This window comes from Acidaminococcus sp. CAG:542 (assembly GCF_000437815.1).
Lineage (GTDB): Bacteria > Bacillota > Negativicutes > Acidaminococcales > Acidaminococcaceae > Acidaminococcus.
On the sequence record NZ_FR902109.1, the window covers coordinates 24,136 to 66,820 of the forward strand.

Consider the following 42,685-nt stretch of genomic DNA (forward strand, 5'->3'; position numbering starts at 1 on the left):
AGTACATTGGACAGCAGCACCGTTCCTGCCGCTACTGGAGCCTTTACCCGGCATTTCCGGATTTCTTCCATCACGGCAAAGATTTTTTCTTTCGGGATGGCACCCCGGGTCCGTACGCTGACCAAAGGCAGTTCTCCCCCTTCCACCAGCACGGAACTGGCAATGGTCCGTTTGGGCGCCAGCAGTTCCTGCCGGGCATATTCCAGTCCCCGGGGGCACAGATTCCCCGTCACCTTAGCCAGCACCGGTTTTCCTTCCCGGATCTCATAATCCAGTTTGAGCGTGCATCCGTTGGGGCAGACGATGCAGGTCATTTCCTTATTCATCCAGGCTCACCTCGATTTCTCCTTCTGCAGAAAGCCCACTGCAGGGAACCTCCAGTTCGATCATATTGGCCGGCAGTGCGTTGGGAATCTTTTTCCGCACCAGAATCTGCCCGCCCTGTTTCACTGTCAGCCAGCCATTCCGCTGAGGTTGCCGCACCCGCAGGGACAGCCGGAAATCCTTCTGTCCACTGACCCGCTGAGGAACCGTATGACCGATATTCTTTCCGCAGCACACCGGGATGACCGCCCCGGGCAGTCCATTTTCCAGATACTGCCGGATTCCCTCCGCCATGCCTTCCGCTTCCAGGGAAACAAAATCCACCAGATCATGGACGTGGAGCACGTTGCCGGCAGAAAACAGTCCGGGAACCGTCGTCTGGCAGAATTCATCCACCAGGGCACCCTGGGTATGGGGATCCAGCACCGCCCCGGCCCCCAGGGTCAGTTCATTTTCCGGGATCAGTCCCACGGAAAGGATCAGGGTATCACAGGGGATTTCTTCTTCCGTCCCGGCAATGGGCCGCAGATGTTCATCCACCTGAGCCACCACTACGCTTTCCAGCCGGTCCCGGCCACGGATATCCGTTACTGTATGGCTCAGATAGAGGGGAATATCATAATCATGGAGGCACTGTTCGATGTTCCGGGGCAAACCGCTGGGAATGGGATTGATTTCATAGACACCCTTCACATGAGCCCCTTCCAGGGTCAGCCGCCGGGCCATGATCAGGCCGATATCCCCGGATCCCAGGATTACCACTTCTTTGCCGGGCATCCGGTTCTGGAGATTGATGTAGGCCTGGGCCACACCGGCCGTAAGGACCCCGGCCGGACGGGTCCCCGGAATGGCCAGAGCCCCCCGGGTCCGTTCCCGACAGCCCATGGCCAGCACCACGGCTCTGGCCTGGACCGCCACCATGCCCGTTTCATGGGCGGCATAAACCCGATGCTCCGGAGTAATCTGGATCACCGTGGTATCGGTAATGTAGGGGATTTCCCTGTCCTGTACTTCCCGGATGAACCGGTCCGCATATTCTGGCCCGCTGAGAGTCTCTCCGAACCGGGTCAGTCCAAACCCGTCGTGGATGCACTGTTTCAGGATTCCTCCCAGCTGATGCTCCCGTTCCAGGATCAGGATGTCCCGGACCCCCTGGTCATAGAGCCGAACAGCAGCCGCAAGCCCGGCCGGTCCGCCGCCGATGATCACCACATCCGCCTGCCGGATTTTCTGTTCCTGTTTCATTCCATTGGCTCCTTCCATCCTTCATTCCTCCCCTTTGGTTTCCGGCCGTACTTCTCCGGTGAACAGCCAGCCGCCTTCCCGCTGATACCTGAGATCTTCCGGCGCTGTTCCCAACTCCTGTTCCAGCAGCTGGGTGATCCGGGTCTGGCAGTACCCCCCCTGGCAGCGGCCCATCATGGACCGGGTCCGGTTCTTGATGCCGGTCAGGGTATGGACCCCCAGAGGATTGTGGATGGCCTGGAGGATTTCTGCCTTGGAAACATTTTCGCACCGGCAGAACACCTGCCCATAAGCAGGGTTTTCCCGGATGGCCGCTTCTTTTTCTTCCAGGCTCATTTCGGCAAAGCGGCGGATGGGCTTCCGGATTGGATCAAAGTCCTGTTTTTTTGTGACTTTGCCTCCTTCATTCTCTGTTTCTCCCACCAAAATGTCCACTACCCGCCGGGCCAGAGGCAGGGCCGCCGTCACCCCGGGAGATTCGATGCCCACCAGGCTCACCGTATGGGGAATGGACGGATCCGCCATGATCCGGAAATCCAGGGGTTCCTTGGTCACCGGGTCACAGTTCCGCCAGCGGATGCCCACAAAGTTCCGGATAAAGTACTGCCGTTCCATCTTTTTGAACATCTTCCGGCCATCCTGGAACAGCCGGTCCAGGCTCTGCTGCTGGTTGGCATAATCTTCCGGTCCGGTGGTGGTGTACCAGTCCGGTCCCACCAGGATATTCCCATCCACCGTAGGAGTGGCGTGAGTCACGAACCCGCCCCGGTCGTTGGGAGCCGGGTACACTGGTGTCTTCAAAAAGGCTCCTGCTTTTTTGTCCAGCACATAGTATTCTCCTTTGGTCCCGATCTGGGGCACTGCCGGATATCCCATCAGCTGACCGATTTTTACTGCATAGGCACCGGCACTGTTGATGACCCAGCGGCTGCAGACCATCCCCCGGTTGGTGGTAATCTGGTATACTCTGCCCTTTTCCGCCTGGCCCAGCACCTGCTGCTGCCGGGCTCCGTCCAGGGGTTCGATGCCGATAACCCGGGAGCCGAAGGAAAACTCCGCCCCGTTTTTGCAGGCATTTTCCCCCAGGGCAATAGTGTATTGCATAGGGTCCAGGATGCCGGAAGCCGGCACGTACATGGCAAAATTTCCTCCTGCATTGGGTTCGATCCGGTGCATTTCTTCCGGATCCACCATCCGGATGCCTTTGACACCATTGGCTTCCCCATTGGCCTTGAACCGGAGGATATTTTCCCGGTCATGGTCCGTAAAGCCCACCACCAGTTTCCCGGTCCGTTTGAAAGGAACCCCCAGTTCCTGGGACACCTGGTCGAATTCCTGGTTCCCTTCCACGGAACATTTGGCCCGAAGGGTTCCCAGTTTGTAAGTAAATCCTGCATGGAGCATCCCCGTATTCCGGCTGGAATTCCCTGTAGCCACGTCCAATTCCTTTTCCAGTACCAGGATTTTCAGATCATACCGGGACAGTTCCCGGGCAATGGCGCAGCCTACAACCCCTGCACCCACAACAACTGCATCATACAGTTCCATTTTTCATCTCTCCCATCAGAACAGAATACCCTTGGCGGTCAGACATACGGCAATCATGAAGATCAGCCACAGAGGGCCGCCGATTTTCACATAATCACTGAATTTATACCCTGCCGGCAAAATCTGCATGTTCACCGGCGTCCCGATGGGCGTTGCAATGGCCATATTGGACGCAATGGCAATCAGGATGATGAACGGCACCGGACTCAGGCCCATCCGCTGGGCCAGAGGGATATAAATGGGGGCCAGCATGGCGGATACGGCCACATTGGACATGAACAGGGTCAGGAAGCTGCCCAAAACGAACATGACGCAAAGAATCACATTCAGGGAAGCATCCTCTCCGCCAAAGAATGCCAGGGTCTGTTCCGCAATCAGTTTCCCGGCTCCGGTCTTCTCCAGGGCCACCCCCAGGGTGGCGATGAAACCTACCGTCAGCAGTACGTCCCAGCTGATGTTCTTCAGCGTGGTTTTGTAGTCGATGGTCTTCGTCACAAACAGGATGGAGGATCCGATCAGGGCCACATTGGCGATGTTCAGATACTTGTTGAAAGGAGCAAACCCGCACAGGATGAAGCCCAGGATGCACAGCAGCAGGGTGAACACGGAAATCACCTGCTTCCGGGTGGACGCCTGGGGCACATTGTCCAGTTCTTCCGAACTCTGGGCGAACACATTCCCGTCATCGAAATGGGGAGAGCCAGGCTTCAGGGTCTTTTTGGTGATGGTATAGCCAATGGTGGCAAAATACAGGACCATCAGGGCATCCACCATCCACATCACCGAAGTCATGTCAAAGACCCCCATGCCGGCTTCAAAGCCGGGGACCTGCATCAGGAAGCTGTTGGCTGTATTCTGGGAGGTGGACCCTACCAGGGTGGTAGCGCCCCCTACGATACAGGCAATGCCGGCAGGCATGATCACCATCTTGGACCGGATCTTTCCCTTGGACCCGGCTGCCACTGCTGCAATGATGGGCATCCACATGGCGATGCAGCCCGAATCACTCATAAAAGCGGACATCAGAGTGCACACCACAACCACCATGACCGTAAAGACCCGTTCATTCTGGAAGATTTTCATCCGGCTCAGAGTAATCCCGATTTTCTGGGCCACCCCTGTCTGGAACAGGGCATCCCCCACAATGGTCATCCCGGCGATCATATACACCGGAGCCGTCCCGAAGCCGCTGTATATGGCGGACAGCTTCACACTGGGCAGACAGATCCCCATGGCCAGGGCGCACAGCACCGAAGTCAGGGCCATGGGAAACACCCGGCCGATGAACAGGATCATCGTCACTACGGCGATGATCAGACAGACTGTAATCTCACTCATTTTTCTGCTCCCTTCTGCATTCTGCAAAATTCCACGAAATCCTTTTGGCACCCCTGCTGGATATCAGCAGGGCCATCTGCCAGTTATCATAGAGTATTCAGAATTTTACCGTCAATTCCTTTAGTCCATCCGGCGAAGATTTGCCAATCGAGCGTAAAATCATGATATGATTCAGCAGCTTTTTCTTTGATTTACAAATCCTTCCATCTGACGTATCATGAAAAAAGAATCCATTACGCTAAAAGGAAGCTCATTATGACACACTGTCTCTATTATGCCTATTGGGGAGACCATAATGTGAATCCCCGTCCCCATCTTCATGACCAGCTGGAAATTTACATCAGTCTGAACAATATCGGTGATTTTTTTCTCCAGGAACAGAAGTATCCTTTGAATGTAGGCAGCCTGTTCCTGATCCACCCCTTTGAAATCCACCACGGTTTCTGCGGTGCCAACGAAACCACCAGCCGGTATGCCATCCGGTTTCCCCTTTCCGTCCTGGAACGGCTGTCCACGGAGGAGACGAATCTGAAATCCCTGTTCCAGGCCGCCCCACAGACCATCCAGCTGACCCACCAGGAACTGGCCCAGATCAGCGGTCTGATGGAGTCCCTGCTTCAGCCTGTTCCGGATGCCTATGGCCAGGACATCCAGCAAAATCTGCTCCTGTTCCACTTCATCCTGATCATTGCCCGGATCCTGCAGGCAAGAGGACCTGCCCGGCAGCCCGGTTCCGGAGAATACAACAGCCTGGTCCAGCAGATCCTCCAGTACATCCACGGCCACTACCGGGAAGAGATTTCCCTGGAAGACCTGTCCGCCCACCTGTATGTAAGCAAGTCCCGGCTGTGCAAGGTGTTCCGGGAACATACCGGGTTCACCATCGGCAGCTATCTGACCATGTACCGGCTCCAGATGGCCTGTTCCCTGTTGGAAAAAGGGGGCAAAGTAAAAGAAGTGGGCAAGGCCGTAGGGTTCCAGACCTATACCCACTTCATCCGCACCTTCACCAGCAAACTGGGCCAGTCCCCCAAAAAATTCATCAGGGACCATACGTAAAGGGGGTGTGAAAAAATTCACACCCCCTTTTTCTATTCTTCCAGCATCAATGTTCCGGACCCATCAAAATGCACCTTCTGATACGTTCCGGCCAGTTCTCCCTTATGAGGATCCAGATTTTCCGCCAGCGCTCTGGTGGCCCAGATATGCCGCAGATCCCCGCTGCTGTTGATGATGCACAGTTTCAAATCTTCCGGAGCGATCCGTCCCGCTGCCTTGATGCAGGCTTTGAACACCAGCTCATCCGTATCCATGGTAGGCGGAATCCGGGCCGTAAAGGGCTTCATGCCAGTCAAAGCATTCACCACCGTCATTTTTTCATCCACGGCATCCCGCAGCCGCCGGCTGATGAAATCTCCCATGCCGATGCCGTTCCCGTTGCCTTCCGATTTGGCCGTGAGAGACAGGATCCCCAGTTCCGTTACATCCGGACCCACATTGGGCCGGTTGTTGATGGGCCGGCCCACCACCGCCGGGTCCATCCCTGTACCGGAGATTTCCTTTCCCAGTTTCCGGCAGATCAGCACATCCATATGTGCAAAAGGGATCCGGGGAACCATGGCTTTGGCCCGTTCCAAAATTTTCGGTTCTTCCTCTCTGATTTCTTCTTTTTTCAGCACATACACATCTGCCAGCTGGTCATACCCGTTTTCAATGACGGCAATGCCGCCCACCACTTTGGCATGGTCCAGTGCCGTCAGGCCCACCCGGGCCATGTTGTCATTCAGGTAGTCCGTACCCAGGCTGTGGGTCATGGCGGCTCCCACATGCTTGGCCAGTCCGATGGCCAGCATCTTTACCAGCCCGCTCTGGTACCGGCCATAAATGGAGGTATGGGTCTTCACCCGGTTCAACAGCAGGATACCATCCGCTTCCCAGGCATTTTTATCCAGGTACACCGGCAGGTCCAGTTCCGTCCGGGCGATTTCCACCACTTCCATACTGGAAACGATTGGGGCTCCCACACTTTCTTCCGTAATCCCCAGATTCCGCAGTACTTCCACCTGGCCTTCCGCCGTTGCACCCCCGTGGCTGCCCATGGCCGGCACGATAAAAGGCACGGCACCCATTTCCTTCAGATACCGGACGGCCGCCCGCATCAAAGGCACATAATCCGCAATTCCCCGGCTTCCCCCTGTGATGGCAATCCGCTGTCCCGGGAGAACTGGCAGATTTTTGGCCCGCAGCCGTGCCAACAGAGTTTCCTCCGGATTTTCCAGCCGTGTCCGGTCAAAGATGGTCCGGATTTTCACCACCTCCGGGATTTCATATCCCTGCAGCATTTCTTCCAGTGAACTCATGGCAATTCCTCCTCCCTGCCAAATTCCGATTCCACAGCAGGTCCAGTATATCATGGAAGAATTTTCCGAAATTACTGTCACAGGCAAAAATCCTGACAAATCGTGCAAAAAAAAACGGTGGAAGCAACCAGTCCCCTGATGTGACCCCAAAAAGTTAGACCTTAGTAACGAGATGGTTTTTACTGTCTCGTTACTTTTTTATGCTGCCTGCAAAGGAAGCCTGTATTGAACAGGACTTTTCCAGCCCAGTCACCGGTCATGCGCCGATATCCATAATCTTTATGCTGGCTGCGGATTTCCTGTATTTTGTCCTCTACTTCCTGGTCTGGATTCACGCGGTCAAACCGTTTCTGCCAGTACATATAGGTCGCTTTAGGCATTTGAGTATAGGAGAGAAGGTCTTTCAATTTGAATGATCTTCGGAGACTGGAGATGATTTTCGCAACTCTCTCATTTTTGCTTCGTCCTCTAAACGCAGTCTCCAGAAAGTTTTTCTTTGAAAGAGTATATTTTTTGAGAGCGGGATCTCTTCAGTCCATTATCACCAAATGCCTTGTAAGCAGCAACCCACTTTAGCAGCTGGCTACTGCTTGTCATCCCATATTTACGTGAAATAGAAATACACCCTTCGTCACTGTTCAAATATTCCAGTACCATTTTTTCTTAAATTCATAGCTGTGTTTTGCCATAAAAAACTGCCCCCCAATTGTTAGATTTTTGGTCTAACAATTGGGGGGCAGCTCACAACAGCTCCTTTTTTTCATGTAGCTTCCATGGTCGCTGCCATTCTTTTTCCTTCGGCCTGTTTCAGCCAGTCCTTGCCGTGGACCAGCCGGGCGATGATCATGGCCAGGCCCGTATCTCCGGTTACATTGATGGCGGTAGCGGGAGCATCGGTAATGGTCCCGATCAGCACCATGATGGGAATGGAAACGGTGGGGAATCCGAAAACCGATACGATGAAGATTTCTGCCACATATCCTCCCGCCGGGATACCACCCATGACGATGGAAGCAATGACGGCCACTACAATGGACATGATCAGGTTCCGGGGGGTGGCATAGTTGATGCCGAAAGCCGTGCACAGGAGGGAAATCTTCAAAATCTGGATGATGCAGGCGCCGTCTTTGTGGAGGTTGGCCCCCAGAGGAACGGCCAGGTCGGCCACATCATCCGGGATCCCGATCTGTTTGGCATGGAGCAGATTGATGGGCAGGCTGGCGGCAGAAGAACAAGTCCCCAGGGCCGTCAGGGTAGGAGCCGCAGCCCCTTTCCACCAGGCCCGGACTCCTTCCATACCGGCGCCCAGATAGGCCATCACCGTCTGGGACACCACAAAGTACGCCAATACCACAAAGAGGTACAGGATGATGCCTTTGGACAGGGGACCGATCACTTCATTGCCGTATTTCCCGATCAGGATGGCAAAATAGCAACCCAACCCCAGCGGCGCCAGTTTCATGACGATGTTGATCACATTCACGATGACGGCGGTAAGGCTGTCCATGGCCCGGACGATGGGTTTGCCTTTTTCACCGGCCATGATCACCGCAATGGAGAAAATGACAGTAAACACGATCAGGGCCATCAGATTGGCTTTGGAGAACAGTTTGGGAAAATCCCCTACGGTGAACATCCCCAGCACATTCAGGCTGCCGGAAGCATTGGTCACATCCTTGGACATATCCAGCACCACTCCTTTGCCGGGATCCAGGATGACCGCCGGGATCATCATGAACAGGCAGGCGATGATGCCCGTGATGAAGGTCCCCGCCAGGAAATAGCCCATGATTTTCTTCAGCTTGGACAGGTCGTCCATCTTGGCAATGGCAGAAGTCAGAGAACAGAAGATCAGCGGGACCACACAACAGTACAGCAGATTCAGGAAGGTATCGGCAACGGGCTGCAGGATTTCTGCCCCTTCTCCCCAGAACATCCCGACGATGCCGCCAATGATCATAGATGCCAGCAAAAGGAAGGAAGATTTATAGGTTTTCCAGATTTTTCCCATGATGCAACAACTCCTTTGTGTGCTTCCCGGCTTACCGGCAGTGTTTTTCCAACGCGTCTTTCAGCTGATGGAAGGCCTTTTCCACCGTGGACCGGGGACAGGCCATGTTGAACCGTTCGAACTGGGCGGTAGCCGGTCCGAAGATCTTCCCGGAATCCAGCCACAGTTTGGCTTCATCCACCACCAGGTGTTCCAGCTCTTCATCGGTGAACCCATACCCGGAGAAATCAATCCACACCAGGTAGGTCCCTTCCGGTTCTACAAAGGTAGCCTTGGAGAAGTTTTCCTTCACGAAATCCCGGACCCAGGCGATGTTCCCGGCAATGTACTCCACCAGTTCCTTCACCCATTCATCCCCTTTGGTGTAGCAGCTCTTCACTGCCACCTGGCCCATGATGCTACCCTGGCTGTAGCCGGCGGCGGCATTGGCTTTCCGGTAACGCTTCCGCAGCTCTTCATCCGGGATGATGATATTAGCCGGCTGGAGACCTGCCACGTTGAAGGTCTTGCTGGGAGAATTGTACAGCACCAAGTTCTTCCGGTATTTTTCATACAAAGTCAGGAAGCTGGTGAAATGGTGGGGAGCATAGACGAAATCGCAGTGGATCTCATCATCCATGATGATTACGTCGTGTTTCAGGCAGATATCCCCCATCCGGGTCAGCTCTTCTTCCGACCACACCCGTCCTGCCGGGTTGTGGGGGCTGCACAGCAAGAATACTTTTACATTGTTGTCTTCGATTTTTTGCTCAAAATCAGTGAAGTCTATGGTATATTTTCCATTTTCATAATGGAGCTGGCTATTGACGAATTTCCGGCCATTGTCTTCTATCACTTCCCGGAAGGGGTAGTACACCGGCTGCTGGATCAGCACCGCATCCCCCGGCTCCGTGAATGCCTTCACCCCGGTGGCCAAGCCATAGACCACTCCGCAGCCCAGGGTCACCCATTCCGGCTGGATGTGGTAGCCGTGATGGACGGAAAACCACCGGTCCAGCGCTGCGTAATATTCGGCATCCGGATCCGTGTAACCGAAGATCCCGTGGTCGATCCGTTTGTGGAAGTCTTCCAGGATCTCTTCCGGCAGGGCGAAATCCATATCCGCCACCCACATAGGCAAAAGATCCGTGCGTCCCTTCCGCTGCATGCCGAAGTCATATTTCAGGCAGCTGGTGTTCTTCCGGTCGATGATCCTGTCAAAATCGTAATGTCCCATGATTTCATTTCCTCTCTTTATTTTAGTTTAGTATTTAAACTTTTCTGATGGCTTTATTGTATCTGATTTTTCTAACACTGTCAATGATTTTTGTTTAGTTTCTAAACTATTTTTATTGTTGTACAATTCTAATCAATTTATTTCCTAGAATTTTCCTTGACTTTTGGTTTGTTTTTGCTTAATATTGTTTTTGTATTAACCATTTATTTTTTATTTAAAGAGAGGTTCTATCATGCTTTTAAAAAACGATAGTTCTGAAATTAACGAAAAGCTCAATTCCGCTTCTCCAGATCCCAGTTTCATCAACACCACTTTCCAGACCCTGAACAACCGTCACCAAATCATCTATGAATTCGTCATGCGCTATGATGATTACATCTATGACACCCATGATTACGGCACCGGGGTGCCCTTGACCATGATCGAATCCCACACCTTGACCTATATTGATGACCATCCGGGGACTACGGTGACGGAACTGACCCATTTCTGGCATAAGACAAAGGGAGCCATCTCCCAGATTGTCACCCGCCTGGAACAGAACGGCCTGGTCAGCAAACAAAAAAAAGCAGACAATGCCAAGCTGGTCCGGCTCTATACCACGGAAGCCGGGGCCCGTGCCAGCAATGCCCACAAAATGTACGATATCATCGATATCACCAAGACTTTGGGAGAAATCGGAGAAAAATGCACACCGGAAGAGATCGATACTTTCTTCCGGGTCATGCAGGTCTACTATGGAGTGATCAGCAAAGATTTCGAAGAAAACCAGATACCCAAAAGGCAGGGACGGCGGAAGAAGAAATAAAAGACGGGGCTGTTGCGTACGCAGCAGCCCCTCTTTTCATACCAACTGTCTCCTGGCCCGTTCTTCTTCTTTGCCAGGATCTTCTTCCGGATACCACATGACCTTCACCAGGTTGACCCGGCATTCTTCTCCTTCGGCAAAAGTAATCCGATGGGGAGTCTGGACCTTCAGGAGCTGATCGCCCATGCGGACCAGATACTGAGTAGAATCGGTGAGGAAAATCCGGCTTTCGATCTTTCCTCGGAATCCCTTGGTCCGGTTCAAGTCGATTTCATTGGGCCGGATGGCAATGACCATCTCCCGGTCCACATTCTCCGGGATGGGAAGATCCAAGGTCTGTTCTGAATCTCCCCGTACATAGACTTGATTGTCCTTTAAATAAACGTGCAAAAACGTAGATTGTCCCAAGAAACTATGGACAAACCGGTTGCACGGCCGGTTGTACAGATTTTCTGGGGTATCGATCTGGACGATGTTCCCCATATCACAGACCATCATCCGGTCCGAAATGGCCATGGCTTCGCTCTGGTCATGGGTCACGAAAATGATGGTGAAGCCGAATTTCTGCTGGAGGCTCTTGATTTCGAACCGCATGCTTTCCCGGAGTTTGGGATCCAGGTTGGACAAAGGTTCGTCCAGCAGCATGACCTTAGGATTGGTGACGATGGCCCGGGCCAGGGCGATCCGCTGCTGCTGTCCTCCGGAAAGATCGCTGGGATAGACTTCTTCCATCCCATCCAGGCTGGTATGGTGCAGGGCCTCTTTCACCCGCTGTACGATGTCCGCCTTGGGCAGCTTCCGGATCTGCAGCGGGAACGCCACATTTTCGAAGATATTCATATGGGGCCAGACAGCGAAGGCCTGGAACACCATCCCCAATCCCCGCTCTTCCGGAGGCACATAGATGTTCTTCTCTTTGACGGAGACGGGGCGGCCGCACAGTTCGATTTCCCCTTCTGACAGGTCTTCGAACCCGGCGATCATCCGCAGGGTGGTACTTTTGCCGCAGCCCGATGGTCCCAGGAAGGAAAAACATTCCCCTTCCCGGACGGTCAGGTTGAAATCATTGACAGCTGTGATGGTGCCCAATTTTTTGGTGGTAAAACGTTTGGTCACGTGCCGCAGCACAATTTGGTCAGTCACGTTTTACACCCCCTTCTTGTCTTTGGTGATCTGGGTAACGATGAAATTGCAGATGATGATGATGCAGATGGCCACGGCCGCCAGCGCCGAAGCCTGGGGGATCTGTCCGCTGTCCCGCAGGGCGAAGATCTGCACCCCCAGAGTCCGGGTATAGGGTCCATAGAGCAGGATGGAAGTGGTCAGTTCCCGCATGGAGGGCAGGAAAATCAGGAAGAACCCAGCTACCATGGCCGGCCGGATCAGAGGCAGGGTGATGTCTTTCAGGGATTCCGTATGAGACGCTCCACAGGCACGGGCCGCTTCTTCCAGGGACGGGTGGACCTGCTGGAGGGATGCGGAAGCGCTCTTCATAGAGAAGCTCAGGTACCGGGCCATGTATGCCACCAAAATGATCCAGATGGTGTTATACAGACTGATGCCCAATTGGCCGGACCAGGAGAGGATGACCCCGATAGCCAGCACAGTCCCAGGGATGGAATAGGGCAGGACGGACAGCATTTCCAGGATTTCCTTCCCTTTGGGTTTGATTTTGATGACCACGTAGGCAATCATCACGCCCAGGAACATACAGAGGACCCCGGCACTGATGGACAGGAACAGGGAATTCTGGATGGCATCCATGGTCTGTTTGCTGGTGATGATGCTGTGGAAATTGTCCAGGGTGAAGTTCGCTGGGATCAGCGGCAGCCCATAGGCTTTCACCAATCCTTCCAGGAAGATCATGATGAGGGGGACCAGCACGATGAGGACCAGAGTCAGCACCGCAAGCAGCAACAGAGGATATTTGGCTCCCCGGAGCTTGATTAGGGTGGGGCGCATGCTCTTGCCTTTGATGATATCATAGGACCCGCTGGAAAGGACCACTTTCTGCAGGATCAGGGCCATGGTGACCACAAAGACCAGGAGGATGGACAGTGCCGCGCCTTGGCGGATCCCTTCAAAGCTGCCCCCAGCCCGGTCGATGTAGGCATAGATTACCGTAGGCAGGGTATAAATCTGTTTGGAGAAGCCCAGGATGGCCGGCACCCCGAAATGGGCCAGAGAAGAAATCAGGATCAGCAGGGCCCCTGCGGAAATGGCCGGAGTCACCAGTGGGATGGTGATTTTCCGGATGACGGTCCCCTGGCTGGCTCCAGCGATCCGGGCACTTTCTTCCAGGGTGGGATCCATCCGTTCCAGGGCGCTGACCACCTGCATGAACACAAAGGGGAAATAATAGGAGACTTCCACGAAAATGATGCCGCCCAGGGAATTGATATTGAACGGCGGCGACGCCAGGTGGAAGGTGTTCATCAGCCAGGTGTTCACATAGCCGCCCCGTCCCGAAAGGAGCATATCCCAAGCCATGGCCCCGAAGAAGGGTGGGAACATGTAAGGGATCATGAACAGGCCCCGCATCAGGTTCTTGCAGGGGATATCGCTGCGCCCCAGCAGCCAGGCATAGAAAAGACCGATAATCGTCCCCACCACCGTCACGCTGAGGCCGATGATGACAGTATGGGTCATGGCACTGATATTATCCTGGCTGAATACAACGGTCTTGAACATCTCGATGTCCAGATGCCCTTCATAGAAGAAGGCATTGTAGACAATCATGAAAATGGGGATAAAGACGATGACGAACAACAGGACGAAGCTGACCAGCGTCATGGCCTTATCCAGGCTGAAGGTTTTTCCGTCCAGTGCCGCCAGATCGGACGTCCCCTGGCGGGTTCTACGCAGATTCATCATGGTCCTCCTTTCTGGCTTCATAATACCGGGGCTGGAGGAAACGCAAACCCACTTCCTGGCCTTCCTCCACCTTATTGTTCTGCATCACATCCAGGGCATTGACCTGCATCCGGATCTCCCGGTTCCCCAACTGGATGAAATACACGTATTCGCTTCCCAGGAACACGCTCCGGGTGATTTTTCCCCGGATAGGAGACTGGTCGTCAAAGACCATATCGTTGAGACGGCTCCCCATTTCCATGGGCTTGCCGCTGGCAAAGATTTCCGGAGGGCATTCATCATAGAGGAATTTCTCTCCGGCCACCAGATAGGTGTGTCCATTTTCCCGCACCAAAGGGAAGAAGTTGGATACCCCGATGAATTCAAAGACAAACCGGTTGGCCGGCCGCAGGATGATGTCCTCATCTTCCCCGATCTGGCACAGCTTCCCTTCCCGGTCCATGATGGCCATCCGGTCACACAGCTGGAGAGCCGCCTCCTGGTCATGGGTGATGTACAGGATGGTGGTCCCGATATCATGCTGGATCAAGCGGATCTCGGTGAGCATTTCTTCCCGCAGCTTGGCATCCAGGTTGGTGATGGGTTCGTCCATGACGATCACTTCATCGCTGCTCACCAAAGCACGGGCGATGGCCACCCGCTGCTGCTGCCCCCCGGAAAGCTGGCTGGGGAGATGTTCCTCGTATCCCAGCATCCTTACCTGTTCCAGGGCATGATGGGCTCTTTCCTTCATCTCTTCTTTGGGCAGCCGCATCTTCTTCATGGGATACAGCACGTTTTCCAGCACGGTCATATGGGGCCACACCGCATAATCCTGGAATACCACCCCGATGTGACGATGCTCCGGAGATACGTCGATACCTTTTTCCGCGTCGAACAGACAGCGGTCCCCTACATAAATGGAGCCTGTCTCCGGTTTGATGAACCCCAAGAGGCAGCGGACCAAGGTTGTCTTGCCGCAGCCGGAAGGACCGACCAGACACATGATCTGGCTTTCTTCCACGGTCAGGGAAAGATCTTCGAAGATGCACTTTTTCCCATAGTGGAAGGTAATATGGTTGAACCGAACATCGGCCATACTTTCACCTCCTGAAAAACGGACGGCAGACTGTCCTGCCGTCCGTTCCGACGTTAATTTTTCTTGAAGATGGCATCGAATTCATCCAGTACATTCTTGGCATTGGCAGCTAGTTTCTCCAGATCCACCTTCATGGCATTCTTGGCGATTTCCTCAATGGTCACACCCTTCTGTTTCACATCTTTGCGGACGGACAGCATATTGTTTTGTACCAGGACTTCCTGCCCTTCTTTGGAAAGGATGAAGTCATAGAGCTTCTTGGCATTTTCCTCATTCTTGGCTCCCTTCACCAGGGCGATGGGGCTGTAGATGGAGATGATGTCTTGCTTCGGATAGACGAATTCGATGGTGGAACCTTTGCTCTTCAGGTTTTCCGTGACATAATCCAAACACATCCCTACTTTATAAGCACCGGCCGCAATCTGGTTGTGGGTTGCAGTGGTCCCGGACTGGAGTTCCGTGCCGTTTTCCTTCAGTTTTTCAAAATAGGCCTTTCCGTACTTGGAATTGGAAATCAAGGCTCCTACAGCATATTTGGTAGTCCCCGCTGTTCCAGGATCCGTCATGACAATCTGGCCCTTCCATTTGGGATCCAGGAGATCATCCCAGGTCTTGGGTGCTTCTTCCTTGGAAACTTTCTGGGGGTTGTAGGCAATGCCCATGTTCATCATCCGGGCCCCCGTATAATAACCTTCCTTGTCGATGAAGACTGGATCGATGGCCTTGGCTTCCGGAGAACTGTATTTCTGGAGGATTCCCATTTTCTTGAACCCGATGTAGTCTGCCGGGTCCCCTACCCAGATTACATCTGCCGCCACCTGGCCGGATTTCGCTTCCGTAGCGATTTTTGTAATGACCTTCCCCGTCCCGGCAAAGTAATAATCCAGTTTGATGTCCGGATATTTCTTTTCAAATGCTTTCTTGATGGCATTCAGCTGATCTTCCTGCATGGAAGAATACAGCATTACCGTATTCCCTGCAGATTTTTTGTCCTGTTTGGAACCAGGAATCGCCCCGCCTCCGCCACAGGCGCTGATCCCTGCAGCAAGCACGCACAGCATCCCTACAGACAGCCACTTCTTCAGATTCATGGTAATTCAGCCTCCCTTATTGAAATCTCTTTCCCGGGTAGAATACTTTATGTGCTAATTTTACCATATTTTTACTGAATATTTACATGTTTTTTACAATTCAAATAAAATTGGCTGATAGTGTATAGTATTTAACAACTACATCGCTCAATTCTCATAAAGCCCACCTCCAACAGTTCTTTTGCATAATGGCTTAAGCAAAAAAAGACTGTGCAGGAATCCTGGACATATCCTGTCCATATCCTTGCACAGCCCCTTATATCTTTTTATTTCTTCATCCGGAAGCAGAAGGTACAGTGATGATCCTTGTACATAATATGGTCATGCACACATTCCAGGTCTTCATTGTATCCTTTGCAGATGGCCGGATCGATGTTTTCACAGTAGATGCGGCCATACTTCTCTTCCCCGGCGTCCATCCAGGTCTTGGCGAATACGCACCGGTCGAAATCCTGGTTGATTTCATCCTTGCCATATTCCGTATCATATCCGAACAACTCACTGCGTTCCATGTCATAATTGGGCAGATAGGCAGCCAAATCGTTTTTCTGACCCCTCTGGGCAGCTCTGCGGGCAATATCTTTACCCCGTGCCACACCCCAATCGATGACGCTTTGTTTCAAGATTTCCAGGCCTTTTTCTCCGAATTCCTTTTCCAGATTCTTTGCCAGGATGGAAAAGAATCTGGCGAACAGAACAAACATGGAAACCGGTTCATCCATTTTTTGCGGTTTCAAGTTTTTCACTCCCCTTTTATTGCAGGCGGTCCAACTGCTCTTTGGACAGTCGGACAACCATTCAAATCAATTATTTGCTTTCTTTGATATGCTGTGCCAGGCCGTTCAGGTAATACAGGAAAGCCCAGTTGACCACATGGGCCGCCGTCTGCAGGGTGAACACTTCCGGATAAGTTTCCACAAAGTCGATGCCTTTCGCCCCTGCCAACCCTGCTTCATGGAGCATCATGAGCAGTTCATAGGAGGTCAGCCCACCCATATCCTGAGGTGCCTGAGGCATATTGGCTGCATCCAGGCTGTCTGCGCAGACGGTGATATAGATATATTCCGTATCCTTGCTGACCACTTCCAGAGCTTTGGAAATAGAGGCTTTCCAGCCGTCTTCATGGACATCGATGGCACGGATCACCGTGGCACCGTATTTCATGGCATTGTTGTATTCTTCCCGATGGTTTCTGGGCCCCCGGATGCCAATGTGGGCAATCTTGGTGGGATCCATGTTGGGATCGTTATATACCCGATAGAAAGGAGAACAACGGGACAGTTCATCATCACCGAAATGAGAGTAGTTGTCCAAATGGGCATCGAAATGCAGAACGCCTACCTTTTTCGGGTACCGTTTGGCAATTTCACTGATGATGGGATAAGCAATGCCATGGTCACCACCAATGGTAATGGGAATGATTTTGGCATCGGCCAGTTTGCCGATCCGTTCCCGGATGGATTTAAAGGTGAAGTCATAGTTCCCGTTCTGGGTGGCAACATCCCCGGAATCAGCTACCTTCAGATAGTCGAAGCAGTCCAGATTATAATCCGGCAGGAACCCGGTGTAACGGATGGAAGTGGACCGGACTGCCTTCGGGCCTTCCGTAGTGGAAGAATAGCCACCGATGGTGCAGCCCCCTTCCCATGGCACCCCTACCACTGCTGCATCGATTTTCTTCAGGTCCTCATCATTTTCAATGACAGACAGATTCAGCCAGGACGGAACCCCGCTGTAAATCATATTGGGCAGGAAATTGGGATCATAAATCGTAGGTTTGCTTTCTCTCATTTCAGAACATCTCCTCTAAAAATTAAACAGACAGGTCAAAGACCTTCTTATAACAAACTGATGACACTGCTGACACCCAGGATCAGGGAAATCACGAAGATGGCAGCCCCCAGGACATTTTCCAGAGTACTGTTGGCAAACTGGCCCATGATTCTCCGGCTGGCCGTCAGATAAATGGTCACACCTACCACAACGGGAAGTACCACACCATTGACCATCTGGGCCGCCATAATCAGAGCAATGGGATTGAATCCGGCCCCGGCAATGACAATACCCGTCAGGAGCACCAGGAAGTTGGTAATGGTATACCGTTTGTCACTGCGGTTGGTTTCCCAACCGAACAGTCCGGCCAGTACATAAGAAACGCCCATGGGAGTGCAGACGGCACTGGAAACCCCGGCGGCCACCAGACCGATGGCCATAAAAGGTTTGGCAAAAGTCCCCAGAGTGGGTTCCAGCTGGATGGACATATCCATGGCATTCCGGACAGGCATCCCCAGCATAACCGTTGCCGCCGTTACCATAATGGCCCCGGTAACGATGCCCCCGATGATCATGGGGACATTGGTCCCGAACCGGCAGAGCGGCAGTTCATCGGTGCTGTGCCAGGTCCGTTTGGCGGAAGCGGCATGGAGGAACATATTGTAGGGCACTACCGTAGTCCCAATCAGAGACAAACAGGTCATCAGCCCGCCTTTAGGAATATTGGGCACACATCCAGCCAGCAGTTTTCCCAAATCCGGTTTCACCACGAACATGGTCACCAAGAAAACCACAGCCATAATAACCACACAAGCTCCCAGCAATTTTTCCAGGTATTTAAGGGCATCCCCGGCAAAACTCAGGAGCAGCAGGATGCAGAAGCCCCATACTGGCGCAATGATTCGGGTAGAAATTCCCGTAAGGGCACTGATGCCAATAGCCGTCCCAGTCAGGTCCCCGCTCATATAAGCAAAGCCGCCAATGGTAATGGCCACGGCCACCAGTCCGCACAGCAGATTCCGCAGCACAGGCCGGTCTTCAAAATCCTTCACCAGATTCTGAGCCAGCCCCATCTGGGTCACAATGCCCAACCGGGCAGCCATACCCTGCATAACAATCACTGCAATAACCGAGAAGATCACGCACCAGAACAACTGAAACCCATAATCAGCCCCGGCTTTTGTGGAACTGGTTACCGTCCCCGGTCCGATGAACGAGCCCACAATCAGGAATCCAGGTCCCAGTGCCCCTAATTTTTCCCTTAGGGTAAACTGCTTTTCCTTCTTTTCTGCCATAATACTCTCCCCTTCGCAAGTAAATTTCTACGCCGCATTACCCTAGCAACTCGCTCTTGATTGACTACATTATCGTTTTTATTTTTGCATTGTAGTTTTGTACATTTTTATATCACTCTATTTTCTGTTTGTCAATCAAATTCTTTTGTGTTACTCTAATAAAGAAAATCATGCTGCCAAAGGAGGGCATTTATGGAAAAAAAGTTACAGAAACCCATCCAGTCCATCCAGCGGGCCGTACAGATACTGGACTGTTTTACGCCTACGGATCCCAGCCTGCCACTGTCTGCCATCAGTGAAAAAACCGGGCTGAACATCAACACCACCCGTGGGCTGGTCAATACGTTAGTAGAAAGCCAGTTGCTGCTCCGGGACCAGGATACGGGCTGTTACAAATTGGGATATTACTTCGTAACCAAAGCCTCCATGATCCGCCAGGATATCGACCGGTATGTAGAACTCTTCAAACCACTGGTGGATGCGGCCGCAGAAAAATACCATTTCTCTGCCAGCCTGCAGATGGTTTATCAGAACCAGATTTTCAGCGTCTACTGTGCCTACCCCACCAAACAGGCCTACTACATCGTTATGAGTGAATATACCGATCTGCCCCTCCATGCAACCAGTTCTGGAAAGCTGCTGCTTCTGGATCAGATTACCCATGGCCGGAAAAAATTATTGGATCAGCTGGAATACAAGGCTTTTACCCCAGCCAGCATCCGGTCCCGGGAGCAGTTGGAGGCCCAGCTGAAAACCATCAAAAAGAATGGGTATTCTACAGAAATCGAAGAGTTTGTCAATGATGTAGGCAGTCTGGCAGTCCCCTTGTATGATGAAAAAGGCCGGCTGCTGCTGACTCTCAGTGCCACCTTCTTTGTAAAATCTCTTCCCAAAATCAAAGAGGACCTGCTGAAATATTTCCAAAAAGCCATTGACACCTGGAAACAAGTTTTAAAAAAAGGAGAATGTTTATGAAAACACTAAAAGATCTTTGGCTGGATCTGTTCCGGCCCCTTTCCTCCTTTGGCTATACCGAAGGCCAGGGAACAACCCGCCTGTCCTGGTCCCCTGCCTTTCTGGCTGCCCAGGACTTTCTTCAGCAATATGCGGGAAAAAATGGCCTGCATTGTGAAAAGGACGGCTGGGGGAATCTGTTGATGACCGTACCGGGGAAAGAAGACCTTCCGCCGGTCTACACAGGCTCACACCTGGACACGGTCCCCCATGGCGGAAAATATGACGGGGCCTTGGGAATTACTGTACCACTGGCCATTGCCCGCTTCTGGCGTGAAAAAGGATTCCTTCCCCGCCGGCCGCTGACCATCATTGCCTTTGCCGAAGAAGAGGGGACCCGGTTTGGAACACCTTGCATGGGCAGTCAGGCTCTTACCGGCAGACTTCAGGGACAGTCTCCGGAAGCATTTGTCACTCCAGATGGCTGCCCATTGCCCCAGCTCCTTCAGCAGGCAGGGCTGAAAGGCGATTCTTTTGCCCCCCATCTGCTTCCGGGAAAATGTTTCCTGGAACTCCACATTGAACAGGGCCGCTCTTTGGAAGATGCCCAGCTGCCTCTGGGAATTGTATCCGCCATTGTGGGGATTCGGCATTTCATGATCACCGTCCAGGGCAAAGCCAACCATGCCGGCACCACTGCCATGAAAAACCGTCAGGATGCCCTGGCCGCAGCCGCTGCGGAAATCACCGAAATCTACCAGAGCGCTCTGGCCTCTCAGGGACAGTATGTGGCTACCGTCGGTCATATCCGTGTTTCTCCCGATGCCGGAAATGTAATCCCAGGGGAAGCAGAAATGTCTTTGGAAATCCGTGCCGCAGAAGATTCCGTTATGGACCAGGCCATTGCTCGTTTCAAAGAATTTTCTCATGGTTTGGAGCAGCAGTATGATGTAATTTTCTCCTGGAAACAGCTGGACCAGATTCCTCCACTTCCTATGGACCGGAAAATCATGGAACTTTTTAAAGATTATGCCACGAAAGAAAGTGTTCCTTTCCAGATACAACCCAGTTGGGCAGGTCACGATTCCATGATAGTGGGCCATTTTCTCCCCACCGCCATGCTGTTTGTTCCCAGTAAAAACGGGATTAGCCATTCCCCGGAAGAATTCACTTCAGCAGAAGATATTGGGCAGGCAGCTGAAGTCCTGGAAAAAGTGCTGATGCATCTGACGATGGAGTAAAAAGGATTCCAGGTCAGATCAGATTTCCAAAAAAGAACAGGTTGTTGCAAATGCGTAATTTCACGCATGCAACAACCTGTTTCTTTTCACTAGATAACGTTAAGACGCATCATGAAAACCCTTAGGACTGTGCCAATAATATGTTATTCACTTTTCACTAAAATATTATCCCAGAAAAAACATTTGATACAAGTCCGGATACAACAAGTTTATTTTAATAATTATTGATTGGACAAACTCCGTAATGCCGTTTCTCTGGAACCTTTTAAATGGTACAGCATGGCATCTCCCGCCTTTTCCCGTTCCCCCATGAGAATTAGATCGATAATTTTCTGATGTTCTTTAGCCGCTTCCTTATGCCTTTCCCAGATATCACTTCCTGAAAGGACACGGATCCGCATATGCTGGTCAAAGATATGGGCCAGCATGTTTCGGAAGTAAATATTCGAACACCCTTGAGCCAGGAGCCTATGAAAACGATCATCCAGTAGCGCGAATTGTTCTGGATCCGGTGCAGCTTCAATCAGTTGCTGTGAACGATCACGTATCTCATGAAGCCCTTTTAAATCCAAATATTTTAAATCATTTCTGATAATAAAAGGTTCAAGCAACATACGGGCTTCGAAACTTTGGTTGATTTCATTTATCGTCAAAGGCCTGACCATAACACCCTTTTTAGGAAGGACAGTAACCAAGCCCTCTTGTTCCAACCGTGTCAGAGCTTCTCGAATAGGAGTCCTACTGACCTCCAGTTCTTCCATAAGAGCTGTTTCATTCAGGAACCCATTACTTTCATACTGGCATCTTAAGATTTTGTTTTTGATTGCATAATAAGCTTTATCCCGTAAACTCATCATGACAGCCATTTCACCTCTATTCCAGTCCGCTCTTGTATACAACAGATATATTTCAATTATACTGGATATATCCTTTGGATGCAAAAAAATTCTATGCTAGAATCAAATTAGAAAGAGTGAACGGAATTTTTAGAATCTTTAATGAACTGTTTTGAAGGAGGAATCTGCAATGAACGTCAAAAAAACACTTGCGGCACTGTGTCTGGCATCGTTGGCCGTATTCGCTCTCACTGGCTGCGGAACTGAAGAAACTGGGAAAGCAAAAAGTGAAGGCGGCAAAGTCCAAATGGATTTGGCTACCGCTTATTCGGCAGATTCTCCCGCTGGCAAAGCCATGAAGAAGTTTGTAGATGATGTCAAGAAAAAGTCCAATGGAAGTATTGAAATCAATCTGTTTACAGACGGAACTTTAGGAAATCCCAAAGACAACTATTCTTCTGTAGCCAGTGGCGATCTGGACATGACGATGTCCGGATTGGAAGGACTTGACTTGTATGCTCCAGAATACACTTTCCTGGATGCACCCTTCCTAATGAAAGATTTGAAACAGCAACAGGCTATTCTGAACAGTGGTATTGGTGATAAGCTCAAAGCCATCTATAAGAAAAATGGCTTTACCACTCTGGGCTTCCACAACCGGGATATCCGTGAACTGGCCGGGACAAAGCCCATTAAAACACCTGCCGATCTTCAAGGATTAAAGCTGCGGTTGCCAGGCATGAGAGTCTATGTGGATACCTGGAGTCAACTGGGTGTCAGCTCCACCACCGTTGCCATGAACGAACTGTACACGGCACTGCAGACCAAAGTAGCCGAAGCTTGCGAAGGTGGATATGAACAAATGGCAACTTTAAAACTGTATGAAGTACAGCCTTATATCATGGAAACCAACCATGTATATGAATTTGTGGGTCTCTATATCAATAACAAGGCGTTCGAAAAATTGACTCCTGACCAGCAAAAAATCATTCAGGAATGTGCAAAAGAAGACTTGGCCTATGCTGACAAGCTGGCAGAAGAAAGCCGTCAGGAATACAAACAGCAATGCCAGGACAAGGGCATGAAAGTCGTTGAAGTTGATCAAGCTGCATTCCGCAATGCACTGGAAAATTACTATAAAGAACAATTCAGCAGCAAATGGACGGTCACCACGTATGATGAAGTCATGAAATACGCCAAATAATTCCCAGCATAAGGGTGCCGCACTATAAAGTACGGCACCCTTTCTCTTAGAAAAGGAGGGTATTCTGTCATGTTCCATAAAATTGCACGGGGATATTTGAAAACTGTTGAAGGCATCTGCATAACTCTTCTGTTTATCATTTTTCTGCTGATGGTTATTCAAGTTCTCTGCCGTCTCTTTACCATTGGCCAGAATTTCACAGAAGAACTGGCTCGTATCTGCTTCTGTCTGATGATTTTTTTGGGAGCACCGCTGACTCTTGCAGAAGGAGCTGATATCTGTGTGGATATGGTCGTCAATAAATGCCCGCCTAAACTACAGAAAGTCATTAATATCCTGATCAATATTCTAACCTGTGTTTTTTCTGTGCTCTGTCTTAAAAGTCTCATGGTTCTGATTAATACCAACACAGGAGTTTCTGCAGTAGCACTCCCCTGGATAAAAATGAACTGGATTTATTCTGCCATGTGTGTTGGATTTGCTTTTCTCTTTGTGGTAGCAGTATGCAAAATCGTCGCTCTGTGCAAAGGCTGCCCGGATACCATGGATATCAACAAAGAAGAAAAAGCTATCGCCCGGAAAAAAGAAAGTGAGATGAATTTGGGAATATGACTACGAACACGATTATTATCATGCTACTGGTTTCCATGCTGGCTCTCTTCCTGCTGAAGGTTCCAGTCTATATCAGTATGTCTCTGGCTGGCTGTGCCGTTCTGGCTACCCGCTTTGGAATGAAATGGAGCCTTCTCAGCCAATATCTCTACACTGGCGTAGATTCCTTTACTCTTCTTTCCATCCCGCTTTTCCTGCTGGCTGCAAAAATCATGAATACCGGCAGCATCACAAAAAAGCTCTTTTCTTTCTGCATGAAGGTTGTTGGATGGCTCCCTGGAGGTTTAGGCCATGTAAATGTTCTTTGTTCTGTAATTTTTGCCGGCATGTCTGGTACAGCTGTATCTGATGCCGGTGGGCTTGGTTCCATTGAAATCAAAGCCATGAATGAAAACGGTTTTGATAATGACTTTTCCTGCTGCGTTACGGCCGCTTCCTCAACACTGGGGCCTATTATTCCCCCTTCCATTCCTCTGGTCGTCTATGCAACCGTATCCGGGGCCTCCGTAGGTGCCCTGTTTATGGCTGGAATCATCCCTGGCCTGGTCATGGCCATTTTGATGATGGTACTGGTCAGTGCTTATGCTATTATGCGTCACTATCCCCGTACCAAATTTCCCTCTGGAGGCGAATTTTTTACCGCTCTTAAAGACGGCTTCCTCCCGCTGATGGCTCCTGTTATTCTGCTGGTAGGAATTTACGGGGGTGTCTTCACCCCTACAGAAAGTGCAGCCATTGTAGTTTGTTACAGTCTGTTTTTAGAAATCTGCATTTATCGTGAACTGACTCTGACAAAATTTATTTCCATCCTGAAAGAAACCTTCCGGGATTCTGTTACCATTGCTCTGATCATTGCCGGTGCCACTTTCTTTGGGTACGTGGCAACTCGTGTACGGATTCCCCAGCTGATTCTGAAAGAAATGACGGGGCTTGTTTCCTCTCAGTTCATGCTGCTCTTGCTGATCAATATTTTCCTGCTGATTATCGGCTGTTTCCTGGAAACCGCTTCCGCCATCACCATTGTTGTACCGTTGATTATGCCGCTTCTGAAAGCGTACCATGTAAATCTAACGCAGTTTGGCATCATCATGGTATTGAATCTGATGATTGGCCTGTTAACGCCTCCTTTTGGCCTGGTTTTATTCGTTGTCAGCAAGATTGGGCATATATCGGTAGGTCATTTCTCAAGAGCACTGCTTCCCTGGCTGGCCTGTCTGCTGATTGCCCTGATGCTAATCACATTTATTCCCTCCATCAGCCTGTGGTTCCCCACTTTCCTGGGCATGACCGTTTAGGAGGCCTGTTATGAAAATAACCTCTGTGAAAGGGATTCAACTGCGTTGTCCCTGTGATGAAATCCATGACGCTTTAAGCACCTCTACAGCACGACAGGCCTTCCTGATCCGTGTTGATACAGACAAAGGAATTTGGGGAATTGGAGAAGCCTTTTCTTTTGGAGCCCCTCTCAATGTCCTTCAAGCACTGCTTGATTACCAGATTTCTCCCATTATTTTGAGTAAAGAGGCGGAAAACATTGAAGAGCTTTGGCAAACCATGTATTGGCGCACCCTGGCCAACGGCCGTCGCGGTCTGACAATGGCTGTCATTTCAGGTATTGATACCGCTCTCTGGGATATTCTAGGCAAAGCTGCTCATATGCCCATCAGCCATCTTTTGGGAGCATCTTCCAATAAAGTTCCCACCTATGCCAGTGGAGGATTTTATGCTCCTGGAAAAGGACTGGACGGACTTCAACAAGAGCTGTACGGATACCGTAAAAAAGGCTATACCAGTGCAAAAATAAAAATAGGCCGCACGAATACCAATGTTTTTCTAAAATATATGGCCAACCAGAAAGATACAGTCAGTACAGAAGAAGATTGGAGGCGGATCCAAGCAGCTCATGAAATCATGAAAGATGGTACTTTGATGGTCGATACCAATGCTTCCTGGACGGCCGATCAGGTGATTCAAAATACGCCTCGCCTTCTGGACACTGGTGTGCAGGTCATTGAAGAACCTCTTCCTTTCGAGGATATTGCTGGCTACCGAAAAATAGCCCATGCCGCACCAGAGTTGATTACTGCAGGGTGTGAGACTCAGCAGGGCCTTTCCAATTTTAACCATCTAATGACTGAAAATCTTATTGACATTCTCCAACCAGATGTAGGCTGGGCAGGCGGCATATCTGAAGTCAAAAAAATAGGAACAGCCGCATTGACTGCCGGAAAAAAGATTTCACTGCATTGTTTCGGTTCTGCCATCCTGTTTGCAACCAGCCTGCAGGTCGCGGCATCCATGACCAATACCATTGCCATGGAGTCAGAAGAAAATCCAAATCCGTTGAAGACTGGTATCTTGAAAACTCCCTTTCAAACAGATGCCGCCATGAATTTTCTGGTTCCTGACAGTCCCGGTTTGGGTATTGACATCGATTGGGACTGTGTAGAAAAGTATGTTGTAAAATAAAAAACAGCGTAAGGATAAGAAAAAACCGTCGAATTACCGACGGTTTTTTCATTTTTACCAAATATGATAAAATCAATTAAAATATTATTTCAATGAGCACAATTAATTTAGAGAAACTGCAGGGAGGTCCTTTCCACTTATGGATACTAGACTGATCGAACACATCCTGAAAATTGCAGAAGAAAAGAGCATCACCAAGGCGGCGGAAAAGTTGTTCCTAACCCAGTCGGCCCTGAACCAGCAGCTGCTCCACCTGGAACATGAGTTGGGGACGCCTCTTTTCAAGCGCAGCAAGGTGAACTGGGGACCTACCCGGGCCGGGGAAATCTACCTGGAAGGGGCCCGGGAAATGCTCCGGGTGAAACAGAACACCTACAGCCAGATCAGCGACCTGACCCACGGATACACGGGAACCATCCGGGTGGGGATGACTCCCGTCCGGGGGCCGGACATGTTCATCCATGTGTACCCGGCTTTTCACAAGGAATATCCCAACCTGGTAGTGGTCCCCTATGAACTGAACGTGTTCCAGATGCAGAAGCTGGTCACTGCCGGGGATCTGGATCTGGGGTTCATGACTCTGTTCGGGAGCCAGCGGGACGACAATGAATATGAAGACCTGTATGAAGAGGATATCCTCATTGCAGTACCGGAGGACTGGAAGCTGGAAGGAGAATTGCCGGCGGCAGAGGGACAGCGTCCCCGTCTGCCTCTCCTGGCCCTGAAGGACCGTCCCATGATCCTGCTGCGGAAGCAGACCACCATGCGTCCGGTACTGGACCGGCTGTTCCGGGCCCGGCAGATGGTGCCCCGGATCCTGTTTGACACCGCCAATCCAGCCACCATCCTGGAAATGGTCCGGGCGGGAATCTGCTGCGGTATTGTGGCGGAATCCACCACCCGGGGTTTTGAACAGGGGATCCGGTATTATGCCTTTGAAAAGCCCCTCCACTGGAACGTGGCGGTCAGTTATCCCAAAGGGGCCTTTTTGAACCAGGCAGAGAAGCTGTTCATCCAACAGGCCCGGGAATACTGGATAAGGAAAGCCAAGGCTAAAGTGCAGAGTAAAGAGTAAAGAGTGCAAAGAAAAGAAAAAAAAAGAAAAGAGTAAAGTGCAGAACATAAAACAGACCCAAAGGGCCGCTCCCGCGCAGGAGCGGCCTTTTGGGTCTGTTGGTTTCCAAGGATGTATGGTTTTGATACATTGTTGGTGATGGAAGATCACCGGAAGATGCCCAGGGCATAGCCAGCCACCAGCCACAGGATGTTCATGATCCACAAGGGAGCGAAGGAGAACTTCACGTAATCCTGGAGCTCGGTCTGGTCCGCCAGGTCGCAGGCCAGGTAAATCTGAGGCTGGGCCACCGGGGAAACCATGGCTCCCATGTTCATCAGAAGGGTCATGACCACGATTTCCTTGGGCACGCCGTAGTTGGCGCTGACCCCGGCCACAATGGGCACCAGGGCATACTGCCAGATATCGTTGGTGAAGATCAGCATCAGCGGAGCACTGAAGATGGCGATGATCAGGTACACCCAGGGTCCCAGAACGCTGGGGATGATGCCCACCAGGAACTGGACCATGGCGTCCATCATGCCGCTCTTGGACAGGACCCCTACCACCACGCCGGACAGGAACACGGCGCAGGCGGTGGAATACATTTCTTTGGAGTACTTCTTCAGCAGCTGGTTCTGGAGGCTCAGATCCGGATAGTTCACGGTAAGGGCGATGACCAGGCCCAGGGCGAAGATCACGTAACCGGGAGCAGGCACCACACTCAGGCCCACAATCAGCAGCACAGTAAGCAGCAGGTTGAACCAGAACAGTTTGGGCCGCCGGAGTTCGGACTGGTCCTTCTTTTCCAGGTCTTCCATGATGACGCTTTCATCCACCTGGCCGGCGCCTTTCTTCATCTGGAACCGGGCCAGCAGCACAGCCAGCCCAAGGCACATGGCAATGTAGATCAGCATCAGAGGCAGCATGTGGACGAAAATATAGTTCTGGGGAGCAGGGATCCCGTCCAACAGGGTGGCTGCCCGGAGGGTCCGGCCGTTCCAGGGCGTAATGAACAGGGCGCACATGGTGGCGGAGCACAGGAGCAGCAGACATTTGGGATCGATCTTCAGCTTCTTGTACAGAGGCAGCATCATGGGTACGGTCACCAGATAGGTGGAGGTTACACTGCCGTCGATTTCCGTAATCAGAGAAACGAACACGGTGATGATCATCACAATGGTGACGCTGAGCTTGGTCCGCTTCAACAGGAATTCCACCATGGTGTCGAACAGCCCTACTTCATTCATCAGAGAGAAATAAGGCAGGGAGAAGAAAATGATGAACATCAGGTCCCGGGTCTTGCCCAGGCCGAATTTTACGTAATCGCAGACTTCCTTTACGTTGGCCCCCAGCAGGAAGGCCCCGATAATGGGGATGATGGTGAAGGCGAACAGAGTACTGACTTTCTTTTTCAGCAGCAGTGTGGTGATGAGGATCATCATCGCAAAGCCGACAAAGGCCGCAAAGCTCATGGATAGGTTCCCCCTTTTCTCTTACCGCACCAGGCAGGGTTTCTTGCAGTCGTATTTCCAGTTGGGGATCAGGTACTGCATGGCCATGGCGTCGTCCCGGTCGTGGGAAGGCATCTGGTTGTACAACTTGTTGGCTTCCATGACCCGATCCATGTCCAGGGTGACCCCCAGCCCCGGTTTCCTGGATACTTCCAGGAAACCGTCTTTGATCTGGGGAGTATCCTTCAGCAGGTTCTGCCCATCCTGCCAGATCCAATGGGTATCCAGAGGAGCCGGATTCCCCGGTGCCGCAGCGCCCACCTGAGCGAAGGTGGCCAGGGTGATGTCAAAGTGGTTGTTGGAGTGGCTGCCCCAGGTGAGGCCCCATTCCTTCAGCAGAGCTGCCATCCGCAGGCTCCCTTCCATACCCCAGAAGTGAGGATCCGCCAGGACGATGTCCACGGCCTTCAGGGCGGCCGCATGGTAGAACTGGCGCCAGTTGGTGGCAATCATGTTGGTGGCTACCCGGAGAGAAACGGCGTTCTTGAATTCCGCCATCACTTCCCGGCTGGAGAAGCCCGCTTCCGGGCCGGTGGGATCTTCGATGTAGCTCAGGACCCCTTCCATGGGTTTGCACAGCCGGATGGCCTCATCCAGGCTCCAGGCCCCGTTGGGGTCGATGTTGATCCGGGCATTAGGGAATGCTTTCTTCAGAGCCCGGCAGGTGTCCATTTCATAGGACCCTTCCATGACCCCGCCTTTCAGCTTGAAGTTCCGGAAACCGTATTTTTCGTGGAGAATCTGGGCTTCTTCCACCACCTGTTCGTGGGTGAGGATTTCGCCCCGGCGGTACCGGAACCAGGGATCCTTGCTGTGGGATTCGTCCAGGTAGGGCAGGTCCGTTTTGTTCTTGTCAGATACATAGAACAGATACCCCAGCATTTCCACCTTATCCCGCTGCTTGCCTTCCGCCAGCAGTTCACACATGGGAACGCCCAGATACTGGCCCAGCAGGTCCAGAAGGGCACATTCCAGAGCCCATTCTGCTCGGACCACGAATTTCAGTTTGGAAATGTCCAGAGTCTGGATCCCTTCCCCGTCATCTCCTTCGGCTTTTTTGCCTCCTCTGTGGATGGTGCCCAGAATGGACCGGTATTTGCCGATTTCCTGCCCCACCACCAGGGGAATATAGCTGTCCAGACATTCTTTCGTATATTCGCCCCCGTGGATTTCCCCGATGCCTTCATGGCCGGCATTGTCGTGGAGAATCACCAGGTTCCGGGTAAAAAGCGGTGCGTGGGCCCCGCTCAGAGTCATTTCCATGCTGTCATACCCGGCTACGGGGATGACCTTCATATCCGTTACAATCGGTGTAGTTGCCATTGTTTTTCCTCCTTGCAATTCTTATCGCGCTTTTGAATGTTTCAAATTGTCTGTAATCAATATAGCCAATTTGCTTTTCCCTGGCCAATATGTAATAATGATTCCTGCAATCAGTTTTGCTAATATTATCTGATTATTTCAATAGTCTTTCTAAGAGATATCCTTACTTTTTCTTAGTCTGCAAGGAGGCTTGTTTTATGGATACCCGTCATCTCCAGTACATCCTGACCATCGCCCAGAAGCAGAACATGACCAAGGCGGCGGAAGAGCTGTACATTTCCCAATCCTCCCTGAGCCAGTACCTGGCTAAACTGGAACAGGAAATTGGTGTGCCGCTTTTTGAAAGGACCCGGAGCCGGATGCTCCTGACTCCCGCAGGAGAATTGTATGTGAAAGAGGCCCAGCGGGTCCTTTCCATTGAAAAGCATCTGTACGAAAACATCCGCTCCATGAACAACAAAAGCCATATCACCCTGGGTCTCACCTCCCAGCTGTGCCTGAAAATGCTCACGGCAGTGGTCCCCAGTTTCAAGGCGGAATTCCCGGAAGCCACCGTGGAAATCACCGAAGGGAACGTGATCGATCTGAGCCGTATGCTCCAGGAAGAAGCTATTGACTGTGCGGTGATGGCCATCCATGACACCTCCGGCTTTTCCCCGGACCAGGTGGATATCCTGGGGGTGGAGGAAATCCTGCTGGCGGTACCCAAAAACCACCCCTACTGCAAAAAAAATCCAGGGGATACGGTCCCCTGGAAAGATCTGGAGGAAGAACTGGGAGAAGACAACTTCCTGATCTGCAAAAAAGGCTCCACCCTGAGGGAAGTGACGGACCAGATTTTCGAGGCCATCCGTCTGGACCCCAGCACCATGTGCGAAACCAACAGCATCGTCACCACCCGGGCCATGGTGGCCATGGGCATCGGCATCACTTTCATCGGAAAATCCTGCATGGAATATGAAAACAAGATCCATTATTACCGGCTGGATCCCCCGGTGACAAGAAAATTCGCCCTGGTCCGCCGGAAGAACTGGGTAATGCACACCCCGGAAAAAAAGCTGTGTGAAGAGATCCGGAAATATTTCAAAAGGAAAAGCGTGAAGGCGCTGATGAAGTGAAAAAGGGGCTGTTGCATGAGCAGCAGCCCCTTTCTGTCAACGGTCAGCGGCAGGGGATTCTATGGGATTACACGAAAACAACAAATGTTTTAGGCTAATTTTGCACGAAAACGATAAATCTTTTTATGATTTTCTCCGTATTTTTAAGCGACTTTGAATAAATAGATTGCTGCAGGGGCTGTACAACAGGCCGTCTGCGGGCGGCCGGGCCTGCCGCCCCTACGGACCCGGTACAATCGTATTGTCCATTGCAGTAGTGCCCTGCCGGGAGGCCGGGACGGGCTTGCCTGCAGCAAGCCCCTACGCCGTTGGGGTCAAGGGTCCGGGCGAAATCACAATAACGGCATTGCCGAAGCCCCCGTTTCTCCGACCATTGGTAACCATAGTCCGACAGCAACGAGGTAGGGGCGTGCCGCAGGCCGTTGACCGTTAACAGCTGACCGCCTTCATTTCCCCATATGTTCCAGGATCACCTGGCTCTGCTGCTTTTCGGCGGCTTTTTTCCAGGTTTCCCGGTTCTTCTTGGTGGGTGCCGGTTCGGATTCCCCGAAAATGGCCCGTACCCAATGGCCGTCGGTGGGGTTGGGCATGAGGATGAATTTTTTCCCGAACAGGTCCTTGTCCTTTTCCATCAGGGCATTCCGCTGATCCACGTCCTTTACATAGTACACCCGTTGGAAATCATTCAGGCTGTCCCCCAGATACACGGCAATATTGTGAGTCTGGGCGATTTTTTTCTGTTCCTTTTCCTTGTTGGAGGTGTCGACGAGCACGGTAAGATGATCCTTATCTGCATAAGGGAAGGACAGGTCCTGGAGGTTCTTCAGGGCATAGCCGTAGGTGCCTTCTCCCTGGTCCCGGCTGGTGACGTAGAACACTTCCACTCCTTTGGATTTACAGTAGTTGAGGAAATCCAGGGCTCCGGGCCATGCAGGTCCCCAGCAGTCCGGCAGTCAGGATGGCAGTCATCAGTTTTTTCATGGCAGTTCCCTCCGTGTATATTTATGCTTTGATTTGCATATTATACACCTTTTGATAGGGTTCTGCCATGGGTATTTGAAACAACATGGGTTGTGCAAAGGTTGTATTTTGGTTGGCTGTACCCCGTAGGGGATGACCCAAGGTTGCACTGCAATCCCGCCCGGTCATCCCGGACTTACTGCACTTATGGACCCATGGAGGTCCCATTCCATTAAAGGTACCGGTCTGATTAAATCGAAGAGAGCTGTTCCAGGGAAATGGTCGAAAAGTGTTCTTCTATACTTTACGAAAATCTTATTTCCAGGTTTTTGTTAGTCTATACTTTACGGTTTTTGGTTTACTTCGTCCGGTGTAATAGATTTCCATAGAACTAAAAATAAATTTGGCACCAAAAATATTGAAATTACAATATTTTTGGTGCCAAATTTATTGATTGCGGTATCTGTTTCCCTTGAAAAATATTTTTCTCATTTTTAAGAACAGCCCCCCGGTGTCGCCACACCGGGGGGCCTGTGCTTTAAGAATTCTGTCACCATTTTGCCGGTTCATCTGCCTTAAAAAATTGGCCAGAACAATGGATATGTAAATCGGTGCCGTAGGTCCTCAGCCATGATATCTGACGCCCCTCAGGGCGGGTTCAGCAGACCATTTGTTTACGCCTCAGATTTCTTTTTCCCAGACCACTCTCCCGGCAATCAGAGTTTTCTCTGGTTCTAGCCACTGGCTGCCTTTCCGGTTTTCCCCACTGGAATCTCCAAAGATGATTTCGCCCTTTCCCATCCGACAAAGAGTCAGGTCGGCCTCATATCCTTCTGCCACCTTGCCAATGCGGTGATCCAGCCCAAGCACTTTTGCAGGGGTTTCTGTTACACTGCGTACCACTTCTTTCAAAGGCATCCCTAAATAAAGCAGCTTTGACATACAACGGGGCAGGTCCCACATCAGTTCACTTTTGTGAAAGGTGGCTGGAGTGGCATCGCTGCTGATGAAATCGGGGAACAGGCCATCCTGGATAGCAGCTTCCGCCACTGCAAAATTGAAATTCATCTTTCCATTTCCCAAGTCAAACAATACTCCCCGTTTCCGGGCTTCCAAAACACCTTTTTCCACATGACCATTGCTGTCCAGAATCGTGCGCCCTACAGAATGATACAAGTGACAGTAGATATCTCCCGGTCTTAAGATTTCTGCTACAGCACTGGCAGAAGCCGGAGGATTTGTTGTGTGGACACAGACTGGAAGTCCCAGTTTTTCTCCAAAATCCACGGCTTTTTTTAAGGGGTCCAAGCCCAGTTCACCTACTATATTGGCACTGGTCCGAATCTTTATCCCGACAACCTCTCCTGGATATTGATCCAGGATTTTTTCCATGGCACCCACATCCAGCACTTTCTGTTCCAAAGGTTCATTGATTCCCTTACCAGGCTGCCCCACGGGAGAAAGGTTCAGATACGATTTAATCCGTACTGTCTTTCCCACCACATCACACTGATGGAAAGCCGGATAATTGGCATATCCTGCGGTCCCCATATCTACCGTCGTAGTCACGCCTGCAGTCAGCAGCCGGTCTGCATCCAGACCGAATCCGCTGCCATGCTGGAACAAATGAGTATGGAAATCAATAAATCCGGGAAAAAGATAGGAACCGTTGCCGAAAATCACTTTTCTTGCCTGAGGCTGCGGGGTTTCTGCCGGCAATACGGCAGTAATCATTCCTTTTTCAATCCCAACTCCACAAAGCTTTTCTTCTCCAGAAGCCAAATCCAGTAGTTTCACCCGGTCAATCAGTATATCAAGCACCTTTTACCACCTCATCTATAGAACGGCCAGATCAAAGGAATCAGTACAATGCAGGTTACCAGGAACACCAGGCAAAGACCAATATTGCTCTTGAAGTAATCGGAGAATTTATAGCCCCCATAGGAATAAATCAGATTGGCAGGAGGGCAGGCAATGGGGCTCAGGATGGACATGGTGGAGGCAATGCCCAAAACCATGACCAGCGCAGAGGGAATGACACCAATGGAATGCGCCACGGAAATGACAATGGGCATCAAAAGGGTCACCGTTACCACATTGGACATGAACTGAGTCATAATCGTAGTCAGCAGGAAAATCACCACTGTAATAAAGTACACGTTGGTAGACCCGCCGATCAGCGTAATCAGGAGGTCCGCAATCTGCTGAGCTGCGCCTGTCTTTTTCAAAGCCGTAGCCAGCGGAGTAATCCCGCCCAGCAGAATAACCGTTTTGATGCTGACCAGTTGATAGGCCTGCTTTTCTGTAAATATACCGCAGCACACATCCGCCACAGCCCCTATGATAGCCACCATATAGGAAGGAATCCCAGTCTGCTTTTCAAAAATCATCCCCAGGAACATCACCAGCATAATGAGAATGGATGCATTCTTTTTCCATTTGGGAACATCCTGTTTGTTCTTGGCTTTAAAAAGGGCATCGTCAAATCCTTTCATGGGAATATCTGGCAGGAAACGGTATCCTATAAAATACATATATACCAGCATAATAAGCGTCAGAGGCAGACCAATCTTACTGATTTCAAAAAAGCCAAACGGATATCCCAACTTAATGATCTGGTCCCCAATCAGTACATTGATGGCCGCGTCCCCCACCAGAGTAAGACGTCCGCCACACATAGAACCCAGAAATGCACACATCAACAGTTTGGAATGACTGTAATGAGCAGTGGAACAAATCCCCAGGATGATGGGAATGAACACTGCTACTGTCCCGGAATTGCTCACGGCTGCAGACATCAGACTGGCCATAACCAGAATGGCCATCATCATTTTCCGTTCCGTTTTGGCATACCGGGTCACCACTTCGGCAATCTGGTCACAAACGCCCGTTTCAAACAGAGCACTTCCCACAATCATAACACCAATGAGCATCAAAATCGTAGTACTAGAAAATCCGGCTATGGCCTCTTTCGGGGTCACAAGCCCGGTCAGCACCAGAACAATCAAGCTGAGCATAATGGTCAGATTGACCGGAATTTTTTCAGCTAAAAATGATATAATGGCCAAAACCAGAATGATAATGGCCAGAGTAGCAGGGGTAAACATCTATTTTCCTCCTTTTCAGTGGCAATGCATTTTCAATTTTTCTCCAGTACACCCCTTGTCCGGTGCTAGCTTCCGCAAGGGTAATCTTTATTCGCAATTTTATGATAACTTATTCTAGCAACAAAGTGAAACACGTATATTTTATCTGTTCAACAAAATAATTTTGTTGTGTCCATGGAAAGCCTTACGCCTAGAGTCCCACAGATTTATGAATTGACTTCCCCTGCTGGCCCAGTCCCAGCATCACCAGGCCCCCAACCAGGGAAGCCGGCAGGAACAGTTTCTGCAGGGGTTTTACGAATTCCCGGACAAAGAACCCCAGCAGGATGAACATGCTCACGGCAGTCATCATATTCATTAACGCTCTTATGGTCATTTCACACCTCATTCTGTATGGCAAAAAGTATGGAACGGTTCTTATGTATTGTATAAAAGTTCAGATATTTTGGGAAGAGCAGGAACCGAAATCCGGTTCCTGTCCTTCTTTTGGTAGGGGGCGTTACTTCTTTCTCTTCTCCGCTTCTTCCAGCAGGGGATCCACGATCTGTTCCCATTTGGTGGGAGCGGCGTCCACGAATTTTTCGGCGAAGTCGAAGGGTACCAGCATTTCGTGGGAGGCTTTGGCGGCCGTGGTCATCAGAGGTTCCACACCGGCGTCTTTCAGCAGGTCGATGGAGCCTTCCAGTTCATGGCCTCTCCGTTTGGCATGGACCCCGGTACCGGTGACCAGACGGTTCAGGTGGGATACGAAGGGAGTGCCGTCCAGGGATTTGGACAGGGAGTTCACCACTTCGTCGGCCACTCCATAAGCGTGGGCCCCTTCCAGCATTTCGATCATCAGGCTGGCAATCCCTTTCATAAAGATGCTGCGCACCAGTTTGATGGCGGAGGCGGACCCGGCTTTTTCACCGGCCAGGGTAATGTCCATATGATACGGAGTCATGGTTTCCTTGAAGGCAGCTGCTCCGTTGCCGCTGGCGGTAATGGGCACCTGGTGTTTCTTTTTGGGCAGGGACCCCAGCATGGCTGCATCGGCAAAGAGGACCCCGGTGTTTTTGATCTTTTCCCATATGGCTTGTTTGGTGGCGGGGGTGGAAGCGCTTACATCCACATACAGCTGGCCTTTCCGGAGATGGTCTTTGATTTCGTCACAGACCCCCATAGTAAAGGTGGAGGGCACGGCGGCAAACACCACATCCGCCCAGTCCACCAGGTTCTTGGAATCGTCCACCAGGGTCACATGGGCTTCTTCTGCCCGTTTGTGGACCAGTTTGCCCATGACTTCATGATTCTGCATGGCATCGTGAGCTTTGATGCCCTGGATTCCTTCCCCATACAACCCTTGTGCAATGTTGAATGCCGCTTCGCCGAAGCCGATAAATCCAATATTCATGATGGTTCCCCCGTTCCTCATTCGTTGTACATGGCGTCAATCATTTCGATCTGTTTCTGTTCCACCAGTTTCTTCACCCAATCCCGGTTGGACCGGCCTTCCTGGGTCAGTTTCAGTTTGGCTTCATCTTTTTCCTGGAAGGCCCGGGCGTTTTTCAGCACCGTTTCCGCGTCCTTCAGGGGAATCACAATGACCCCGTCCGCATCCATGACGATTAGGTCCCCCGGGTTTACGCTGATGCCCCCGCAGGAGATGGGCACGTTGATTTCCCCAGGTCCTTCTTTATAAGGGCCGGCCGGGTTGGTTCCCGTTGCATAAATCGGCATTTTCATTTCCCGTACTGCATCGATGTCCCGGATGGGGCCGTCGAACACGATCCCGGCAGCGCCGGTGCCCATAAGATAGGTGAACATGATTTCTCCCATCAGGGACCGGTAGCTTTCCCCTCCATCGTTGGAGACCACCAGCACGTCACCGGGTTTGGCCATGTTCAGGGCCTGATGGATCATCAGATTGTCCCCGGCGCAGTTTTTGATGGTAAGGGCCCGGCCCACGGTAATGGGTTTCTGGGGAGCGCTCTGGAGTTTGATCCGAGGATGCATCCCCACCAGACGGCCCATGGTGTCGGCAATATTGGCGGCAGGAATGGTGCTGAAGGCATCCAGCAGTTCCTGAGGGGCTTCGGGTTTCTTTAAAAATACACGGTTTCCAATGGACATAATCAATTCCTCCTTAAAACTTGGCTCTATCTTACTGACAATGGCGGTGGCTTTTGTTGTTCCGCCATTTCCTTTTCGCAATTGTATGATAACTTCTTGCGGTGACAAAGTAAAACAGTTATAATTTAAATTAACAACAAAATTTATTTGTAGAACGAAGTTTCATACTGCCGAAGGAGGATATTCCATGGATCTGGAAAGCCTGTATTACTTCCGGGAACTGACCAAGGACCTGAACATGACCCGTACTGCCCACCGGCTGTTCCTGTCCCAGCAGACCCTGTCCAACCACATTGCCCGTCTGGAAAAAGACTGCGGCACGCCCCTGTTCTACCGGAAGCCCCGGCTGTCTCTCACCGAGGCAGGACGGACCCTGCTCCGTTTCGCTTCGTCTGTGGCGGACCAGGAAAAGGAGTTCCGGGAAACCCTTTCGGAACTGATCGATGAATCCCGGGGGGTGATCCGGTTCGGGGCCAGTTTTGTCCGGTACAACTACATGCTCCCCAGTATCCTGCCCACCTTCTCCCAGCAATACCCCAACGTGTCCCTGGCCCTTACAGATGATACCTCAGGCCACCTTATGGCCAAACTGGACCAGGGGGAACTGGATGTGGTGCTGTCGGTGCGGAACGAGAACCTGCCCGGGCTGTCCAGTACCCTGCTCCTGTCCAACCAGCTGTATCTCCTGGTCTCCGACCGGCTTCTGGAGCAGTATTACGGTCCTGAGGCGGCTTCCGCCATCAAGGAACAGTCCCGCCGGGGAGCCCAACTGGAAGATTTTGCCAAACTGCCCTTCCTGCTGATCACCCCGCCCAACAAGCTGGGGAGCATCATTGCCAACTGTTTCGAGGAAGCCGGCGTGGTACCCCGGGTGTACCTGTCCACCGGTTACCTGCGGATGAGCGTGGCCCTGGCCTCTCAGGGGCTCTGTGCCGCCTTTTCCACCACCATGCCCCTCCACAAGGTCCAGCAGAATCTGGCCCCGGATGTGAATGTGTTTCCGGTGCTCTACAAGCGGAACCCTGTGTCCCACGACCTGTACCTGGCCTATTACGAAAACCGCTACCATCCCCGGTACGTGTCCTGTTTCATCCATCTGATCCGGGAGTATTTCAACCGGATCAATACCCTGGATCTGACCCATATTGCAGGGAGGAAAAAAGGGTAAAAAAAAAGCTGCCGCATCAGCGGCAGTCTTTTTTTGTCAAGGGTCAACGGTCAACGGCCGAATGAAAGGAACCCGCTGCCCGGGTTCCTTCCGTTAGTGACTAGTGACCAGAGACCAGTGACAGAACGTCTGCCTGCGGCAGCCGTTCTCTTTACAGGGTCACAAAATCCGCGCTCTGGATCCCGTCCAGGCCGGCGATCATCTGCAGGGTGGCTTTTTCCACCGGGCTGTCCACGGTCATGATCATCATGGCGTTGCCGGTTTTGGGCTTCCGGGCCACCTGCATGTTGGCAATGTTCACATGAGCCGCCCCCAGGAGGGTCCCCATCTGGCCGATCATCCCGGGCTTGTCGTCGTTCTTGGCCAGGATCATGTAGTGTTCCGGCACCAGGTCATAGTGGTAGCCCTGGACTTCCGTAATGTGGGGCGTTTCGTCCGGTGCCACCATGCCGGCGGCGGTGAATACCTTGTTCCCGCTGGAAATCTTCACGGATACCCGGTTCAGCCGGTCTTCCCCGTTCATCTTCCCTTCCACCACGGCCACCCCACGGGTTTCCGCAGCCAGTTCCGCATTGACCATGTTCACCCGTTCCTTCAGGATGGGATCGAACAGGCCCTTCAGGATGCTCCGGGTGATCAGGGTGGTTTCCAGGTTGGCGGCAGGGCCTTCATAAACCACTTCCACCTTATCCACCGGATCCTTTTCCAGCTGGTAGTACAGTTTGCCCAGGCATTCACCCAGCTGCAGGTATCCCAACATCCCTTCCAGTTCCTGAGGATGGAGGGCCGGCAGGTTTACCGCGTTGGGCACCATCTGACCATTGAGCACGTTCACCACTTCCTGGGCAATGGAAATGCCCACCTTGTCCTGGGCTTCCACGGTGTCCGCTCCCAGGTGGGGCGTCAGCACGCACTGGTCCAGACCGATCAGGGGAGAAATGGGTTTGGGTTCGTCCACCAGCACGTCCAGACCGATGCTGGCCACCTGGCCTTCCTGGATGGCTTCCGCCACTGCCTGTTCATTGTACAGGCCGCCCCGGGCGCAATTCACCAGACGGACGCCCTTCTTGCATTTCTTCAGTTCTTCCTTGCCGATCATGTTGATGGTTTCTTCCGTTTTGGGAGTATGGATGGTGATGATATCGGCCTTGGCCAGCAGATCATCCAGGGTTTCGCATTTTTCCACACCCAGCCGTTTGAACCGGGCATCCGGGATGTAGGGATCGTAGGCGATGACCTTCATTTCAAAAGCCTGCATCCGTTTGGTTACCAGGGTACCGATCCGGCCCAGGCCGATGATCCCCAGGGTCTTGTGGTACAGTTCCACTCCCTTCAGGTTCTTCCGGTCCCAGACCCGGCTTTCGATCATCTTCTGGGCCCGTACGGTGTTCCGGCAGGAGGCCAGCATCAGGCCGATGGTGTGTTCGGCAGCGGAAATCACGTTGGCTTCCGGAGTGTTCACTACAATGATTCCCCGTTTGGTGGCACCTTCGATATCGATGTTGTCCACCCCGTTGCCCGCACGGCCCACCACTTTCAGGTTCTTGGCCGCCTTGTAGAATTCTTCGTTGACTTTGGTGACGCTGCGGACGATGATGGCGTCATAGGCCCCTACGATCTTCAGCAGCTCTTCCCGGGGAATGTCGAACTTTACATCCACTTCCAGGTCCGGCTGGGCCTTCAGCATTTCCACGCCCTTGTCCGAAATCCGTTCCACCACGATGACTTTTTTCTTGTCCATGATTGTCTCTCCTTCGCCCCTCACGGGTACCTTGTATAAAATAAAAACTCCCGTGCCTGACCCCCTAAACGGGTATGTCAAGGACGGGAGAACCTCTCACGTGGTGCCACCTTATTTCGCTGCACTGCAGCCTCATTTCCAGGATAACGGCTTGGCCGGATGGGTTGCTGCCCCCATCGTCTCAGGAGTGGATTCCACAGGGTCTTCCGCTGCTTCCCACACCCAGCAGCTCTCTGGAAGAAAAGGCCTTGTGTACTTGGTTCCTTCATGGACAGTTTATTCAGTATATCTATTTAGGTACATCAAGCACTTGCTTACGATTTTACTCATTCTCTACTGTATTGTCAAGTGCTTTCGTAAATTTTTCTGCCCGGTCCAGGTGCTTTTTCAGAATCCGCGTACGGTCCCCCACGGACTCCATGGCGGACTGGGCTTCGGCCAGTTTCTTTTCCGCCCGTTCCACTGCCGTTTCGAAGGCACCCAGGTCGGTGTTGATCTGGGCCACCAGCCGCCACACCTGGCTGGTCTGTTTCTGGACCACCAGGGTACGGAAGCCCATCTGGAGGCTGTTCACCACAGCGGCCAGGGTGGTGGGCCCCACCAGGGTCACCCGGTATTTCCGCTGGAGTTCGCTGATGAGGCCCGGCCGGGACACGGCTTCTGCAAAAAGCCCTTCCAGAGGCAGGTACAGCAGGCCGAAATCCGTGGAATAGGGAGGGGCGATGTATTTGTCCCGGATGTCCCTGGCCTCGCTTTTCAGCCGGATTTCCAGCTGTTTCAGGGCCAGGGTTTCGGCGTCGGCGTCTCCGTCTTCCCGGGCCTGGACCAGCCGCTGGTAGTCTTCCAGAGGGAATTTGGCGTCAATGGGCAGCCATACAGGGGCATCCCCGGTGCGGCCGGGCAGCCGGATGGCAAATTCCACCCGTTCCTGGCTCCGGGGACGGATGGCCACGTTGGTGCCGTACTGTTCCGGAGCCAGCATGTCTCCCAGCAGGTTTCCCAGCTGCATTTCCCCCCAGATCCCCCGGTTCTTCACATTGGTCAGGACCTTCTTCAGATCCCCCACGCCCTGGGCCAGGGACTGCATGGACCCCAGGCCCCGGTTCACCATAGCCAGCCGGTCGCTGACCACGCTCATGGACAGGGTCACCTTCTGGTCCAGGCTGTCCCGGAGCCGGTCCGCCTCCTCCCGGGCCTGCTGGGCCCGGACTTCTTCCTGGGCCCCCAGGGATTTCTGGAGCTGGACCAGCAGCACGATCAAAACAAGGAGGGCGCACAGCACCGCCCCCAGCAAAATGGTTTCCATGACAGTTTCCGCCTTTCGTAAAATTCTTCTTCCATTATAGCAAAAAAGAAGGGCAGCAAACAGGTGTTTTTGCCTTTACCCCCTCCCTTTTCTGCGTTATAATTAAATTAATCACATAACTAATTATTTTAAGTAAAGAGGGGAGCAATCATGCACAGACGGAATTCGGAAGAAACCATGCAGCGGCTGATGGATGCCGGGGCGGAACTGTTCGACAAAAAGGGATACCACAATGTTTCCATCAAGGAGATCGGTCGGCTGGCCGGATGCAACAGTGCCCTGATTTCCTATCATTTCGGCAGCAAACAGGCCCTGTACCAGTCCATTATCGACAGCCAGCTGAAAGTGCTCCACCGGTTGGAAGAATCCATCGAAAAAGAGGAAAAACCGCCTCTCCAGCGGCTGAAGAAATACCTCCACGCCATTTTGCAAAGTCAATTGGATCCCCACCAGCACATGATCATCCTGTACCAGGAACTGCTCACCCCCTCCGGGCTCCTGAACGACGATTCCTGGCAGCGGCTCACCCGGCTGGGAGACTACATCCAGAGCCTGCTGGTAAAAGCGGTGGAGGCTGGCGAGCTCCGGACACCCCAGCAGGACCACGGCTATGAATATGTCACCTTCATCCTGACGGCCATTACGGAAATGCTGTTCCTGATCAAAGACCGGCCCCTGTCCCTGAACCCGGAAGGATGTCCGGCGGAACAGCTGCTGGATAAGCTGATCGGGTTCGTGCTGGAACCGTTGAAGCCGTGAAAAAGAGGCTGTGAAAAAATGCATCGTGCATTTCTTCACAGCCTCTTAGTCGGAAGTCAGGAGTCGGAAGCCTCCTGCCTGTTACTGCTTCGCGCTCAGTTGTTCCACCAGGGCCGTCAGCTTGTTCAGCCGGTCGTTCATGGCGTCCAGCTGGGCGTGGACTTTCTGGTTGTCCTGACGCAGGGTTTCGTTGTCGCTGCGCAGCTGCTGGACCGTCCGCATCAGAGCGATCCGGCTCTGGAACCG

General features: G+C 51.8%; 38 protein-coding genes. 12 read left to right on the forward strand and 26 right to left on the reverse strand.

The window, feature by feature from the left end; genetic code table 11:
* From QVO43_RS09320 to QVO43_RS09335, 4 genes are all read right to left on the reverse strand, one after another.
* A partial coding sequence (locus tag QVO43_RS09320) for a DUF1667 domain-containing protein (protein ID WP_288174887.1) occupies positions 1-326 on the reverse strand: 326 nt, incomplete at its 3' end.
* Positions 319-1,569, reverse strand: a complete 1,251-nt coding sequence (locus tag QVO43_RS09325; RefSeq protein WP_022488247.1) for an NAD(P)/FAD-dependent oxidoreductase — start codon at positions 1,567-1,569, stop codon at positions 319-321. The genes QVO43_RS09325 and QVO43_RS09320, both read right to left, overlap by 8 nt.
* Positions 1,570-1,590: 21 nt before the next feature.
* Positions 1,591-3,117, reverse strand: coding sequence for an NAD(P)/FAD-dependent oxidoreductase (locus tag QVO43_RS09330; protein ID WP_022488248.1), 1,527 nt, complete (start codon positions 3,115-3,117; stop codon positions 1,591-1,593).
* Positions 3,118-3,132: 15 nt separating this feature from the next.
* A complete protein-coding gene (locus QVO43_RS09335) occupies positions 3,133-4,455 on the reverse strand; it encodes an SLC13 family permease (protein ID WP_022488249.1) in 1,323 nt (440 codons plus the stop codon).
* A 255-nt stretch (positions 4,456-4,710) separates the two neighbouring features.
* Between QVO43_RS09335 and QVO43_RS09340 the strand changes: the two genes are divergently transcribed.
* Positions 4,711-5,514: an AraC family transcriptional regulator gene (locus QVO43_RS09340; protein ID WP_022488250.1), complete on the forward strand. Its 804-nt coding sequence runs from the start codon at positions 4,711-4,713 to the stop codon at positions 5,512-5,514.
* A gap of 32 nt (positions 5,515-5,546) precedes the next feature.
* Here the strand turns inward: QVO43_RS09340 and QVO43_RS09345 are convergent, their stop codons facing one another.
* The 4 genes from QVO43_RS09345 to QVO43_RS09355 all read right to left on the reverse strand — a co-directional run bounded on the left by QVO43_RS09345 (position 5,547) and on the right by QVO43_RS09355 (position 10,042).
* Positions 5,547-6,815: a DUF362 domain-containing protein gene (locus QVO43_RS09345; protein ID WP_022488251.1), complete on the reverse strand. Its 1,269-nt coding sequence runs from the start codon at positions 6,813-6,815 to the stop codon at positions 5,547-5,549.
* Between the two features lie 468 nt (positions 6,816-7,283).
* Positions 7,284-7,472, reverse strand: a complete 189-nt coding sequence (locus QVO43_RS10175; protein ID WP_369678688.1) for a helix-turn-helix domain-containing protein — start codon at positions 7,470-7,472, stop codon at positions 7,284-7,286.
* 103 nt (positions 7,473-7,575) lie between these two features.
* Positions 7,576-8,826 (reverse strand): dicarboxylate/amino acid:cation symporter, encoded by a 1,251-nt coding sequence (locus tag QVO43_RS09350; protein WP_022488252.1) that lies wholly within the window; start codon positions 8,824-8,826, stop codon positions 7,576-7,578.
* A 31-nt stretch (positions 8,827-8,857) separates the two neighbouring features.
* Positions 8,858-10,042 (reverse strand): MalY/PatB family protein, encoded by a 1,185-nt coding sequence (locus tag QVO43_RS09355; protein ID WP_022488253.1) that lies wholly within the window; start codon positions 10,040-10,042, stop codon positions 8,858-8,860.
* Positions 10,043-10,274: 232 nt separating this feature from the next.
* On the opposite strand from QVO43_RS09355, the gene QVO43_RS09360 reads away from it, so the two are divergent.
* Positions 10,275-10,850: a MarR family winged helix-turn-helix transcriptional regulator gene (locus QVO43_RS09360; protein WP_022488254.1), complete on the forward strand. Its 576-nt coding sequence runs from the start codon at positions 10,275-10,277 to the stop codon at positions 10,848-10,850.
* Positions 10,851-10,886: 36 nt separating this feature from the next.
* On the opposite strand, the gene QVO43_RS09365 is transcribed toward QVO43_RS09360, so the two are convergent.
* From QVO43_RS09365 to QVO43_RS09395, 7 genes are all read right to left on the reverse strand, one after another.
* Positions 10,887-11,993 (reverse strand): ABC transporter ATP-binding protein, encoded by a 1,107-nt coding sequence (locus QVO43_RS09365; protein WP_022488255.1) that lies wholly within the window; start codon positions 11,991-11,993, stop codon positions 10,887-10,889.
* A 3-nt stretch (positions 11,994-11,996) separates the two neighbouring features.
* Complete coding sequence (locus QVO43_RS09370; RefSeq protein WP_022488256.1) at positions 11,997-13,721, reverse strand: ABC transporter permease; 1,725 nt, start codon at positions 13,719-13,721, stop codon at positions 11,997-11,999.
* Positions 13,708-14,802: an ABC transporter ATP-binding protein gene (locus QVO43_RS09375; RefSeq protein WP_022488257.1), complete on the reverse strand. Its 1,095-nt coding sequence runs from the start codon at positions 14,800-14,802 to the stop codon at positions 13,708-13,710. The genes QVO43_RS09370 and QVO43_RS09375 overlap by 14 nt, the downstream gene beginning before the upstream one ends.
* 53 nt (positions 14,803-14,855) lie before the next feature.
* A complete protein-coding gene (locus QVO43_RS09380) occupies positions 14,856-15,893 on the reverse strand; it encodes an ABC transporter substrate-binding protein (RefSeq protein ID WP_022488258.1) in 1,038 nt (345 codons plus the stop codon).
* A gap of 266 nt (positions 15,894-16,159) precedes the next feature.
* Positions 16,160-16,639, reverse strand: coding sequence for an L-2-amino-thiazoline-4-carboxylic acid hydrolase (locus QVO43_RS09385; protein WP_288174892.1), 480 nt, complete (start codon positions 16,637-16,639; stop codon positions 16,160-16,162).
* A 61-nt stretch (positions 16,640-16,700) separates the two neighbouring features.
* Positions 16,701-17,684 carry an agmatinase family protein gene (locus QVO43_RS09390; RefSeq protein WP_022488260.1) on the reverse strand — a complete coding sequence of 328 codons (984 nt, stop codon included), beginning with the start codon at positions 17,682-17,684 and terminating at the stop codon, positions 16,701-16,703.
* A gap of 47 nt (positions 17,685-17,731) precedes the next feature.
* Positions 17,732-18,961 (reverse strand): Nramp family divalent metal transporter, encoded by a 1,230-nt coding sequence (locus tag QVO43_RS09395; RefSeq protein WP_022488261.1) that lies wholly within the window; start codon positions 18,959-18,961, stop codon positions 17,732-17,734.
* Between the two features lie 192 nt (positions 18,962-19,153).
* Here QVO43_RS09395 and QVO43_RS09400 point away from each other — a divergent pair, with 192 nt between their 5' ends.
* Complete coding sequence (locus QVO43_RS09400) at positions 19,154-19,936, forward strand: IclR family transcriptional regulator (protein WP_022488262.1); 783 nt, start codon at positions 19,154-19,156, stop codon at positions 19,934-19,936.
* A complete protein-coding gene (locus QVO43_RS09405) occupies positions 19,933-21,156 on the forward strand; it encodes a Zn-dependent hydrolase (RefSeq protein WP_022488263.1) in 1,224 nt (407 codons plus the stop codon). The genes QVO43_RS09400 and QVO43_RS09405 overlap by 4 nt, the downstream gene beginning before the upstream one ends.
* A gap of 221 nt (positions 21,157-21,377) precedes the next feature.
* On the opposite strand, the gene QVO43_RS09410 is transcribed toward QVO43_RS09405, so the two are convergent.
* Positions 21,378-22,022: a GntR family transcriptional regulator gene (locus tag QVO43_RS09410; RefSeq protein WP_022488264.1), complete on the reverse strand. Its 645-nt coding sequence runs from the start codon at positions 22,020-22,022 to the stop codon at positions 21,378-21,380.
* Positions 22,023-22,182: 160 nt separating this feature from the next.
* Between QVO43_RS09410 and QVO43_RS09415 the strand changes: the two genes are divergently transcribed.
* From QVO43_RS09415 to QVO43_RS09435, 5 genes are all read left to right on the forward strand, one after another.
* Positions 22,183-23,196: a TRAP transporter substrate-binding protein gene (locus QVO43_RS09415; protein ID WP_022488265.1), complete on the forward strand. Its 1,014-nt coding sequence runs from the start codon at positions 22,183-22,185 to the stop codon at positions 23,194-23,196.
* Between the two features lie 69 nt (positions 23,197-23,265).
* Positions 23,266-23,808 (forward strand): TRAP transporter small permease, encoded by a 543-nt coding sequence (locus tag QVO43_RS09420; RefSeq protein WP_022488266.1) that lies wholly within the window; start codon positions 23,266-23,268, stop codon positions 23,806-23,808.
* Positions 23,805-25,103 (forward strand): TRAP transporter large permease, encoded by a 1,299-nt coding sequence (locus QVO43_RS09425; protein WP_022488267.1) that lies wholly within the window; start codon positions 23,805-23,807, stop codon positions 25,101-25,103. Before QVO43_RS09420 ends, QVO43_RS09425 begins: the two co-directional genes overlap by 4 nt.
* A 10-nt stretch (positions 25,104-25,113) precedes the next feature.
* Positions 25,114-26,277 (forward strand): mandelate racemase/muconate lactonizing enzyme family protein, encoded by a 1,164-nt coding sequence (locus QVO43_RS09430; protein ID WP_022488268.1) that lies wholly within the window; start codon positions 25,114-25,116, stop codon positions 26,275-26,277.
* 139 nt (positions 26,278-26,416) lie between these two features.
* Complete coding sequence (locus QVO43_RS09435; RefSeq protein ID WP_022488269.1) at positions 26,417-27,352, forward strand: LysR family transcriptional regulator; 936 nt, start codon at positions 26,417-26,419, stop codon at positions 27,350-27,352.
* A 146-nt stretch (positions 27,353-27,498) separates the two neighbouring features.
* On the opposite strand, the gene QVO43_RS09440 is transcribed toward QVO43_RS09435, so the two are convergent.
* Positions 27,499-28,806, reverse strand: a complete 1,308-nt coding sequence (locus QVO43_RS09440) for an SLC13 family permease (protein WP_022488270.1) — start codon at positions 28,804-28,806, stop codon at positions 27,499-27,501.
* A 21-nt stretch (positions 28,807-28,827) separates the two neighbouring features.
* Positions 28,828-30,168 (reverse strand): enolase C-terminal domain-like protein, encoded by a 1,341-nt coding sequence (locus tag QVO43_RS09445; protein ID WP_022488271.1) that lies wholly within the window; start codon positions 30,166-30,168, stop codon positions 28,828-28,830.
* 197 nt (positions 30,169-30,365) lie between these two features.
* Between QVO43_RS09445 and QVO43_RS09450 the strand changes: the two genes are divergently transcribed.
* Positions 30,366-31,286 carry a LysR family transcriptional regulator gene (locus QVO43_RS09450; RefSeq protein ID WP_022488272.1) on the forward strand — a complete coding sequence of 307 codons (921 nt, stop codon included), beginning with the start codon at positions 30,366-30,368 and terminating at the stop codon, positions 31,284-31,286.
* Between the two features lie 446 nt (positions 31,287-31,732).
* Here QVO43_RS09450 and QVO43_RS09455 read toward each other — a convergent pair whose 3' ends face one another.
* From QVO43_RS09455 to QVO43_RS09480, 6 genes are all read right to left on the reverse strand, one after another.
* Positions 31,733-32,239: an HAD family acid phosphatase gene (locus tag QVO43_RS09455; RefSeq protein ID WP_288174905.1), complete on the reverse strand. Its 507-nt coding sequence runs from the start codon at positions 32,237-32,239 to the stop codon at positions 31,733-31,735.
* 688 nt (positions 32,240-32,927) lie between these two features.
* Positions 32,928-34,067, reverse strand: a complete 1,140-nt coding sequence (locus QVO43_RS09460; protein WP_022488274.1) for an amidohydrolase family protein — start codon at positions 34,065-34,067, stop codon at positions 32,928-32,930.
* Between the two features lie 11 nt (positions 34,068-34,078).
* Complete coding sequence (locus QVO43_RS09465; RefSeq protein WP_022488275.1) at positions 34,079-35,353, reverse strand: SLC13 family permease; 1,275 nt, start codon at positions 35,351-35,353, stop codon at positions 34,079-34,081.
* A gap of 190 nt (positions 35,354-35,543) precedes the next feature.
* Entirely contained in the window at positions 35,544-35,729 is a 186-nt protein-coding gene (locus QVO43_RS09470; protein WP_022488276.1) for a hypothetical protein, read from the reverse strand.
* 123 nt (positions 35,730-35,852) lie between these two features.
* Complete coding sequence (locus QVO43_RS09475) at positions 35,853-36,746, reverse strand: NAD(P)-dependent oxidoreductase (protein ID WP_288174900.1); 894 nt, start codon at positions 36,744-36,746, stop codon at positions 35,853-35,855.
* A gap of 17 nt (positions 36,747-36,763) precedes the next feature.
* The gene (locus QVO43_RS09480) at positions 36,764-37,465 is read right to left on the reverse strand and encodes an RraA family protein (RefSeq protein WP_022488278.1); all 702 of its coding nucleotides are present in this window, start codon (positions 37,463-37,465) and stop codon (positions 36,764-36,766) included.
* A 187-nt stretch (positions 37,466-37,652) separates the two neighbouring features.
* Here QVO43_RS09480 and QVO43_RS09485 point away from each other — a divergent pair, with 187 nt between their 5' ends.
* Positions 37,653-38,633 (forward strand): LysR family transcriptional regulator, encoded by a 981-nt coding sequence (locus QVO43_RS09485; protein ID WP_022488279.1) that lies wholly within the window; start codon positions 37,653-37,655, stop codon positions 38,631-38,633.
* A gap of 151 nt (positions 38,634-38,784) precedes the next feature.
* On the opposite strand, the gene serA is transcribed toward QVO43_RS09485, so the two are convergent.
* Positions 38,785-40,374, reverse strand: a complete 1,590-nt coding sequence (gene serA, locus QVO43_RS09490) for a phosphoglycerate dehydrogenase (RefSeq protein WP_022488280.1) — start codon at positions 40,372-40,374, stop codon at positions 38,785-38,787.
* Positions 40,375-40,696: 322 nt separating this feature from the next.
* Positions 40,697-41,680, reverse strand: coding sequence for a DNA recombination protein RmuC (locus QVO43_RS09495; RefSeq protein WP_022488281.1), 984 nt, complete (start codon positions 41,678-41,680; stop codon positions 40,697-40,699).
* Positions 41,681-41,830: 150 nt separating this feature from the next.
* Between QVO43_RS09495 and QVO43_RS09500 the strand changes: the two genes are divergently transcribed.
* Positions 41,831-42,439, forward strand: coding sequence for a TetR/AcrR family transcriptional regulator (locus tag QVO43_RS09500; protein ID WP_022488282.1), 609 nt, complete (start codon positions 41,831-41,833; stop codon positions 42,437-42,439).
* Positions 42,440-42,685: the final 246 nt, after the last annotated feature.

What these genes read in the sequence shown, in the direction of transcription:
- QVO43_RS09325 (WP_022488247.1), bottom strand. Translation starts at nt 1,569, where the DNA reads ATGAAACAGGAACAGAAAATCCGGCAGGCGGATGTGGTGATCATCGGC.
- QVO43_RS09330 (WP_022488248.1), bottom strand. Translation starts at nt 3,117, where the DNA reads ATGGAACTGTATGATGCAGTTGTTGTGGGTGCAGGGGTTGTAGGCTGC.
- QVO43_RS09335 (WP_022488249.1), bottom strand. Translation starts at nt 4,455, where the DNA reads ATGAGTGAGATTACAGTCTGTCTGATCATCGCCGTAGTGACGATGATC.
- QVO43_RS09340 (WP_022488250.1), top strand. Translation starts at nt 4,711, where the DNA reads ATGACACACTGTCTCTATTATGCCTATTGGGGAGACCATAATGTGAAT.
- QVO43_RS09345 (WP_022488251.1), bottom strand. Translation starts at nt 6,815, where the DNA reads ATGAGTTCACTGGAAGAAATGCTGCAGGGATATGAAATCCCGGAGGTG.
- QVO43_RS10175 (WP_369678688.1), bottom strand. Translation starts at nt 7,472, where the DNA reads ATGGTACTGGAATATTTGAACAGTGACGAAGGGTGTATTTCTATTTCA.
- QVO43_RS09350 (WP_022488252.1), bottom strand. Translation starts at nt 8,826, where the DNA reads ATGGGAAAAATCTGGAAAACCTATAAATCTTCCTTCCTTTTGCTGGCA.
- QVO43_RS09355 (WP_022488253.1), bottom strand. Translation starts at nt 10,042, where the DNA reads ATGGGACATTACGATTTTGACAGGATCATCGACCGGAAGAACACCAGC.
- QVO43_RS09360 (WP_022488254.1), top strand. Translation starts at nt 10,275, where the DNA reads ATGCTTTTAAAAAACGATAGTTCTGAAATTAACGAAAAGCTCAATTCC.
- QVO43_RS09370 (WP_022488256.1), bottom strand. Translation starts at nt 13,721, where the DNA reads ATGAATCTGCGTAGAACCCGCCAGGGGACGTCCGATCTGGCGGCACTG.
- QVO43_RS09375 (WP_022488257.1), bottom strand. Translation starts at nt 14,802, where the DNA reads ATGGCCGATGTTCGGTTCAACCATATTACCTTCCACTATGGGAAAAAG.
- QVO43_RS09380 (WP_022488258.1), bottom strand. Translation starts at nt 15,893, where the DNA reads ATGAATCTGAAGAAGTGGCTGTCTGTAGGGATGCTGTGCGTGCTTGCT.
- QVO43_RS09390 (WP_022488260.1), bottom strand. Translation starts at nt 17,684, where the DNA reads ATGAGAGAAAGCAAACCTACGATTTATGATCCCAATTTCCTGCCCAAT.
- QVO43_RS09395 (WP_022488261.1), bottom strand. Translation starts at nt 18,961, where the DNA reads ATGGCAGAAAAGAAGGAAAAGCAGTTTACCCTAAGGGAAAAATTAGGG.
- QVO43_RS09400 (WP_022488262.1), top strand. Translation starts at nt 19,154, where the DNA reads ATGGAAAAAAAGTTACAGAAACCCATCCAGTCCATCCAGCGGGCCGTA.
- QVO43_RS09405 (WP_022488263.1), top strand. Translation starts at nt 19,933, where the DNA reads ATGAAAACACTAAAAGATCTTTGGCTGGATCTGTTCCGGCCCCTTTCC.
- QVO43_RS09410 (WP_022488264.1), bottom strand. Translation starts at nt 22,022, where the DNA reads ATGGCTGTCATGATGAGTTTACGGGATAAAGCTTATTATGCAATCAAA.
- QVO43_RS09415 (WP_022488265.1), top strand. Translation starts at nt 22,183, where the DNA reads ATGAACGTCAAAAAAACACTTGCGGCACTGTGTCTGGCATCGTTGGCC.
- QVO43_RS09420 (WP_022488266.1), top strand. Translation starts at nt 23,266, where the DNA reads ATGTTCCATAAAATTGCACGGGGATATTTGAAAACTGTTGAAGGCATC.
- QVO43_RS09425 (WP_022488267.1), top strand. Translation starts at nt 23,805, where the DNA reads ATGACTACGAACACGATTATTATCATGCTACTGGTTTCCATGCTGGCT.
- QVO43_RS09430 (WP_022488268.1), top strand. Translation starts at nt 25,114, where the DNA reads ATGAAAATAACCTCTGTGAAAGGGATTCAACTGCGTTGTCCCTGTGAT.
- QVO43_RS09435 (WP_022488269.1), top strand. Translation starts at nt 26,417, where the DNA reads ATGGATACTAGACTGATCGAACACATCCTGAAAATTGCAGAAGAAAAG.
- QVO43_RS09440 (WP_022488270.1), bottom strand. Translation starts at nt 28,806, where the DNA reads ATGAGCTTTGCGGCCTTTGTCGGCTTTGCGATGATGATCCTCATCACC.
- QVO43_RS09445 (WP_022488271.1), bottom strand. Translation starts at nt 30,168, where the DNA reads ATGGCAACTACACCGATTGTAACGGATATGAAGGTCATCCCCGTAGCC.
- QVO43_RS09450 (WP_022488272.1), top strand. Translation starts at nt 30,366, where the DNA reads ATGGATACCCGTCATCTCCAGTACATCCTGACCATCGCCCAGAAGCAG.
- QVO43_RS09465 (WP_022488275.1), bottom strand. Translation starts at nt 35,353, where the DNA reads ATGTTTACCCCTGCTACTCTGGCCATTATCATTCTGGTTTTGGCCATT.
- QVO43_RS09470 (WP_022488276.1), bottom strand. Translation starts at nt 35,729, where the DNA reads ATGACCATAAGAGCGTTAATGAATATGATGACTGCCGTGAGCATGTTC.
- QVO43_RS09475 (WP_288174900.1), bottom strand. Translation starts at nt 36,746, where the DNA reads ATGAATATTGGATTTATCGGCTTCGGCGAAGCGGCATTCAACATTGCA.
- QVO43_RS09480 (WP_022488278.1), bottom strand. Translation starts at nt 37,465, where the DNA reads ATGTCCATTGGAAACCGTGTATTTTTAAAGAAACCCGAAGCCCCTCAG.
- QVO43_RS09485 (WP_022488279.1), top strand. Translation starts at nt 37,653, where the DNA reads ATGGATCTGGAAAGCCTGTATTACTTCCGGGAACTGACCAAGGACCTG.
- serA (WP_022488280.1), bottom strand. Translation starts at nt 40,374, where the DNA reads ATGGACAAGAAAAAAGTCATCGTGGTGGAACGGATTTCGGACAAGGGC.
- QVO43_RS09495 (WP_022488281.1), bottom strand. Translation starts at nt 41,680, where the DNA reads ATGGAAACCATTTTGCTGGGGGCGGTGCTGTGCGCCCTCCTTGTTTTG.
- QVO43_RS09500 (WP_022488282.1), top strand. Translation starts at nt 41,831, where the DNA reads ATGCACAGACGGAATTCGGAAGAAACCATGCAGCGGCTGATGGATGCC.